The sequence below is a fragment of the Pantoea sp. AG1095 genome (assembly GCF_003208415.1).
In the GTDB taxonomy this organism is placed as follows: Bacteria; Pseudomonadota; Gammaproteobacteria; order Enterobacterales; family Enterobacteriaceae; genus Pantoea; species Pantoea leporis.
In genome coordinates, this window is the sequence record NZ_QKMJ01000008.1 from 113,668 (window position 1) to 171,338 (window position 57,671).

52 protein-coding genes (2 of these 52 only partly in view) are annotated in these 57,671 nt (G+C 54.7%); 21 read left to right on the top strand and 31 right to left on the bottom strand.

The window, feature by feature from the left end; genetic code table 11:
- The 5 genes from DEU53_RS16615 to DEU53_RS23085 all read right to left on the bottom strand — a co-directional run.
- A protein-coding gene (locus DEU53_RS16615; protein ID WP_110867775.1) for a glucosamine-6-phosphate deaminase crosses the window boundary here: on the bottom strand, nt 1–497 show its 5' portion. It extends 277 nt beyond the left edge of the window; the window shows 497 of its 774 coding nt (coding positions 1–497); its start codon is at nt 495–497; its stop codon lies beyond the left edge, outside the window.
- 1 nt (nt 498) lies between these two features.
- Complete coding sequence (locus tag DEU53_RS16620; protein WP_110867776.1) at nt 499–2,022, bottom strand: sodium:solute symporter family protein; 1,524 nt, start codon at nt 2,020–2,022, stop codon at nt 499–501.
- 286 nt (nt 2,023–2,308) lie between these two features.
- Nucleotides 2,309–2,611 carry a PsiF family protein gene (locus DEU53_RS16625; RefSeq protein ID WP_101762479.1) on the bottom strand — a complete coding sequence of 101 codons (303 nt, stop codon included), beginning with the start codon at nt 2,609–2,611 and terminating at the stop codon, nt 2,309–2,311.
- A gap of 102 nt (nt 2,612–2,713) precedes the next feature.
- Nucleotides 2,714–2,968, bottom strand: a complete 255-nt coding sequence (iraP, locus tag DEU53_RS16630; RefSeq protein WP_101762480.1) for an anti-adapter protein IraP — start codon at nt 2,966–2,968, stop codon at nt 2,714–2,716.
- 313 nt (nt 2,969–3,281) lie between these two features.
- The gene (locus DEU53_RS23085) at nt 3,282–3,422 is read right to left on the bottom strand and encodes a hypothetical protein (RefSeq protein WP_199559724.1); all 141 of its coding nucleotides are present in this window, start codon (nt 3,420–3,422) and stop codon (nt 3,282–3,284) included.
- A gap of 253 nt (nt 3,423–3,675) precedes the next feature.
- Here DEU53_RS23085 and DEU53_RS16635 point away from each other — a divergent pair, with 253 nt between their 5' ends.
- A complete protein-coding gene (locus tag DEU53_RS16635; protein ID WP_110867777.1) occupies nt 3,676–6,756 on the top strand; it encodes a beta-galactosidase in 3,081 nt (1,026 codons plus the stop codon).
- On the opposite strand, the gene DEU53_RS16640 is transcribed toward DEU53_RS16635, so the two are convergent.
- A complete protein-coding gene (locus tag DEU53_RS16640; RefSeq protein WP_101762482.1) occupies nt 6,695–7,999 on the bottom strand; it encodes a multidrug efflux MFS transporter in 1,305 nt (434 codons plus the stop codon). The genes DEU53_RS16635 and DEU53_RS16640 overlap by 62 nt on opposite strands.
- Before the next feature lie 392 nt (nt 8,000–8,391).
- On the opposite strand from DEU53_RS16640, the gene DEU53_RS16645 reads away from it, so the two are divergent.
- A complete protein-coding gene (locus DEU53_RS16645; RefSeq protein ID WP_101762483.1) occupies nt 8,392–8,643 on the top strand; it encodes a biofilm development regulator YmgB/AriR family protein in 252 nt (83 codons plus the stop codon).
- A 12-nt stretch (nt 8,644–8,655) separates the two neighbouring features.
- Here the strand turns inward: DEU53_RS16645 and DEU53_RS16650 are convergent, their stop codons facing one another.
- The 3 genes from DEU53_RS16650 to DEU53_RS16660 form a co-directional block, all read right to left on the bottom strand.
- Complete coding sequence (locus tag DEU53_RS16650) at nt 8,656–8,973, bottom strand: hypothetical protein (RefSeq protein ID WP_101762484.1); 318 nt, start codon at nt 8,971–8,973, stop codon at nt 8,656–8,658.
- 171 nt (nt 8,974–9,144) lie between these two features.
- On the bottom strand, nt 9,145–9,444 hold the full coding sequence (locus DEU53_RS16655; protein ID WP_101762485.1) for an I78 family peptidase inhibitor: 300 nt from the start codon (nt 9,442–9,444) through the stop codon (nt 9,145–9,147).
- Nucleotides 9,445–9,791: 347 nt separating this feature from the next.
- Nucleotides 9,792–12,380, bottom strand: a complete 2,589-nt coding sequence (locus tag DEU53_RS16660) for an EAL domain-containing protein (RefSeq protein WP_110867778.1) — start codon at nt 12,378–12,380, stop codon at nt 9,792–9,794.
- Nucleotides 12,381–12,599: 219 nt separating this feature from the next.
- Between DEU53_RS16660 and DEU53_RS16665 the strand changes: the two genes are divergently transcribed.
- Nucleotides 12,600–13,247, top strand: a complete 648-nt coding sequence (locus DEU53_RS16665) for a CPBP family intramembrane glutamic endopeptidase (protein WP_110867779.1) — start codon at nt 12,600–12,602, stop codon at nt 13,245–13,247.
- A 109-nt stretch (nt 13,248–13,356) separates the two neighbouring features.
- Nucleotides 13,357–14,163 (top strand): GIY-YIG nuclease family protein, encoded by an 807-nt coding sequence (locus tag DEU53_RS16670; RefSeq protein ID WP_110867780.1) that lies wholly within the window; start codon nt 13,357–13,359, stop codon nt 14,161–14,163.
- Between the two features lie 59 nt (nt 14,164–14,222).
- Here the strand turns inward: DEU53_RS16670 and DEU53_RS23090 are convergent, their stop codons facing one another.
- Nucleotides 14,223–14,390 (bottom strand): hypothetical protein, encoded by a 168-nt coding sequence (locus tag DEU53_RS23090; RefSeq protein WP_167391189.1) that lies wholly within the window; start codon nt 14,388–14,390, stop codon nt 14,223–14,225.
- A 212-nt stretch (nt 14,391–14,602) separates the two neighbouring features.
- Here DEU53_RS23090 and DEU53_RS23095 point away from each other — a divergent pair, with 212 nt between their 5' ends.
- Together DEU53_RS23095 and DEU53_RS16675 are read left to right on the top strand one after the other, a co-directional pair.
- Nucleotides 14,603–14,773, top strand: coding sequence for a hypothetical protein (locus DEU53_RS23095; RefSeq protein ID WP_007887091.1), 171 nt, complete (start codon nt 14,603–14,605; stop codon nt 14,771–14,773).
- Between the two features lie 111 nt (nt 14,774–14,884).
- Complete coding sequence (locus tag DEU53_RS16675) at nt 14,885–15,118, top strand: hypothetical protein (RefSeq protein WP_110867781.1); 234 nt, start codon at nt 14,885–14,887, stop codon at nt 15,116–15,118.
- A 114-nt stretch (nt 15,119–15,232) separates the two neighbouring features.
- Here DEU53_RS16675 and yniD read toward each other — a convergent pair whose 3' ends face one another.
- From yniD to DEU53_RS16695, 5 genes are all read right to left on the bottom strand, one after another.
- Nucleotides 15,233–15,340 (bottom strand): small membrane protein YniD, encoded by a 108-nt coding sequence (gene yniD / locus DEU53_RS23205; protein ID WP_021507251.1) that lies wholly within the window; start codon nt 15,338–15,340, stop codon nt 15,233–15,235.
- 79 nt (nt 15,341–15,419) lie between these two features.
- On the bottom strand, nt 15,420–15,848 hold the full coding sequence (locus DEU53_RS16680; protein WP_101762490.1) for an OsmC family protein: 429 nt from the start codon (nt 15,846–15,848) through the stop codon (nt 15,420–15,422).
- A 62-nt stretch (nt 15,849–15,910) separates the two neighbouring features.
- A complete protein-coding gene (gene lldD / locus DEU53_RS16685) occupies nt 15,911–17,101 on the bottom strand; it encodes an FMN-dependent L-lactate dehydrogenase LldD (RefSeq protein WP_110867782.1) in 1,191 nt (396 codons plus the stop codon).
- Nucleotides 17,098–17,865 carry a transcriptional regulator LldR gene (lldR, locus tag DEU53_RS16690; RefSeq protein ID WP_101762492.1) on the bottom strand — a complete coding sequence of 256 codons (768 nt, stop codon included), beginning with the start codon at nt 17,863–17,865 and terminating at the stop codon, nt 17,098–17,100. Before lldR ends, lldD begins: the two co-directional genes overlap by 4 nt.
- A gap of 176 nt (nt 17,866–18,041) precedes the next feature.
- Nucleotides 18,042–19,214, bottom strand: coding sequence for a cyanate transporter (locus DEU53_RS16695; protein WP_110867783.1), 1,173 nt, complete (start codon nt 19,212–19,214; stop codon nt 18,042–18,044).
- 87 nt (nt 19,215–19,301) lie between these two features.
- Here DEU53_RS16695 and DEU53_RS16700 point away from each other — a divergent pair, with 87 nt between their 5' ends.
- Nucleotides 19,302–20,162, top strand: a complete 861-nt coding sequence (locus DEU53_RS16700; RefSeq protein WP_110867784.1) for a LysR family transcriptional regulator — start codon at nt 19,302–19,304, stop codon at nt 20,160–20,162.
- Nucleotides 20,163–20,250: 88 nt separating this feature from the next.
- A complete protein-coding gene (locus DEU53_RS16705; protein WP_110867785.1) occupies nt 20,251–21,612 on the top strand; it encodes an amidohydrolase family protein in 1,362 nt (453 codons plus the stop codon).
- Nucleotides 21,613–21,736: 124 nt separating this feature from the next.
- Here DEU53_RS16705 and DEU53_RS16710 read toward each other — a convergent pair whose 3' ends face one another.
- The gene (locus DEU53_RS16710; protein WP_039333073.1) at nt 21,737–21,934 is read right to left on the bottom strand and encodes a hypothetical protein; all 198 of its coding nucleotides are present in this window, start codon (nt 21,932–21,934) and stop codon (nt 21,737–21,739) included.
- A 401-nt stretch (nt 21,935–22,335) separates the two neighbouring features.
- On the opposite strand from DEU53_RS16710, the gene dbpA reads away from it, so the two are divergent.
- The 3 genes from dbpA to DEU53_RS16725 all read left to right on the top strand — a co-directional run bounded on the left by dbpA (nt 22,336) and on the right by DEU53_RS16725 (nt 26,818).
- A complete protein-coding gene (dbpA, locus tag DEU53_RS16715) occupies nt 22,336–23,715 on the top strand; it encodes an ATP-dependent RNA helicase DbpA (protein ID WP_101762496.1) in 1,380 nt (459 codons plus the stop codon).
- Between the two features lie 141 nt (nt 23,716–23,856).
- Nucleotides 23,857–24,819, top strand: a complete 963-nt coding sequence (locus DEU53_RS16720; RefSeq protein WP_110867786.1) for a chemotaxis protein — start codon at nt 23,857–23,859, stop codon at nt 24,817–24,819.
- A 442-nt stretch (nt 24,820–25,261) separates the two neighbouring features.
- Nucleotides 25,262–26,818, top strand: a complete 1,557-nt coding sequence (locus DEU53_RS16725) for a methyl-accepting chemotaxis protein (protein WP_110867787.1) — start codon at nt 25,262–25,264, stop codon at nt 26,816–26,818.
- A gap of 45 nt (nt 26,819–26,863) precedes the next feature.
- Here the strand turns inward: DEU53_RS16725 and DEU53_RS16730 are convergent, their stop codons facing one another.
- The 4 genes from DEU53_RS16730 to DEU53_RS16745 all read right to left on the bottom strand — a co-directional run bounded on the left by DEU53_RS16730 (nt 26,864) and on the right by DEU53_RS16745 (nt 31,826).
- Nucleotides 26,864–28,153 (bottom strand): HAAAP family serine/threonine permease, encoded by a 1,290-nt coding sequence (locus DEU53_RS16730; protein ID WP_110867788.1) that lies wholly within the window; start codon nt 28,151–28,153, stop codon nt 26,864–26,866.
- A 379-nt stretch (nt 28,154–28,532) separates the two neighbouring features.
- Complete coding sequence (locus tag DEU53_RS16735) at nt 28,533–29,528, bottom strand: glycosyltransferase family A protein (RefSeq protein WP_101762499.1); 996 nt, start codon at nt 29,526–29,528, stop codon at nt 28,533–28,535.
- Nucleotides 29,525–30,832 (bottom strand): oligosaccharide flippase family protein, encoded by a 1,308-nt coding sequence (locus tag DEU53_RS16740; RefSeq protein WP_110867789.1) that lies wholly within the window; start codon nt 30,830–30,832, stop codon nt 29,525–29,527. Before DEU53_RS16740 ends, DEU53_RS16735 begins: the two co-directional genes overlap by 4 nt.
- Before the next feature lie 16 nt (nt 30,833–30,848).
- Nucleotides 30,849–31,826 carry a glycosyltransferase gene (locus DEU53_RS16745; RefSeq protein ID WP_110867790.1) on the bottom strand — a complete coding sequence of 326 codons (978 nt, stop codon included), beginning with the start codon at nt 31,824–31,826 and terminating at the stop codon, nt 30,849–30,851.
- Between the two features lie 1,025 nt (nt 31,827–32,851).
- On the opposite strand from DEU53_RS16745, the gene DEU53_RS16750 reads away from it, so the two are divergent.
- The 6 genes from DEU53_RS16750 (at nt 32,852) to DEU53_RS16775 (ending at nt 43,110) form a co-directional block, all read left to right on the top strand.
- On the top strand, nt 32,852–34,492 hold the full coding sequence (locus DEU53_RS16750) for a sensor histidine kinase (RefSeq protein WP_110867791.1): 1,641 nt from the start codon (nt 32,852–32,854) through the stop codon (nt 34,490–34,492).
- Nucleotides 34,485–35,177: a response regulator gene (locus DEU53_RS16755; protein ID WP_110867792.1), complete on the top strand. Its 693-nt coding sequence runs from the start codon at nt 34,485–34,487 to the stop codon at nt 35,175–35,177. Before DEU53_RS16750 ends, DEU53_RS16755 begins: the two co-directional genes overlap by 8 nt.
- A 170-nt stretch (nt 35,178–35,347) precedes the next feature.
- Nucleotides 35,348–36,436, top strand: a complete 1,089-nt coding sequence (locus tag DEU53_RS16760) for an ABC transporter substrate-binding protein (protein ID WP_110867793.1) — start codon at nt 35,348–35,350, stop codon at nt 36,434–36,436.
- Between the two features lie 73 nt (nt 36,437–36,509).
- Entirely contained in the window at nt 36,510–38,279 is a 1,770-nt protein-coding gene (locus DEU53_RS16765; RefSeq protein WP_110867794.1) for an iron ABC transporter permease, read from the top strand.
- Nucleotides 38,272–39,342 carry an ABC transporter ATP-binding protein gene (locus tag DEU53_RS16770; RefSeq protein ID WP_110867795.1) on the top strand — a complete coding sequence of 357 codons (1,071 nt, stop codon included), beginning with the start codon at nt 38,272–38,274 and terminating at the stop codon, nt 39,340–39,342. The genes DEU53_RS16765 and DEU53_RS16770 overlap by 8 nt, the downstream gene beginning before the upstream one ends.
- A 288-nt stretch (nt 39,343–39,630) precedes the next feature.
- Nucleotides 39,631–43,110: an autotransporter outer membrane beta-barrel domain-containing protein gene (locus tag DEU53_RS16775; RefSeq protein ID WP_158527637.1), complete on the top strand. Its 3,480-nt coding sequence runs from the start codon at nt 39,631–39,633 to the stop codon at nt 43,108–43,110.
- Nucleotides 43,111–43,236: 126 nt separating this feature from the next.
- On the opposite strand, the gene DEU53_RS16780 is transcribed toward DEU53_RS16775, so the two are convergent.
- Nucleotides 43,237–44,982: a glycosyl hydrolase family 28-related protein gene (locus DEU53_RS16780; protein WP_110867796.1), complete on the bottom strand. Its 1,746-nt coding sequence runs from the start codon at nt 44,980–44,982 to the stop codon at nt 43,237–43,239.
- Between the two features lie 39 nt (nt 44,983–45,021).
- Here DEU53_RS16780 and DEU53_RS23010 point away from each other — a divergent pair, with 39 nt between their 5' ends.
- Nucleotides 45,022–45,165: a hypothetical protein gene (locus DEU53_RS23010; protein WP_158527638.1), complete on the top strand. Its 144-nt coding sequence runs from the start codon at nt 45,022–45,024 to the stop codon at nt 45,163–45,165.
- 19 nt (nt 45,166–45,184) lie between these two features.
- Here DEU53_RS23010 and DEU53_RS16790 read toward each other — a convergent pair whose 3' ends face one another.
- From DEU53_RS16790 to proB, 7 genes are all read right to left on the bottom strand, one after another.
- Complete coding sequence (locus DEU53_RS16790; RefSeq protein WP_110867798.1) at nt 45,185–45,478, bottom strand: hypothetical protein; 294 nt, start codon at nt 45,476–45,478, stop codon at nt 45,185–45,187.
- The gene (locus DEU53_RS16795) at nt 45,475–45,825 is read right to left on the bottom strand and encodes a hypothetical protein (RefSeq protein ID WP_110867799.1); all 351 of its coding nucleotides are present in this window, start codon (nt 45,823–45,825) and stop codon (nt 45,475–45,477) included. The genes DEU53_RS16790 and DEU53_RS16795 overlap by 4 nt, the downstream gene beginning before the upstream one ends.
- Nucleotides 45,822–46,289: a glycoside hydrolase family protein gene (locus DEU53_RS16800; RefSeq protein WP_101762511.1), complete on the bottom strand. Its 468-nt coding sequence runs from the start codon at nt 46,287–46,289 to the stop codon at nt 45,822–45,824. Before DEU53_RS16800 ends, DEU53_RS16795 begins: the two co-directional genes overlap by 4 nt.
- A gap of 183 nt (nt 46,290–46,472) precedes the next feature.
- The gene (locus tag DEU53_RS16805) at nt 46,473–46,748 is read right to left on the bottom strand and encodes a hypothetical protein (RefSeq protein ID WP_110867800.1); all 276 of its coding nucleotides are present in this window, start codon (nt 46,746–46,748) and stop codon (nt 46,473–46,475) included.
- 415 nt (nt 46,749–47,163) lie between these two features.
- Nucleotides 47,164–47,895 (bottom strand): S24 family peptidase, encoded by a 732-nt coding sequence (locus tag DEU53_RS16810; protein WP_101762513.1) that lies wholly within the window; start codon nt 47,893–47,895, stop codon nt 47,164–47,166.
- Nucleotides 47,896–48,248: 353 nt separating this feature from the next.
- The gene (gene proA / locus DEU53_RS16815) at nt 48,249–49,502 is read right to left on the bottom strand and encodes a glutamate-5-semialdehyde dehydrogenase (protein ID WP_101762514.1); all 1,254 of its coding nucleotides are present in this window, start codon (nt 49,500–49,502) and stop codon (nt 48,249–48,251) included.
- A 10-nt stretch (nt 49,503–49,512) separates the two neighbouring features.
- On the bottom strand, nt 49,513–50,616 hold the full coding sequence (proB, locus tag DEU53_RS16820) for a glutamate 5-kinase (protein ID WP_101762515.1): 1,104 nt from the start codon (nt 50,614–50,616) through the stop codon (nt 49,513–49,515).
- Between the two features lie 245 nt (nt 50,617–50,861).
- Between proB and ompC the strand changes: the two genes are divergently transcribed.
- A complete protein-coding gene (gene ompC, locus DEU53_RS16825) occupies nt 50,862–51,953 on the top strand; it encodes a porin OmpC (RefSeq protein ID WP_101762516.1) in 1,092 nt (363 codons plus the stop codon).
- An 81-nt stretch (nt 51,954–52,034) separates the two neighbouring features.
- Here the strand turns inward: ompC and crl are convergent, their stop codons facing one another.
- The 3 genes from crl to gpt all read right to left on the bottom strand — a co-directional run bounded on the left by crl (nt 52,035) and on the right by gpt (nt 54,366).
- Nucleotides 52,035–52,436: a sigma factor-binding protein Crl gene (crl, locus tag DEU53_RS16830; RefSeq protein WP_110867801.1), complete on the bottom strand. Its 402-nt coding sequence runs from the start codon at nt 52,434–52,436 to the stop codon at nt 52,035–52,037.
- 102 nt (nt 52,437–52,538) lie between these two features.
- Entirely contained in the window at nt 52,539–53,786 is a 1,248-nt protein-coding gene (frsA, locus tag DEU53_RS16835) for an esterase FrsA (RefSeq protein WP_110867802.1), read from the bottom strand.
- 121 nt (nt 53,787–53,907) lie between these two features.
- Nucleotides 53,908–54,366 (bottom strand): xanthine phosphoribosyltransferase, encoded by a 459-nt coding sequence (gpt, locus tag DEU53_RS16840; RefSeq protein WP_007887137.1) that lies wholly within the window; start codon nt 54,364–54,366, stop codon nt 53,908–53,910.
- Between the two features lie 255 nt (nt 54,367–54,621).
- Between gpt and pepD the strand changes: the two genes are divergently transcribed.
- Both pepD and DEU53_RS16850 read left to right on the top strand, forming a co-directional pair.
- A complete protein-coding gene (pepD, locus tag DEU53_RS16845; protein ID WP_167391190.1) occupies nt 54,622–56,082 on the top strand; it encodes a beta-Ala-His dipeptidase in 1,461 nt (486 codons plus the stop codon).
- A gap of 359 nt (nt 56,083–56,441) precedes the next feature.
- A protein-coding gene (locus tag DEU53_RS16850; protein WP_110867803.1) for a sugar ABC transporter ATP-binding protein crosses the window boundary here: on the top strand, nt 56,442–57,671 show its 5' portion. Its footprint extends 276 nt past the window's final position; only the first 1,230 of its 1,506 coding nucleotides appear in the window; its start codon is at nt 56,442–56,444; its stop codon lies beyond the right edge, outside the window.

Sequence of the window (57,671 nt, forward strand, 5' to 3'; positions counted from 1 at the left end):
ACCACCTTAACGGAGAAAGGATCGTTGAAGTCGGCCACCGGCGGATCGTTGAAGGCTAAATGGCCGTTCTCGCCAATGCCAAGGCACACCGCATCAATTGACGCGGCGTTAATTTTTGCCGCGTAATCCGCACAGATCGCGGCAGGATCGCCGCAAGAGGGAAGTAGATGGACTTCGCCAGGCTGCACCCTATCAAACAGCTTCTGGCGTAAAAAGTGGCTGAAACGCTGCGGCGCATCCGTCTCCAGCCCGATGTACTCGTCCATATGGAAAGCGTGAATACGCGACCAGTCGATATCCCCAGCCGCAACCAGCGCGTCGAGAAACTCGTTTTGCGAGGGCGCGGCGGCAAACACCATGCGCACCACATGCTGTTCACTCAGCCGTTGACGCAGAAACGCGGCCACATCCTGCGCCGCAGCCGCACCTAATGCCGCGCGACTGGCGAAGCGTTTGATCCGTAAGCGATCTCGGGTTCCCTGTTGTAAGAGCGTCATATTATCCCTCCTGAGAGACGTTGCTTTTGTGCGCCCAGCGCTGGGCGGCGGGCGCATCCTGATCCTGATTGAGTGCGATCAGCAGCTGATCTACTTCCGGGCGCACCGGCGCGCGGCGTAACCAGCCCATCACCACAAACAGCACCAGCGAGGACATCACCGGCGCAGCCACCACGGTGGCGGTGCTGACATCGGTAAAGACAAATTTCACGCAGAAGAAAGTGCCGACGCCGATCGCCCAACTCACCAGAGCGGCGGCGCTGCCGCTGCGACGAAATGCCGGCAGCAAACCCAGCAGCATGGGAATGGAGATCGGGCCGACTAAGCCGCCAAACCAGATGATCAGCAGCGACAGCACGCCGCCGAAGTGGCTGGCGTTCATGGCAATCACCAGCGTGGTGATAATGAAGATAAAAGCGGTGAGCCGCGCCACCAGCAGCGAGCTTTTACCGCGCTGAAAGTGTTTCGGCAGCATGCCGGGCAGGATATCGCGCGTCACCACCGCCGTAATGGCGTTGGCATCCGACGAGGTCATCGACAGCGTGTGAGTAAACATCGCCACCAGCACCAAACCCACTAGACCATTCGGCAGCAGCTCCATCGCCATCATCGAATAAGAGCGCGACGGATCGCTGAGATTGGGAAACAACAGCGGCGCTGCCCACATCGGCCAGAACAGAATCAGCGGCCAGATGAGATAGAGCGCGGCGGAGAGGCGCGCCGCTTTGCGTGCATCGCGGCCGGCGGGCGCGGCTATAAAGCGCTGCGCCAGATTCCAGGTGCCGCCGTTGTAGCTCAGCGTGTAGATGACGAAATAGGCGAGAATAAAGCCGATGCTGTACGGCTCCTGAATGATCTGGGTGTGGGTTGGCGGCAAACGCTGCCAGATGGTGAACAGCTCAGCAAAGCCGCCGAGATGCACCGCCACCGCCACCACCATAACAATCGCGGCCACAAACTGCACCACGAACTGGCCGAAGTCGTTGCAGGCATCCGCCCACAATCCGCCCATCACGGTGTAAAACAAACTCAGCGCGCCAGATACACAGATGCCAATCAGCGGATCGAGTCCGGTGAAGACGTTGATGATCACCGCAATTGCCGCCCACTTCGCGCCGACGTCAAAGGTTTTCAGCAGCACCCCGCTCCACGCCAGCACCATTTGCGTTGGCAAGTTGTAGCGCGTGGCGAGATATTCCATCGGCGATTCGATGTTCATATAGATGCGCAAGCGCGCCCAGCGCGGCGCAAACAGGCGTGAACCTATCAACACCGCGATCGCGATGGGAAACGCCCACCAAAAATAGATGGTGATGCCCATGTTGTAAGCCACCGCCGCATAGGCGACAAAAACCGCCGCGCTGTATCCTGACATATGATGCGACACGCCCGACAGCCACCACGGCATTTTGCCGCCAGCCGCAAAGAAATCACGCGTGCTGCCCACCTTGCGCATCGCCCACAAGGTTATAGCCACAATCATCAGCGCATAAAGCGCCATCACAGCATAATCAAGCACATTCATAGCAGACTCCACAGGTAAAGGCTGCCCAACGAACGCTCTGGCTTCGCAGGGATTGAGCGGATGGAATAATTAGTCATCATTTAGGATTAAAGCATCCTGGCAGCGTTATCGGTGCGGTTTTGTGATGAGGATCCTGATATGAGTTTTTCCTCTGACGTGATAAGTAAAATTGAATATGTCTACGCCGCAGCTTACAGCAATAAAAAAGGGTTCACGCTAAACATGAACCCTTATTCCTTTTCACGCATGAGTGATTTAAAAACGGCGACGATTATCGCTAATTAAATCAGCTTTTCTTCAGGCACGAACTCATAAACGTTTTACGTGCATCGCCGGTGAGCTTTTTATCGCTCGCATCAGCATTACAGGTTTTCATCTTCATTTGTTGCGGCGTCATACTGCCTATTTTGCTGTCTTTTTTCAGACAGTCACTCATAAAGCTTTTACGCGCATCGCCTTTCAGATTTTGTGTACCGGCGCTCTGGTTACACTGGGTCATTTTTTCCTGCTGTGCGGTTTTCTCTGCCGCACTCGCTCCGCCTGCAATCAGCAAGCCTGCTGTCATTATTGCCAAAAGACACGATTTCATTACCGGATTCTCCGTAGCATTATTGCTCTCTAAGCATGGCACGGAATAAGCAAATACGAGAAATCGATAATGACAATTGCCTGCAAAAACAGGCGATAGCCGTTATACGCGCGGATGATGCAGCAACTTCTCTACGTAATTACGCAGCATGGTGGTATCGGGCGTTTCAGCCGCGGGGGCGACGGGCGGCATGGCTAATTTAATAGCGGCCTCAATGTCGTGGAATTGATCGGGATTCAGTTTGCGCAGCATCGCGGTTAACACGATTTCTAATGCCTCAACCTGAGCCACTAATTCTTTAGACTCTTCTTCTTTTTCAGCCAGCTTTAGAAGGAGTTCCGCAATCAGGTTTTTCATGCGACAAGCTCAATGAGAGAAGAAAAACAGACGTTAGCATCGCGCTGAATAAAACAACAAGGATTTTTAAGCCGTTTTAGAGAAAAAACAGCCAAACGGTAGAATAAAAAAACCGGCTAGATTTCAATAGTTAATAGCGAAACGTTTCACTGGACGTTCAAAGATTTATTGAAACGTTTCGCTCACCTATGCCCTGAATAATTCGAGGTGCAGGAAGGCGGCAAGTGCAATCATCCTCAGGAGCTTACTTCACTAAGTGACTGAAGGTGAATGCACGCAGCCAACGCACCTGCAGCCTGAAGTATGACGGGTATTAATGCGGCCCCATAAAGCCACGTCCCGGACCGCCACCATGACCGCCGCCCCAACCGCCGCCACCCGGAGGTGGGAAAATACAACCGCTCAACGCGGTGACCAATGCCACAACTGCGGCGATTTTAATCATACGGACCATAATTACCTCGGAATGGTGAAATCGGGCTGAGTGTATGAGGCCGCATCGGGCACGACAATACAGAATCCTCCGCAACCCGGCGCTATTCATCTCTGCTCACCACGCTTAACAATTTACTGGCACTAAAGCGGCAAAAACATTGCACGGGTGGCATAAATTGCTGCCAACGCGCTGCGCAAAATCGTGGTTGAACGCTTTACAGCCGGTGCGATTTCACGCAATGTGAGCGCATTACAATAAATGAGATCCCATCATGAGCTTATCTGCTGTCTCCCTGAGTGAAATTCTGGCGCGCCGTGACTGGGAAAATCCGGTGATCACCAGCCTTAATCGACTGGATGCGCATCCACCGTTTGCCAGCTGGCGCGACGAAATCAGCGCGCGCGACGATCGCCCTTCGCCTTCACGCCAGCTATTGAACGGCCAATGGAGCTTCAGCTACTTCACGCAGCCGGAAGCGGTACCGCAAAGCTGGCTGCTGCAGGATTTGCCTGGCGCCGATGCGCTGCCGGTGCCCGCAAACTGGCAGCTGCACGGCTTTGACGCGCCAATTTATACCAACGTGCAGTATCCGATTCCGGTAACGCCACCTTTGGTGCCGCAACAGAATCCTACTGGATGCTACTCGCTCACATTCAAAGTGAATGCTAGCTGGCTGCAACAGGGCCAGACGCGCATTATCTTCGATGGCGTAAATTCGGCCTTCTTCCTGTGGTGTAACGGCCAGTGGATCGGCTATTCGCAGGACAGCCGCCTGCCCGCCGAGTTTGATCTCACTCACGCTTTGCAGCCCGGCCAGAACCGCTTAGCCGTGATGGTGCTGCGCTGGTGCGATGGCAGCTATCTGGAAGATCAGGATATGTGGCGCATGAGCGGCATCTTCCGTGATGTCAGCTTGCTGCATAAGCCGGAGACGCAAATGGCCGATGTGCAGATTGAAACCGTGCTGAGCCCGGAATACCTGCGCGGCGATCTGCGTGTCAGCGTCAAGATCCACGCCGGCGCTCGTCAGCCCGCGCAGTGCCGATTGCGCGTCAGTTTGTGGCGCGGCGACAGCTGCATTGGTGAGCAGGAACAGGCCCTCGGCAGTGCGATTATCGACGAGCGCGGACATTATCCCGAACGCGCCCTGCTGATCTTGCCGGTCAACCAGCCGCAGCTGTGGAGCGCCGAAACGCCGCATCTCTATCGCGCGGTGGTGACGCTGCTGGATGAAAACGGTGCCGTGATCGAAGCCGAAGCTTACGACGTCGGTTTCCGTCGCGTCAGCATTGAGCAGGGCCAATTGTGCCTCAACGGCAAGCCGCTGCTGATTCGTGGTGTGAACCGCCATGAACATCACCCGGAAAACGGTCAGGTGGTGGATGAAGCCAGCATGCGCCGCGACATCGAGCTGATGAAGCGCCACAACTTTAACGCGGTACGCTGCGCGCACTATCCTAATCATCCGCTGTGGTATCGCCTGTGCGATCAATATGGTTTGTATGTGGTGGATGAGGCGAATATCGAAACGCACGGTATGCAGCCCATGAATCGCCTCTCCAGCGATCCGCGCTGGTTCGCCGCCTATAGCGAGCGCGTCACGCGCATGGTGCAGCGCGACCGCAATCATGCCTGCATTATTATCTGGTCGCTGGGCAACGAATCAGGTCACGGCAGCACGCACGATGCGCTCTATCACTGGGTGAAAAGCAGCGATCCGACGCGTCCGGTGCAGTACGAAGGTGGCGGCGCCAACACCGCCGCCACCGATATCGTCTGCCCGATGTACGCGCGCGTCGATCAGGATCAGCCTTTTCCGGCGGTGCCAAAGTGGTCGCTGAAAAAGTGGATTGGTTTGCCGGGCGAGACGCGGCCATTGATTCTGTGTGAATACGCCCACGCGATGGGCAACAGCTTTGGCGGTTTCGCGAAATACTGGCAAGCCTTCCGCCAGTTCCCGCGCTTGCAGGGCGGCTTCGTCTGGGATTGGGTCGATCAAAGCCTGACGCGCTACGACGACAACGGTGAAGCCTGGCAAGCCTACGGCGGGGATTTTGGCGATACGCCAAACGATCGCCAGTTCTGCATGAACGGGCTGGTTTTTGCCGACCGCTCACCGCATCCGGCGCTGTTTGAAGCCCAGCGCGCGCAGCAGTTCTTTCAGTTTCAGCGGGATGCTAACGAGCCGTATCGCTTTACCGTCAGCAGCGAATATCTGTTCCGCCGCAGCGATAACGAAGTGCTGCGCTGGTCAATCGAGCAGGATGGCGATGCCATCGCCAGCGGTGAATTGCCGCTCGATCTCGCCGCTCAAGGCAGCCAGACGTTGATGCTGCCCGCCAGTGAAGATTTGCAGGGCAACGCGTGGCTGAATCTGGCGGTGCATCAAATCAACGCCACGCCGTGGTCCGAAGCGGATGCGCGCGTCGCCTGGGATCAGTGGCCGTTGCCCGCTGCGCTGCCGGTGCGCGTTGTAGAGCTCGGTGCCACCGCGCCGGAACTGATTGCCAATCACGATCTGGTGGCGGTAGTTGTGCCGCAGCAGCGCTGGCACTTCTCGCGCCGCAGCGGCGAGCTGGTGCAATGGTTTGTCGATGATGAAGAAACGCTGCTCACGCCGCTGCAGGAGTGCTTTATTCGTGCGCCGATTGATAACGATATCGGCACCAGCGAAGCTGCCAATGTTGATCCCAATGCGTGGGTCGAGCGCTGGAAACGTGCGGGCTACGATGAGTTGCAAGCGGTGCTGGTGGATATGCAGGTCGATAGCCTGAAACACAGCGTGCAGATTGAAACCTGGCATCAGTGGCTGGCCAACGGTCAGCTGGCTTTCACCAGCCACAAACGCTATCAAATTAATGCTAACGGTGAGTTGTCCATTAGCGTCAATGTGGAACAGGCGCCCGGTCTGCCGGCGCCGGCACGCATCGGGCTGCGCTGCCAACTGGCGAAGTCGCCGCAGCAGGTGAGCTGGCTCGGTTTGGGCCCGCACGAGAACTATCCGGATCGCCAACTGGCGGCGCAGTTCTCACGCTGGCAGCTGCCGCTGGCAGCGCTCAGCACCGCGTATGTGTTCCCCGGTGAAAATGGTTTGCGCTGTGGCACGCGTCAGTTACAGAGCAATGGCTTGCAGGTGAGCGGCGACTTCGCCTTTTCGCTCAGTCGCTTCAGCCTTGAACAGCTGCGTGCCACCTCGCATCGCCACTTATTGCAGCAAGAGGATGGCTGCTGGCTGCACCTCGATGGCTTCCACATGGGTGTCGGCGGTGATGATTCATGGAGCCCCAGCGTTAGCCCGGAGTTTTTGCTTTCTCAGCAGCGCTGGCACTACGCGCTGACGTTGCGTCAGTAGGTTTTTCTGCGGTTTCACGCTGGCTCAAAGGTGGAGTCAGCGTGGTTTTCGGCCGACGATAGAAGCGGCGCAGGAAGATCACGTTAACCATCACCACCATCGCCGTGGCGAAGAATACCCAGCGATAGCCGGTTGCCGCCGATACCGCCGCGCCCAGCAGCGGACCCGCCACGTTACCCAAGTACATAAACGATTGGTTGTAGCCGAAAATGCGCCCGGTGACGTTATCGCGTGAATGCCGCACCAGCAGCGTTTGCACCGCCGGCATCATCGCACCATCGGCAAATCCCAACAGGAAACGCAGCACGCCAAGCTGCGTCGCGCTGGTGACGAACGACATCGCCACCAGCAGCAATAATGACACCATCATGGTGGCGAGCAGAATGCGTTGCGTGCCAATACGATCGCCGAGTTTACCCAGCCGTGGCGCGGAGATCAGCGCCGATACGCCCGGCAGCGCGGCGATCACCCCGCTGAGAAACGCGATGTTCTGCGCATTCGGTGCCAGTTCGCGCACGAACAGCGTCAGGATGGGGTTCACCGAGCCGTTGCACATCTGAATCACCATGGTGGTGAAGAATAGGCAGATCATTAAACGCGGATTATCGAGGGTGCGAAACACGTCGCGCCCGCTCAGCTTGTCCTGCTTGCTAACCGGCGTATAACCGGTCTCTTTTATCAGAAACAAGGTGACGAGAAAGCTCACCATCAGCAGCACGGCGGTGACGATAAACACCATGCGTAAACCGAGCCAGTCCGCCAGCAAACCGCCAATCATCGGCCCGAGAATGACGCCGCTGATTTGCCCGGTGGAAACACAGCTCAGCGCCCAGCCGCTGCGTTCGCGCGGTACCTGCGCCGCCACCAGCGCCATCGCATTGGGAATGTAGCCGGACGTAAGGCCCATCAGCGCGCGCAACAGCAACAGCTGCCACGCCTGAGTGACAAACGCCTGCAGCAGAATCACCGCGCCCATGCCGAAAGAGGCGCGCAGCAGCATTAGCTTGCGCCCTTTACGGTCAGCAAGGCTGCCCCACAACGGCGCGACGGCGGCAGAAACAATGAAGGTGACGCTGAAAGTGAGTCCAGACCAGACGCTGAGCGCGTTACCGCCACGAATCCCGAGTTCTTCCACATACAGCGGCAGGAAGGGAATGATCTGACTGATAGCAAGGCCGGTAAAAAAGCAGCCAAACCAAACAGATATCAGATTAACTTTCCAGGACTCGATGGAGCGTAACATGGGCGTGGGCATCAGCAGAATGAAACGAGAGTTCAGTCTAACAATCTCATAACATTACCGGACGGCAAAACATGGCATGGGCGAAAAAACGCAGTTTTACACTGTCGAGCGTGATTTTGCTCACAGCAAATCATGTCTGAAAGCCGTTTTTTAGTGTCTTTATGTGCTGAAACCCTGCCTGCCGCAAGATAAGCGCATCGCAATGGCAGGCAAACGTGAAAAAATATGTCTACACGTTACTGACAATATTCCACACCGCATCTATGTTTAAAAAACCACCAGTTATCACTGGCGACGCGCTGTCTGTTCTGGACAGTCCGCATGATTAAACCCAATTTCCCCATGCTGCCATTATCCGGCGGTGGGCATCGTTGTCTCTGCGGAGGTCAGCTATGAGAACCCAGCCAAACAGCGCCAGTCGGGCGATTACCGACTACTTCAATAGCCCAGCCTGGCATGCACCGCATGAGAGCGACATGTTAGCGGCGATCATGCGCGAACTGATGGATGACGGACAGCCTGCCACCAGCAAAGCGATTATTGCGCGCGTGATTGATAAGCTGGAATTTGAAGGGGATGAACAGCAGCTGCAGAGCTACCGCAACTTACTGGCAAAACTGCTGGAATCGGGGCCGCAGAAATAGCGGCCCACGCCACTATTTTACCGCACGCAGATGGTCGGCTTCGCTGACAAATGCCTTGCCGCTTTGACGCTGGTATAGGCAGAGTTCGCGTCCGACCTGATTTTTCATGTGCTTTTGCGGATAGCGACCTTCCAGCAGCAGCGCATCAAAGCCCACGCTGTCATCATACTGAATCGGCTTACCCACCACTTTCGCTGTCTTCAGGCCGCTGGCCTTGAGACAGCTTTGCTGCATATTTTTGTCGTTCTGCTGCCATGCGGCTTCGCTCGACGCCTGCGCCAGCGGGCTCAACAACAGCGTTAACAGCAGCAATTTTCCACGCGTTCTCATCATCACTCCTCCATCAGCCTTGCAGGCCGAAAGATAAAAAAATTCCCGCCGCAGCGGGAAGAAATAAGACGAACATTGCATATTCGAGAGTGACGAGGAAATCTCCGTAGTGCGCAGTTATCCTCGCCCGGCGCTGTGACAGCCCGATGACAATGCAATGTCGTTTTTTTGTTATCCGCAGTACACCCGGGAAATTTTACCGCTTTGATCCGCCGCGAAATTTATCCGACGCAGATTGAAATCCATCGTTACCGCTGAATTCCACGGAATAGCACGCACGGGCACCGCGAAGCGTTTGTTGTCGAGCGTCGATAATGGCTGACCAACGTAGTTTTGGTATTGCGATGCGCCGCACTGATCGGTTTCCGGATCGTGGCTGGCAGCCGCGCTGGCGTCAGGTTTGCTGGCTGACTGGCACGCGGTCAGGGCAAAAAAGGCCGTTACCAGTAGCGCTTTTCCATAATGGGTCACAAGTTTCTCCTCCTGGATAAATAGACAACCGGTTTTTGAGAGTAGCAAAGCGTGACCGTGAAACGGAAATTTTTACAGCAGATTGGTCGCACTAATCAGCTCAAAAGGGCGATCTTCCTCTCAAAAGTTAGGATTAATCGCACGCACTGTCTAAAAATCAATCCGCCAGCCACTACAATTAACTAAGAATTTTCTTAGCGAGGAGGCAATGATGGAACTGGTGATATTTGTTGGCTTCGCCGCTCTGATGACGTTTGTTGCGATCAGAGTGCGTTAAAAAGCCGCGCACATTTCGTAGCGGCGCGATTTATCACGCAATGCATTGCGCCGCTACAATGTGTGCAAAATCAATTGACGGTTTCCTCTTCCTGTAACCGCGCATTGAAGGCTGCCAGCGACATGGGTCGGCCAAGGACATATCCCTGCCCTTCTTCACACGACAGCGCTTTCAGCGCCTTTAGCTGTGCTTCGGTTTCAATCCCTTCAGCGGTAATGGTCAGCGCAAACGCGCGAGCCAGACCGACAATCCCCGCCACCACCGATTGCGCCTGCTGCGATTCCGGGAACTCCTTCATCCATGAACGATCGATCTTCAAACCGTTGAACGGGAAAGTTTTCAGATAGCCCAACGCCGCATAGCCAGTACCAAAATCATCCACCGTCAGCCGCACGCCGAGCGCGCGCAGGCCTTGCATGATCTCCAATGCGCGATCCGGATTCTCAAAAGTGACGTTTTCGGTGATCTCCAGCTCCAGCCGTGTGGCCGGTAATCCACTCACCTCCAGCGCATGCGCCACGCGCTGCACCAGATCGTTATTACGAAACTCCACCGGCGAAATATTCACGGAAACATAGCGCTGTTCGCCCCAGTCGCGGGCGTCCACGCATGCGCGCATCAGCACCCAATCGCTGATCGCAGCGATCAGGCCGTTCTCTTCCGCTAATGGAATAAAGCGATCGGGTGTGATCCATTGGTCGTCGGCTATCTGCCAGCGAATCAGCGCTTCAGCGCCAGCCAGCTGCCCGCTTTGCAGCTGATAGCGCGGCTGGTAATGCAGCGTGAAGGCGTGATTGTGCAGCGCGCCCTCAATCGCCTGCACCATGTCGCGTTTTGACTGCAGATGGTTCGCCATATCGGTGGAGTACCAAACCCACCGATCGCGTCCGGCACTGCGCGCCTGAGCCAGCGCAATATCGGCCAGGCGTAACAGCGCTTCCGGCTGAGCCGCATCCTGCGGTGCTGATACGATGCCCATGCTGGCGGTGAGACTGATTTGATGCGATCCGCTGATGATCGGTTGATGCACCATGCGCTGCAGCGCACGACAGCGATATTCCACACCCGCCCGCGTGCTTTCGCGCAGCAGCAAAATAAAGGCATCGCCGCCGAGCCGGGCCGCCAGTTCATTCGGCGCCAGCAAGCTTTTCAGCCGTGTCGAGATCTCATTCAGAACGTCATCACCGACCGCGTGGCCCCACGTATCGTTGATCGGTTTGAACTGATCGAGATCGAAACTGATGACAAACAGCGGATCATCCGCGCTGACGCACTCCAGATACGCGGTTAAATACTCCTGCAGCTGCATGCGGTTCGCGAGGCCGGTCAGCATGTCATGACGTGACAGAAACTGAATGCGCGCTTCGGCGTCCACTTCATGAGTGATATCCGACACTGTGCCGCGAAAACCCGAGCGCAGGCCGTTACGCCGAATGGCTTTCGCCATTAACTGCCCAATGCGGCGCTCGCCGTTGGCCGACATAAACTGGCAGCGCAGCGGCACATGTTTCACCTCTTCGCCTTGACGCATCAGCCAGGAGACCAGCGAATGGCTGGGATGGCTCAGCAGTTGATCGAGCGGACGTCCAATCCAGCTTTTCACTTCATGGCCGGTCACCGCAGCAAAGCGCGACGAGAGATAACAGAGGCGGCCCTGTGCGTCGACTTCCCAAATCCAGTCCGACGCGGCTTCCGCCAGATCGCGAAAACGCTCTTCGCTGTTGGCCAACTCACGCTGACTGATCGCCAGCATTTCAAAGCGACGATCGGAGATCACCGCGTTGTGCAGTGCATGCCGCAGCACGCGACGCGTCACCAGCGCCACCGCCAGCGCGGTGAACAGCAGCAGCGGCATCATCAGCCACATCACACCGAAGCCGGGATTTTTCGGCTGCCAGCGCAGCACCAGGGGTTCGCCCTGCAGCACCGGCTCCACCAGCCGTGGCTCAAACCGCGCATCGTTTAAATCGCTAGCGATGCGCGGTTCAATCACATTCAGGGCTTTGCCCAGCGTTTGCAGTTTTTGTGGCGTGAAAGTGTTAACGAACACCATGACCGAAGCGGGGCCGGGCATCGTCGGCAAATCCTGTCCTTTGCCCGGCGTAATCGGCGCGGCCACGACAATCGCCGGGTTACTCTCCACCAGCGCATTGCCTGCAACGGCGTCATGCCGTGAGCGCGCCGCGCTTAGCAGTACGTTGCTTTGTGCGCCTAACAAGCTCTCAATCGAAGCATCCGATAATTCACCGTTAATCACCGCATAGCGGGTTTTCCCATTGCCATCGACCACGAACACGCCGTCGTAGTGATACTCCTTGTAAAGCCCCGGACCAAAGTTCTCTTCGTCCCACGCCCAAACCTTATTGACCGTCAGATGCAGGTTCTTCCAGCCTTCGCCCCAGTTAGCATAATCGCGCGCATCGACGAGCATCTGTTGCTGCTGTTGCTGCCACGCCTGACGCATCAGATTGGCATCCTGCTGGATTGAGTCGATGTTTTGTCGATGGGCGATAACCAGCACCATCACCACAGAGAGAAGTAGCACGCCAAACAGCAGCGAGGATAAGGTGCGCAGACTGCGCCGCGTCAGCCTTACCGTGTGTGCTTCCATATTGGTCCTGGCAGCCAGTGCCGTGTGCCGGTGAAACTCAGAATTCATGCGCATTGCTCGTAAAATACAGGCAGCAAAAAAAGGCGGATGACAACGCAGACTGCGCACATCTCCACCCTGTAAGGGTTTGATCGGTTATCGGCCCCAAGCGCCGCAGATTTAGTCTTGTTGGTGGAATATTTGAGCAGCGCAAATGTGCAGCACGCCACCTCGACAGGGATGATCGGCGTTGCTACTATGCGCTCTCCTCTGCTCGCTGAGTCGCCTATGGACACCCAATCCGACAAAGTTACGTTAACGCTGTTCTACGTGGGTAGCTTTGTGGTCTATTACCTTGTGACCATGCTGGTTACGCTGTTTCCCAATTACGGGATGCTGCGTACCAACGGCTTGCTGATGCCGGTGCTTTGCCTGGTGGAGTTTGCGGTGATCTATCCGCTGTACCGTTTTTACTGTCAGCGTCGCAGCGACATTCCGCTGGGCTTTGTGCGGCCGATGCAGGCGCTGCTTTTTATTGGATTGCTGTTTGCTTTGATGGTGGCGCAGACGCAGTTTCTGCAACCCGAAGGCTGGCTGATTGCGCAATCGCAGCAGGGACGCAGCTCGATGTTGATTCTGCTGCTCACCGCCGTGCTGCTGGCGCCGGTGTTTGAAGAAGTGCTGTTCCGGGGATTTTTACTGCAAGGTTTTCTGTTGTGGGCGCCGAGAAGCCGTTTGGCCTGCATGCTGCTCACCTCCCTGCTGTTCGCCGCGATGCATACCCAATATGTGCACTGGGAAACGCTGGTTGCCTTAACGCTGTTTTCCATGCTGCTGTGCTACGCGCGCCTGCGCAGCAACAGCCTGGCGCTGCCGATTTTCCTGCACACGCTGAACAATTTAATCGCTATCCTGCCCGCCTGGTATTTCGCTTAATAAAAAAGATCACGTTTTATACGCATAAAAATTATGCTAAAAATTAAATCTACAATCATTACAGAGTTAAAATATTTCATTAAATCACCATTAAAGATGAGGTCAACGGATGATATCTCTGAGTTCAGTTTTACAGATTGAGAATGAATTTGATTATAAGGTTCACTTTGCAGTTTATAATTATGAAGAACAGCCACTGGATGCTTTTGTTCGTAGTAAAGATGAATGGCAAGCATGGAATGAATGGAGAGGACATAGAGATGACTTCAACAGAAAATACATCTTCAGTTTGATAAAGTTTTACCCTCAACAAGAACGGTGGTTATTTGGTGGCATCTATGAAGTATTAGAAAGAAACCAGGAAAAATATACTGTTAAACTGCTCGATTTGCACAAAGAATTTATAGGTCGACTTCTTATAAAATATCCGGGCCCAGGAGCTCGTGGACGATCTTTCTTGTTTGAAAATCACTACACAAAAATGCAAATATCTCAGATACTTGAAGAGCAATACTCAGGCGAGACATTCTGCGACTTTGACAAAATCGAACATTCATTTGATAAAATCGAGCACATCATCAAAAACCAACGTTTAGATTGGAAAACCGCATTGCTAAACGTCAAAGGTGTCTATCTTATTGTAGATAAATCCAATGGAAAGAAATATGTTGGTTCCGCATATGGTGATTCAGGCATTTGGTCACGCTGGGAATGTTATGTTCACACCGGACATGGTTTGAATGAAGGACTCACGGAGATAATTTCTTTGGCTGGCATCGATTATGCCAGAAAGAACTTCCAATTTTCTTTATTGGAATTCTATTCAATGAGAACGGATGATCAGCTAATTATTGATAGAGAACAATTTTGGAAGCGCGTGCTATGCTCGAATAATTATGGTTATAATTTAAATTAGCTAACAGCTCTATCTCAAATTTTACGGCGCTATCAACGCGCCGTAAATAATTTTTTGCGCTACTCTTTTTCCGCTTCGAAATGGTTTTTGAACTGTTCGTAGATTGAAATCATGTTGGAAGCATCACCGTGCAGCGGGCTCAGTTTTCCCGCGCGCACCAGTTCAATCACCAGTTGCAAGGCGGCTTGTTTTGGGCTGCTGGCTGGTTGGGCAATTTCGTTCGACATGTTAACTCACTCATCGTTTTTATCAGGGCCGCATAGTTTAGCCCAGATTGAGCTACGGTTGCGCACTGCGATGCGTATAATCTTGCGAGCCGGACAAGAAAGCCGCTCAGGGTGATAATTGACTCTCAACGCGTTTAGCTATACTGGATCAAAAAAGGGAACGACCAGCCACACATTCCGTACCAGCGAGAAGGTGTTAAAGGAGTCTGATTATGCTGATTGGTTTTGTTTTATTAGTGAGCGCATGTGGGCATGATGCCTGTGATGCCTTACCGGTTTCGGAGCGTATCTATCCGACCAAAGTGGCCTGTGAGCAGATGGCCGATCGCATCCATAAAGTGCGGCCAAATGTGGTCTTACTTTGTGGCGAAGTGCACCGTTAATTCGGTGCCAGCTTGATTAAAGTTGCGCAAATAGTAGCCAAACGGCATTGCAAGAATGGGTTGTAGCGTTCAAAATATAAGCTGCTTTTCACTATCATCGTTGTGAATCCAATGAAAACATCTCGCCCCCGTCGTCCAAACGGACGCTGGGTTTATTACATTTTGTATGATGGCATTCTCTGGCCCTGCCCCGTACGTTGGGAATGGGAAAGCGGCTTCGGCGGCTGGCTGCCATTCTATTTCTCGCCCACGTTTGAGTTCGTGGCGGGCGATCCACGCAAGGCGTATCGCATTGCGCGCAGCAGTGCGCGTAACGTACGCCAGACAGACGGTGAGTACGCCTGATTGATTAGCCAATCTGCCACGGGAACCACGACGCCGTAAGCAGGTAATGCAGTAACTCCAGCACCAAAATCACCATCACCAACACGCCAAGCTTGTGGCTGCTGATCCACTCTTTCATCCCCATATCATCGCCGCCCAGCGAATCAGCATCAGCGCCCCGCAGATGCACAACAGCACCACGATCATTTTCCAGTGTTTGGTTGCAGCCAGTTTTTTTGCCACGCATCCTCCAGACGACAGAAAGCAACGATGCGCCCTAAGGCGCATCGTTGATTCTAACGCTGGTCACCCATTTGGGCGATTATTTATTCAGCGTGTAGTCGAGCGTGATTTCAGCATTCAGTACCTGAGAAACCGGGCAGCCCGCTTTGGCTTTCTGGATAATCTCATCAAACTTCGCGTCATCAATGCCCGGTAAGACGATGGCGCTGGTCAGCGCGATTTTGGTGATGGCAAAACCGTCGCCCTTTTTATCCAGCGACACATCCGCGGTGGTATCAATGCTTGTTGGCGGATGCCCTTCATTGCCCAACATCAATGACAACGCCATTGAGAAGCAAGCGGCGTGCGCAGCACCAATCAGCTCTTCCGGGTTAGTGCCCTTCTGGCCTTCAAAACGGGTATTGAAACCGTATGGTTGATTGCTCAACACGCCGCTTTCGGTACTTACCGTACCTTTGCCTTTAATGTCGCCTTCCCAATGGGCCGATCCTTTCTTATGAATGGTCATGTCATTCCTCCTGTTGTGTTCGACAGCTATTGAGTATAGACAACATGACTCATTCTGCTGGATTAGCTCACCGCGCGTGGACGCGCCGGACTCAAGCCCGCCTCACTCAACAGCGCGTTAGCCTGCACCAGCGAAGCCTGCGTAATCTCTTTGATCGATTTCGCACCGGTCAGCGTCATCGCCACTTTCATCTCTTTCTCAATCAGGTTGAGCAGATTTTCAACGCCGCGCTGACCGTGCGTTGCCAGCGCATAGACAAACGCGCGTCCCAGCAGCACGCTGTCGGCACCGAGGGCGATCATCCGCACCACATCCAACCCGCTGCGAATCCCGCTGTCGGCGAGAAGGGTAATATCGCCTTTCACCGCATCGGCAATTGCCGGCAACGCGCGCGCCGACGACAGCACGCCGTCCAGCTGACGCCCGCCGTGATTCGACACCACAATGCCATCGGCACCAAATCGCACCGCATCGCGCGCATCTTCCGCGTCGAGAATGCCTTTAATCACCATCGGGCCATCCCAGAATTCACGAATCCACTCCAGATCTTTCCAGGAAATCGACGGATCGAAATTGTTCGCCAGCCAGCCGATGTAATCTTCCAGCCCGGTCGGTTTACCAAGATAAGTGGAGATGTTGCCAAGATCGTGCGGACGGCCATGTAAACCGACATCCCACGCCCATTGCGGATGGGTTGCCGCCTGCCAGTATCGACGCAGCGGCGCATTGGGGCCGCTCATGCCGGAGTGCGCATCACGATAACGTGCGCCAGGCGTCGGCATATCGACAGTGAACACCAGCGTGGTACAGCCGGCGGCTTTGGCGCGCTCCAGCGCGTTGCGCATAAAGCCGCGATCGCGCAGCACATAGAGCTGGAACCACATCGGACGATTTATGGCCGGCGCCACTTCTTCAATGGGGCAAACCGACACGGTTGAGAGCGTAAACGGAATGCCTTTCAGCGCCGCCGCGCGCGCCGCCTGCACTTCACCGCGTCGCGCATACATGCCACACAAGCCGACCGGCGCCAGCGCCACCGGCATCGACAGGGTTTCGTTGAACAGCTTCGTTTCGAGGCTCAACTCCGACATGTTTTTCAGCACGCGCTGGCGCAGCGACACGTCGGAGAGATCGGCGACATTGCGCTTCAGCGTGTGCTCGGCGTAAGCGCCGCCATCCAGATAGTGAAACAAGAACGGTGGCAAGATGCGTTGCGCCGCGGCGCGATAGTCACTGGCAGCAGAAATGATCATCCGTTATTTTCCTTGTGCTGAGGTTGGTGGCCCGGCAGACGCGTAATGCGCGCCTGGCGCGCCTCATCTTCATGCAGGGTTTTCATAGTGGTGTGAACAAAGCCGAGATGATCCATCGCCGCCTGGCGCGCCGTTTCCGCATCACCGGCCATCACCGCATCAAACATCGCCTGATGCTGTTCGTTAAGACGATTAAAAATCACCGGATGGGTATACATGCGCTGACGGCTGTGCAGCACCGAGGATTGCAGCAGATCGAAAAAGCCGCGCATGGTCTGCAGCAGCACCACATTGTGCGAGGCTTCGGCGATGGCGAGATGAAAACGCAGATCGGCCTGCGCCGCGAGATCGGCATCGTCGCTCTGCTTAATCTTCAGCAGCGCATCAAAGGCGTAAGCCAGCCGCTCTTTATCGGCTTCGGTGGCGCGCAACGCCGCGTGCCATGCCGTGCTGGCCTCTATTGCGTGACGCGCTTCAAGGATGTCGTAGCGATAATCGGGATCTTCAGCCAGCAGTTGGCGAATCGGCTCTACGATGCGCTGTTCCGACCACGGTTGCTGCGGCTGACGTAGCCAGGTGCCGCCACCGCGTTTACTGATCAACACGCCGCTGCTGATCAGTTGCTGGATCGCCTCGCGCAGTGACGATCGCGATGAACCGAACTCGGCCGCCAGCGCGCGTTCGGACGGCAGCCGCATACCCGGCTCCAGCTGATGCTCGGTAATCCAGGCGCAGAGCCGCGCCCGCAGCGTATTTTCGGTCATCGCATTATCCTGAGAAAGGCTCCCCCGCCATGCTGCATTGGTAGGACCAAAATGCAGCATGGCGGGCTTGATAGAGGAGAATGGTTAATGCTTTGTTATTTCGATGCAACGAAACAGGCGGGATTTTTCAGGTTATGTGACGACGCGGCCACATTTGAATCTTTTGGTAGGACCAATTACGCCGTAGTCCGGCCAAAGGCCCGACCATAACTGCGCGGATGAAAGCGCAGGTTCAGCAAAATCAGCCCGACCGTCACCGCCGCCTGCATCAGCCAGACGCTGGAAAAACTGTGGGTTAATGCCTGCAGCTGACCGCCGATAAACGGCATGCAGCCGGCGATGATAAAGCCCGCGCCCTGCATAAACGCCACCAGCCGTGCACCGGCCTGCGGATGCGGCAGGTGATCAAGCGCCAGCACCATCGCCAGCGGGAATGCCGCGCCCAGTCCAAATCCGGCAATCGCCGCCCACAGCCACGGCGCGAACAGCGGAGCAAACAGAAAGCCGCTCATGCCGATCAGCTGACAAACCAGGCTGATAATCAGCTGCGGACGCCGATCCGCCTTACGCGCTAGCAGCGGCATCAACAGCGCACCTGCAACCTGACACAGAATCATTGCGCCGAGCAGCGATCCGCCGGCCTGCGCCGACCAGCCAAGATGATGATAGGCATCCGGCAGCCAGGCAACGCAGGTGGCGTAACCACCGTTCACCAGGCCAAAACTGATTGCCAGCGTCCAGGCGCGCGGCGTGCGCCACAGCGACGGCAGCGCAACCTTTTCCGTGCTGGCGACGGTTGGTACGCGCACGTAAAGCCACAGTGCAATCGCCAGCAGCACCGGCAGCGCCCAGCCGCTCAGCGCCAGCGACCCGCCAAAATGATCGCTGATCCACGGCGATAACGCCGCTCCTAAACCGCCGCCGCCCATCAGCGCACCGGCCCACAATCCGGTGACCGGCGCGCTGCGCTGTGCAAAGCGCTGACGAATCAGGCCCGGCATCGCCATCTGTACCACGCCCACGCCAAGGCCGCCAAACAGCGCGCTGACCACCAGCCAACTGCCGTCGTGGATCACGCCACGCGCCGCCAGCGCCAGCAGCAGCAGCGTCAATCCGGCCAGCAGCAAGCGTTGCAGCGGCACGCGCTGCATCAGCGAAGCGCTCAGTAGCGCGACCGCGCCCATCATCACCATCGGTACCGCAGGCAGCAGCGAAGCCGCCAGTGAAGAGAGTCCCATCGTCTGCCGAAGCTGGCCGAGTAATGGACTAAGAGAAGTGAGTAACGGTCGCATATTCAGCCCAGCCACTACCAAAGCGGCGAGCGTTAATCCGTTGAAATGTCGATTCATACACAATCCTGCTGCAAAGAGGTTGTCAGCATCGCAGCAGTCGTTACTATTTGGAAATGAAATAACACCATAACGACCAGTGGAAAAATGAATCGTCAACCGATGTTCACCCCGCAGCAACTGCTGAGTTTTGTCGCGGTGTGCGAAACCGCCAGCTTCACTCGCGCCGCCGATCGCGTGCATCTGTCGCAATCCACCGTCAGCCAGCAGGTGCGTCGGCTGGAAGAGATGATCGGTAAACCGCTGCTACAGCGCACATCGCATCAGGTGGCGCTCACCGAAGAGGGCGAGAAGCTGCTGGGCTATGCGCGCCGCATCATCGCGCTAAACGGCGAAGCGCACGACGTGCTGAGCGATAAATGGCGCGACGGCGTGCTGCGCCTTGGCGTGCCGGAAGATTTCGCCGCGCCGACCGCCGGTTTGCTGGCGGAGTTCAGCCGCGATCATCCGCAACTGCGCCTTGATGTAATGAGCGGCATGTATGTCGATTTGCATCGCGCCTGGCAGCGTGAGGAGCTGGATATCATGCTGATCAAACAGCCGGGCGGTGAACGTCCGCTGGCTGCGCGCCCCGAGCCGCTGCTGTGGCTGGACAGCGCCGCACATCCTTGCTTTGAGCAAACGCCGGTGCCACTGGTGGTGTTCCCGCAGCTCGGTTTATATCGCGAGGAGATGGCGCAGACGCTGGATAGCCTTGGCCGCAGCTGGCGCATTAGCTACAGTAGCGCCAGTTTGGTGGCGCTCGCCAGCGCCAGCGCCGCCGGATTGGGCTTAACGCTGCTGCCCGCCAGCTGCCGCTTGCCTGAGCATCGCGTATTAGGGGAAGCCGATGGTTTACCCACCATCAACCATTTTGAACTGGCGCTATTTTGCCGTGCGCCGCAGGACGAACTGCAGCAGGCGCTGGCCGCCGCGCTGGTGACCTTTTGTCAGCTGCAGTGGCAGTGATTTTTCCACTGCTAACCAGTGGCAAATATCGCAGCGCGCTGCGTTGAGTTTTGCCAGATTAAGCGTTTCTCATTTGATGGAACCTCTGATGCAACTGACCTCTCCCAGCCGTCGTGAATTTCTCAGTCTGACCGCCGCCGGAAGCCTGCTGGCCGCCGGCATCAGCTACGCTGCGCCCGCTTCACCGCTGCTCGCCAGCAGCACACAGCCGCACACGCCGCCACCGCGCGTTGCGCACTACCAGCTGCTCAATGTCCGCCTCGAAGAGGGCTTTGAGCGCGACGGTAAAGAGGTGATCGCCACACGCACCGCGCTGTACGACATCACTATCAAAGACGGCACTTTCGCGGCGATTGATGCCGCAGGCAAAGCGCGCAACACCAATCTGCCTCAGTGGGATGCCAACGGCGCCCTGCTGCTGCCGCGCACCCGTGATATGCATATCCATCTCGACAAAACCTTTTACGGTGGTCCGTGGGAAGCGCCGCGTCCGCGTCAGGGCAAAACCATCATGGATATGATTGCGCGCGAACAGGTGCTGATCCCGCAACTGCTGCCGACGTCGCAGGCGCGTGCCGAAGCGATCATTGGTTTGCTGCACAGCAAAGGCACCACCGAAGCGCGCAGCCACTGCAATATCGATCCGGTGAGCGGCCTGAAAAGCCTTGAGCATCTCAAGCTGGCGCTGGCGAATCATGCGGAATTCCCGTGTGAAATCGTTGCCTTCCCGCAGCACGGTTTGCTGCACTCGAAGGTTGATGGCTTGATGCGCGAAGCGATGCAGATGGGCGTGCAGTTTGTCGGCGGGCTCGATCCCACCAACGTGGATGGTGCGATGCAGGCGTCGCTGGATGCGATGTTCCAGATCGCCCTCGATTTCCAGCGCGGCGTGGATATCCATCTGCACGAAACCTCGCCATCCGGCGTGGCGGCCATTCAATACATGATCGATACCATCGCGAAAAACCCGCAGCTGAAGGGTAAAGTGACGCTGAGCCACGGTTTTGCGCTCGGCACGCTGGAAGGCAAAGCGCTGGATCAGATGATTGCGGGCATGGCCGAGCAGCAGATGAGCGTGGCGTCGACCATTCCGATTGGCAAGCTGACCATGCCGCTGCCGCAGTTGCAGGCGGCGGGCATCACGGTGATGACCGGCACGGACAGCGTGATCGATCACTGGTCACCGTTTGGCACCGGCAGCATGCTGGAGAAAGCCAATTTGTACGCGCAGCTGTATCGCGGTTCCGATGAGTTCGGTTTGAGCCGCGCGCTGCATATCGCCACCGGCGGGATTTTGCCGCTGTCGAATCAGGGCGAACGTCAGTGGCCGAAGGTCGACGATGAAGCCAGCATGATGCTGGTCGAGGCCAGCTGCTCCGCCGAAGCCGTTGCCCGCATCTCCCCGGTCCGCGCCACCTTCCACCGCGGATTGCCGGTGTTCAGTGCGTAAGCCCAAAAATCGCACATTCCCGTAGCGGCGCGTGGCTGAAGGCACCCAACAAAAAAGCCTCCGCAAGGAGGCTTTACGTACGACATAAACAGGCAGCATGCGCACACCCGGTGAGTGCTGGATTTTACGAAAGCATCTGAATCGCCAGCGCATACAGCCGCTGGTTTTCATCGTCGCTGACAGGCTCTTCTTCCGCGTAACAGGCAATCATAGAGCTGACTTTATCCGAAGATAAGGTTTCTCCATGCAGATGCAGCGTTAACACGGCGCGGCCGACGATTTTCAGAATGTCTTCGTTTTGTCCCTGGACATAATGACTCAATGAAATGACCTCTGAAATATTATGGGTATTTACTGATTAGCCAAACGGCGGGGTAAATATAAAGCAAATCGGCTATTCGTTTTAATCAGAATTTTACCTAAGCGAAGCCATTCATTAGCACAATACTTATAAGTAAGCATTAACAAACCCTGATAATGCTTGTTTAATAACGCTAATTCTCCTTTTTCGTTGAATATGTCGAGGTTTAGCGCCTTCATTGCAGAATAAAATCAACCACAAAAGCATTAGAACTTCGCAACAGTATGCGTATAAAACGAGACAAGCCTGTTATAACACTAACGGTTTTCAGGCAGGCAGCAGAAGCGCTTTTGCCATTGCCGATCACGCCCCTTTCTGCCAGACTGACCGCCGCCATCCTACCCGCAATTAGAGACTTTCCCGTGACTGCTTTTTCTACCCTGACGCAACTGCCCGCCAGCCAACTCGATAACCTGCGCGAGATGGGTTTCGACGCCATGACGCCGATTCAGGCCGCTTCCCTGCCCGCGATTCTGGAAGGGCGCGACGTGCGTGCGCAGGCGAAAACCGGCAGTGGCAAAACCGCCGCCTTTGGCGTGGGTTTGCTGAACCGCATCGATAACAGCCAGTTCCACACCCAGGCGCTGATTCTGTGCCCGACGCGTGAGCTGGCCGATCAGGTCAGCAACGTGCTGCGTCAGCTGGCGCGTTTTACCCGCAACATCAAAATTCTGACGCTGTGCGGCGGCCAGCCGATGAGCGCGCAACGTGATTCCTTAGTGCATGCGCCACATATCGTGGTCGGCACGCCGGGCCGTTTGCTCGATCACCTGAAGCGCGACAACCTTGATCTCAGCCAGCTGCAAACGCTGGTGCTGGATGAAGCCGATCGCATGCTGGAGATGGGCTTCCGCGACGACATGGAAGCGATCATCGGCTTTACGCCAGAAACACGCCAGACGCTGCTGTTTTCTGCCACCTGGCCGGATACCATCGCCAGTCTCAGCCAGCGTTTTCAGCGCGATGCGCTGGCGGTCGCCACCGAAGATAAAACCGAGTTACCGACCATCGAGCAGCAGTTTATTGAAGCCAGCGCCAAAGAGCGCCACAGCCTGCTCGGCGCGCTGCTCAGCCAGCAACAACCGGCCTCATGCGTGGTGTTCTGTAACACCAAGCGCGAGTGTGACGACGTTGCTGCCGCGCTGAACGAGCGTGATATCAGTGCGTTAGCGCTGCATGGCGATCTGGAGCAGCGCGATCGTGAGCGCGTGCTGATTCGCTTCGCGAACGGCAGCATCCGCGTATTGATCGCCACCGACGTCGCTGCACGCGGTCTGGATATTAAATCGCTGGCGCTGGTGGTGAATTTCCAGCTGGCGTGGGATCCGGAAGTGCACATTCATCGCATCGGCCGTACCGGTCGCGCCGGTGAGAAAGGGTTGGCGGTAAGCTTTGTCGCCCCCGACGAAATGGTGCGCGCCAATGCGCTGGAAGAGTATCTGCAGCAGAAGCTCAATTGGGTTTCCTCCAGCTCGCTGAAAGGCACCAGCGCCAAATCGCTGCCGGCGACCAAAATGACGCTGTGTATTGATGGCGGCCGTAAAGCCAAAATCCGTCCGGGCGATATTCTCGGCGCGCTGACCGGTGAAGCCGGTTTTAGCGGCGACCAGATCGGCAAGATTGATATGACCGCCACCCACGCCTATGTTGCCATCGACGCCGCTCAGGCGAAGAAAGCGCTGATCAAGCTGAAAGAGGGCAAGATCAAAGGCAAAAGCGTGCGCGCCATTCTGCTGAAGTAAAGGGTACCCGCGTGAGGGCGATCGCTCTCACGCTAAAATTTCCGTTATCTCCCCCTTCATTTTTTTTCTCTTCTGCCGATAAGTTAATCATGGCGATATTGCCCTGCCCTTTACTCAGCCCAGATCTGCTCCGAGGCCATGATGGATAATTTTCAGAAAGAGATCGATGAACGCGCCAACCTTGCGCTTTCCAATAAATTCGAACTGCTGTTGTTCCGACTGGGTTCCGATCAGCTGAAAGGCAAATCTGAGCTGTACGGCATCAACGTGTTTAAACTGCGTGAAATCGTGCCGATGCCCATCATCACTCGCGCCGCTGGCATGCAATCGCCGCTGCTTGGCATGGCGAGTATTCGCGGCCAGTTTATTCCGGTTATCGATCTGCCCGCCGTCACCGGCTGCAAACCAGAAACCGGCCTTAACCTGCTGCTGGTGACCGAATATGCGCGCAGCACTCAGGCGTTTGCGGTGGAATCGGTGGAGAACATTGTGCGTCTCGACTGGAGCCAGGTGCACACGGCGGAAGCGGGCATCGGTAGCCGCAACATCACCAGCATCGCCTGTCTGGATACCGACGGCCAAAGCAATAATCTGGCGATGGTGCTGGACGTTGAGCAGATTCTGTATGACATCATTCCTTCAGTGCGCGGCGTTGAGCCAAGCGCAGAGACCGCCAAAGACTTCAATCTGAAGCCTGGCCAGGTGGCGATTGTGGCGGAAGATTCCAAAGTGGCGCGTCAGCTGCTGGAGCAAGGCCTGAAAAGCATGGGCATCCCGGCGATTATGCACAACACCGGTCTGGAAGCCTGGATCAAAATTAACGAGATGCAGAAAGAAGCGGCTGCAAACGGTGAGTCGATCCACGATAAGATCGCGCTGGTGCTGACCGATCTCGAAATGCCGGAAATGGATGGCTTTACCTTAACGCGCAACATCAAACGCGATAACAACCTGCGCCAGATTCCGGTGGTGATCCACTCTTCACTCTCCGGCAGCGCCAACGAAGATCACGTGCGCAAAGTCGGTGCCGATGGTTACGTGGCGAAGTTCGAAATCAACGAGCTGTCGAATGTGATCCACGGCGTGCTGAAAAAGCCGCGTTAATTATCGTAACGCCACCGTTCATAGCGTAATGCTTGTCAGTTAAGACCTGAAAACCCTTAATTACCGAGAGCACACAGTGTAGCGGCGCAATTCATTGCGCGATAAATCGCGCCGCTACGGAATGTGCGGTGATTTGATAAGGTGCTTAACTGATCGGCATTACGCCATTCCTGGCGACCCTTCAACCAGGATCCTCCCGCCTAACTTTCCCATCCAGTCAAAAATCAAGGTTAACGTCATTAACCAAACCGTGACGCATCTCTAAAAAATTAAAGTTAAAACATTAACAACCGATAACTGATAGCGCTTGCGCTGGTACTGCCATACCAGATTTGTCAGGCTGCGTAACCATTTTTACCTTAGAAAACATCAACCTGATGCGGGCGCCTTGCCTGCTTTTCCGTCTTGAAAACATCAATTTTTGGCATTACGGGGAGAACCAATGTTGAGCTTAAAGAATATGAAGGTCGGCGTCCGTTTGGGCATCGCCTTTGGTTTAGTGGTGGCACTGTTAGTCATTGTCGGCATCACGTCGATTACCAAAATTAACAACATCAAAACCGGTATTACGTCGATTGTGGAAGACCGTTACGTAAAAGTGCGTCTCGGTTTTGACGTCCGTGACGGTGTTAACGATCAAATTAAATATCTGCGTGGCATCGTGATTGATACCACGCGTCCGGAAAATAACGTTAAACGTTATCAGCAACTCGCCGAAGCCACTGAGCATACCAACAACGCGATGAATAAAATCAAAGCGATACAGGTTACCGAAGTGGGTAAAAAGAAAATCGCCGGGCTGCTGGCGGCCAGTGACAAATTCGAGGCCGAGAAACATCAGCTGATTGAGCTGGTACGCGCTGGCGATGCAGACGCCGCCAGCACCTATGTACTGAAATCCATTACCGATACGCAAAACGCTTTCCTGGCGAGCGCGGTGGCGTTTGCCGATTCGCAATCGCAGCAGTTACAGCAAGAAGGCGCGAAGATTATTGATAACGGCTCATCCGCTATTGAGATGACGCTAATCTTCTCCGCTCTCGCCATTGCGGCCTCCATCGTATTAGGCTTTATGCTGACGCGTTCAATTGTGCGTCCGCTGAATGAAGCGGTGGAAATCGCCGGAAAAGTCGCGGCAGGCGATCTCAGCTCGCACATTGAAATCAGCGGTAAAGATGAAACCGCCGTGCTGATGCAGGCGCTGCAGGCGATGAACGACAATCTGCTCACTATCGTTTCCGATGTGCGCGCCGGTTCCGATACCATTGCTGTCGCCTCGAATCAAATCTCCAGCGGTAACATCGATCTCTCATCACGCACCGAACAGCAGGCCAGCTCGCTGGAAGAGACCGCATCGGCGATGGAACAGATGACCGCCACCGTCAAGCACAACGCCGAAAACGCGCGGGAAGCTAATCAGCTGGTGGCCAACACCTCCAACGTGGCGAAGCAAGGCGGCGTGGTGATGGAACAGGTGATCGAGAAGATGGAAGCCATAACGCTCTCTTCGAAGAAGATCGTCGATATTATCAGCGTGATCGATTCCATCGCCTTCCAGACCAACATACTTTCCCTTAACGCCGCGGTCGAAGCCGCACGCGCCGGTGAGCAAGGCCGTGGTTTCGCCGTGGTGGCCACCGAAGTACGTAATCTGGCGGCACGTTCGGCATCTGCCGCTAAAGAGATCAAGGTGTTGATTGAGGATTCGGTCGCGCAGGTGGATGAAGGTAGCCGTCTGGTGACGCACGCCGGTTCAACGATTGGTGAAGTGGTCAACAGCGTGAAGAGCGTGGCGGATATTATGAGCGAAATCACCATTGCCAGCAGCGAGCAAAGTAGCGGGATTAGCGAGATCAACTCAGCGATTACGCAGATGGAGGCGGTGACGCAGCAGAATGCCGCGTTGGTGCAGGAAGCCTCAGCGGCGTCGCAGGCGTTGCAGGAACAGGCAGATCGCCTGGCGCAGTCGATGAGTGTGTTTAAAACGGCTGCGGTGTAATGATGACAAGGTCGCCATGCCTGGCGACCTTTCTGATATATATGCTTAGCTGACCAGCGAATAAGCAATCGACGAAATCGCCAGCACGCCAACGATCACCACAAACACGTTACTGATTTTCCCGCTGTACTGACGCATCGCCGGCACTTTCTGAATGGCATACATCGGCATCAGGAACAGAATCATCGCAATAATCGGCCCACCCAGCGTTTCAATCATGCCCAGAATACTGGGGTTCAGCGTTGCCACCAGCCAGGTGGTCAGCAGCATAAACGTGGTGGTCAGGCGATTCAGACGCTGCGGCGTGACGGTTTTACCGCGGCTGCGCAGCGACTTCACAACCATGCCGTTAAACCCTTCACGCGCCCCCAGATAATGCCCGAGAAACGACTTCGTGATCGCCACCATCGCCACAATCGGCCCCATCCACGCAATCATCGGTACATTAAAGTGGTTGGCTAAATAGGACAGAATAGTGATGTTCTGATCTTTCGCCGCCTGCAGATCGGCGGGCGACAGGCTCAGCACGCAGCTGAACACAAAGAACATCACCGTCACGACCATAAGCAGATGGGCGTTCGCCAGGATGCGCGAACATTTCTTCTCCGCGCCTGCGCCGTACTCATCGCGCTTGGCAACAGCAAAAGAGGAGATAATCGGCGAATGATTAAAGGAGAACACCATCACCGGAATCGCCAGCCACAGCGTCATCAGAATGCCGTGGCCGCTTACATTCGCATCTAACGACAACGTTTCCAGCGCTGCACCATGCCAGTGCGGTACCAGATAAGCCGCCAGCAGCATCAGCACCGCCACAAACGGGAATACCAGTATGCTCATCGCTTTCACAATCATCTGCTCGCCAAAGCGCACCACCGTCATCATGCCGATGATCAGAATCAGCGACAGCAGCGCACGCGGCGGCGAAACCAGCCCCAGCTGATGCACGATAAAGCTATCAACGGTATTGGTGATCGCGACGCTGTACATCAGCAGGATCGGATAGATAGCAAAGAAGTAGAGCAAGGTGATGATCTTGCCAGCGCCCACGCCAAAGTGCTCTTCCACCACTTCGGTAATGTCTTCGCCGGGATTTTTACCGGAGAGCACAAAGCGCGTTAACGCGCGGTGCGCGTAATAGGTCATCGGGAAGGCAAGAATCGCCATGATAATCAGCGGAATCAGCCCGCCTGCACCGGCGTTAATCGGCAGGAAAAGCACGCCCGCACCAATCGCCGTACCGTACAGACCCAGCATCCACACGGTATCACTCTTACGCCAGCCCTTAGCCGCCGTTTCTACGGTGCCAAGCGTACCGGTTTGTGAGTTGTCCATCTGTCTCTCCAGAATTTCAAGCTTTATCAACATGCAGCCACAAAGATGGCTACCAATCATGGCGTGGGCTGCTCCGCCCGGCCGGAACGCAAAGGATGACGCTTCATGAGATGAAATTCACGCATCCTGATGTTTTGCGCCGCAGTAAATGCACGAAACATGCGCGCAATCGATTGCATGGGGCGCTATTTGACATGAGACGCGGAATGAGTGCAAGAAGGAGTAACGGGGAGTCAGCAGAAAGGCGTGAGGAAAGTGGAAAGGTGTGGCAACGCTGGGCTGTTACCACGGGTAGTGCAGATGACACAAGAGCAACTCCCCCGGCCACTAGCCTCTGATACAGCAAATGCGTCCAGAGGCTAACGCCGGGAGAATTTAATTAGAATGCGCGCATTCTGTAGAGTGCATAAAGAAAATAGTACGCTGTGAGTGTATTCAAATTCATAATCATGTACTTCAATTTTTCATTTTTATTCAGCAGGATGAAAATACCTTTTGAGTATTTACCCCGCTTTATTTGATCAATTTCCTGGGCAATATCCGCAGGTGAAAACGATGAGTGATACATTGCGGTCACGATTTGCATATCCAGCGCCAGCACACGTTTGGAGATGCCTTTAAGGAAATAGTCGAGATCGCTGGCCTGATATTTACTGATGATCGAATCATACAGTGCGGTGAGAAACTGTTTACGTACTTTCAGTTCACTGTATTGCACTTTACGCTTCGATAATGAACCCGCCACGTCTTCATAATGATAAGCCGCACCCGGCGTGACCAGAAAATTGCTAATGCAGCTGAAGAATTTAAGGTTAAATAGCAAATCTTCGCTCATGGAGATACCTTCCAAAAAGCGCAGGTTCAACTCCTCAATAATCTGACGGCGATAACATTTGTTATGCAGATAACCGATGTTATCACTCATCTCCAACTCACCGAGCACATAAGGAATGTCCTCCTGACTGAAGAAGCCCGCCTGCGACACTTTGCCCACGCGGTTGTCGTTGAGGTTGCCCACCATCAAATCGACAGATTCCGCTGGCCAGGCATCGAGATTCTGTTTGAAGATCATCAGGAAGTTATCATCCACCCAATCATCCGCATCGAGGAATAACACATATTCACCGCTGGCTTGCTGCATTCCGCTATTTCGAGCGGCGCTGACACCGGCATTAATTTGGTGAATTACCGTGACCTGCGAATAAGCACTAAACTCCTGCAGAATATTCGCGGTTGAATCGCTGCTGCCATCATTAACCACAATCACTTCGTAACTGCTGAACGTCTGTTTAAGCACGCTCAGTAAGGTACGTTTAATGGTTTTTTGTGAGTTATAGACGGGAATGATAAGACTAAACAGGGGTTTTTCATTCATGATAAACTCTCTTTACTGTCTGAGGTTTTGATATTGTTAAATAACAGCCATAGTTTCCTGGGATTGATAAAAATTTGATGAATACGCATTACGGGTTGAGCAGGGAAAAAGTAATTAAGCAGGGAGAAGGATAAAAACTCGGTTAATACCACGCTCATGGCCGCGCCATTTAAACCGAAATAAGGAACCAATAATAAAGAGGAGGCCACGCAAATTAATAACACCACGAAGGTTTTCTTCACTAAATAGCGATATCCGTTGTACTTAATAATGAAACGATCCATCACGCTGCTTAGCACCGCGCACATCGCACCCACGCTGAGTAACAGCGTTGGCGCTACCGCATCGAGATACTCCGCACCGTAAAAGTCACGGATAAACCATCCGGACAATAACCAAATCGCCAGAATCACCAACGACGAGACACCTATCACCAGCAGATGTAATTTCTGCGCTTTGATAATCGATTGCCGATCGTCACGTTCGGCAAAGAACGCCGGGAAAAAGGAAGCCAGCAAGGCATTGGGTAAAAATACCCACGCGGTGGCGAGCGTCAGCGCGACAGAGAAAATCCCCGCCTCTTTCACGCCAAGGAAATACGACACGCTGATTTGGTTAACGCGGGTATAAATCGCCACCGCAATCACGGAAAACACCAGAGAAATACCGGACGCCACCATATAGCGGGAATATTTCTTCATCTGGCGCAGTGCCGGAATCGGTACCTGACGATGGTATTTCAGGAATATCGTCAGTTTGATGGCAAAAGGAATAAAGGTCGCCAGTACGATCGGAATCGACAACAGTTGCGGATCCAAACCGTAATACGAAATAAAGAAGCGCACGGTTAAACTGATCGCCAGCCCCGCCAGATTGGCGATGACATTCAGGCGCGCATTAAGCATCGCCTCGTTGTAGATATTGACCAGATCGAGCGAAGAAAACAGACAGGCAATCGCCGCTGCGCAGACAAATACCCGCGCTTCAGCACTCCACTCTTCGCCCATAATCAGCATGCCGCTGGCTGCCAGAATGCCGTAAATCACTAACACCAGCAGAAAGGTCGCCATCATTAAGCGCATGCCGGAGTGATGATTTTGCGATAAGCGTTTCAGCAGAATCACATCGCTGCCCATCAGCGCGATGCTTTGGATGAACTGAAAGACCAGCATCGAAATCGAGATAATGCCGAAGGTGGTGGGCCCCACATATTTCGCCACATAAGAGGTGACAAATATCAGGCCGAACACCGCAATCAGCTTTTCAGCGATCATCCACAGAGAATTTTTTAATTTATCTTTCACAACTCAACCTCAGCGTTTATTTCTGTGCCAGGCGGCGCAGACGCGATACCAGTCGTGGACTGACAAAAAACAGCGCAAAGTACAGGCTCCACGGATTGAGCATCAATCCTGATGTGAAATAGGACTTGAAGCTGCGACGGTAGAGCGAAATATATTCATCAATAAAGGCGCGGCTGAATCCGTCGCTGTGCAGCGCTTTATAGATATAAGACGAGGTCACTTTTAAATAGAGATGGTAATAACAGCGGCTATGCTGCGCGGATAAAAACGCCTGCATGCCATTAAACGAACGCGCAAAGGAGAAATGCTTTTCGCGTAACGCCGATCGCGTGGCGGAGTTGGTGGATTCCACATAGTGATAAACCACCCGCTGGGTGAAGATCACCTGACGATCCTGTTGCAGGTGCAGGTAATTAACCACAAACAGCAGATCTTCGAAGTTATAAATCTCTTCGTTAAAGGTGAGCTGATGCTGACGAATCACATCACCACGAAACACCTTGTCGCAGATGCCGTGACGCGGATTGAAATAGAGCAGATCGTTAATCGCCGCCGAAGCGGTCAGCTGGCGCACGTCACTGCTGTTGGCCGGGAAATCGAGCGGATCGCCTTGCGGCGTGAAGTGCTGCGATTCCCCACCCACCATGGCGATGTTGTTTTGCATCAGCCGCACATAGGTGGCAAATGCGCTGGCCGGCAGAAAATCATCGGCGTCTAAAAAGCACAGCAGTTTGCCGCGCGAGGCGTGAATGCCCTGATTGCGCGCCGACGAAACGCCGCCGTTGGTTTTATCGATGATATGAAAATGCGGGTAATGGGCGTAATTCTGTAATATCGCGAGCGAGTTATCGCTGGAGCCGTCATTAATAAAGATCACTTCAAAACGGCTTTCTTCCTGCTGTAGCAGGCTATCAATGCATCGCTCCAGATACGCCGCGGCGTTATACACCGGCACGATGACGCTGATTAAAACGTCGTTAACGGGATTTTGCATATAACCTCTGGACTCTGTCGGAGTAAAAGTTGCGGGCGGAAAAAATATTTGCTGAACATTGCAGTGATTAACAGTGCACGTTGCTTGCGCCCGGCTTAACATTTATTGCCTGTCTATTTCAGAGTTTCCTCAGGTCAAATAAAACTGGCCTTTAATTCTCTGTAAAAAGATCGCTAAATAAGATAATCGCCAAATAAACCGTGCAGATTTATTCTGCTTTCGTCAGGTAAAACAGGCAGGCTACCGCCCCAGGCTTGCAGCTACCTGTTTACTGACTACGCATAAACCCATTTTTCAGGCATAAAAAGGCTGCGCTGCGCTCGTAAGAGTTCAGTTAATTTTCAGCCAGTTACGTTTTATCTTGCGGTGATTTGGCTTAATAGCGTCACCACGTCATTCACGGCGAACTTAAATTAAATTTTTATCTGTCTGGTAATGAGCGTTAAAAAAACGCTGGCGTCTTTATCGCGCTCATCACCAAAAACAAGAAATGCCGACCGGGGCTGAGTAGGTGCATCAACAGACGGGCCTTCTCAACGAACGTCACGACATTAACGATATTTGCTGTGTGCCCTGCACTTTTATTACTTCGGCGCGTCTTTTGCGTTCCGATGAGTGCAAGTGGCGTTAATTCAGTGCGGCGTTTGCGGTCGCACTGCAACGGGCTTAATGCCCAAATTTTGCGATCTAATTCAAAACTTTTCCCGGCATTCTCACCACTCCGGGTTATAAGGTCAATGGTTGCCAGGCCAAACCGGAATTTACTCAGAGAAAGGCTGGATTAAACAACGGCGCATAGATTAGCCGTGGTGAATTGATTTTTTGCCGATTGATTAGCGCCACAGCAGGCGAATACCAGGAATAAGATGGGAATATCGCTGACATGGTGCCAATAGTAACCAGCGCCTAAGCCGCGCCGGGATTGAAGCCAGCTCACAACTCTGAAGATAGCGTGTCACGGCACGCATTTTCGCGTGCTAGTCTCCAGCCATGCCTCTCTCCAGTTTCTCTTTACTGCAGGTTGTATGAAACGCAGATTATCTTTCCAGGTAAAACTCTTTCTGTCGCTGGTGCTGTTTTCCTGCCTGCTACTCGCCTTGCTGGGCACTATTCTGTTTCATTTTATCGATCGCCAGCTGCATCACGATTTGGGACAGCGCGCGCGGGTGCAGGCCAGTGAAATTGCGCTGATGCCCGGCCTGGCAGAGAAAGTAGCGCGCCGCGATATCGCTGGCATCGCCGCGCTGATTCAACCGCTGCGCAACCAAAGCGATGCCAGCTATATCGTGATTGGCGACACACAAGAACACCATCTCTACCACTCGGAGTCACCGGAGCGCCTCAATCTACCGATGATTGGCGGCGACAATGCCGAGGTGCTGCAGGGCAAAACCATTATTTCGGTGCGCAAAGGCGGTATCGGCGTGTCGCTGCGCAGCAAGGCGCCAATCTTAAATGCCGAGCATCAGGTGATTGGCATTGTCTCGGTGGGTTATCTCACTTCCTATATTGCCAATATCAACGTTAGCCTGCTGTGGCAGGCCAGTTTGTATGGCGTGGCGCTGCTGTTGCTGCTGTTTATTTTTTCCTGGATGTTTAGTCGCAACCTGAAAAAACAGATGTTCTGGCTGGAGCCGAAGGATATCGCCCTGCTGGTGCTGCAACAAAAGGCGCTGCTGGAAGCGATGTATGAAGGCGTGTTTGCGGTCAACGCGGAGCGGCAGCTGATTCTCATCAACCGCGCCGCGCGCGAGTTGCTGGATATTCAGCAGAGTGAGAGTGAACTGCTGGGGAAACCGCTGGATGCGGTGTTGCAGATTCCTGCGGCTTTTTTGCGCCAGCATGAGGTGAAAACTCACGATCACGTTACCGTGCTCAATCAGCGTCAGGTGATCGTTAACCGGGTGGCGATCGAGCTGGAACCCGGCGAGCCTGGCGGCTGGGTATGCAGCTTCCGCGATAAAAACGACATCAATACGTTGAGCAGCCAGCTGAGCCAGGTGAAACGCTATGCGGATAATTTACGCATCATGCGTCATGAACAGCTGAACTGGACCGCCACGCTGGTCGGCCTGTTACAGATGCAGCGTTACGACGACGCGATGCGCTACATCCACGCGCAATCAGCTGGCGCGCAGCAGGTGCTGGATTTTGTCTCGGCGCGCTTCACCTCGCCCGCGCTCTGTGGGCTGCTGCTGGGGAAATATGTCAGCGCGCGGGAAAAAGGCGTGGAGCTGAAATTTGATCCGGCCTGCCAGCTGAGCCGCATTCCTGCCGCGCTGAGTGAAACGGCGTTGATGTCGGTAATTGGCAATCTGCTGGATAACGCCGTCGACGCCACGCTCAAAGCCATAACGCCCGCCGCCCCGATAGAATTGTATATTTCTGGCCGTAATCAGGAGCTGTTAATCGAAGTGGCCGATCAGGGTTGCGGCATCGATGACAGCATTAAACCGCATCTGTTTGAGCAAGGCGTCACCAGCAAGCCGTCCAGCAACGACGATATGTTCGGTGCAGAGCACGGCATCGGCCTCTATCTGGCGGCAGGTTATGTACAGCAGGCGGGCGGCAGCATTGAGATCAGCGACAACTCACCGCAGGGCACCATCTTCTCGGTGTTTATTCCGTTCCAGCCCGCCGCATTAACAGGACTTTCCCATGAATAATGCTAAGCCGCTTGATGTGGTGATTGTGGAAGATGAGCCGCATCTGGCCGATCTGCATCGTGAATATATTGAGCAGAACTTTCATCTGCGCGTGGTCGGCATCGCCGCCACGCTGGCGCAGGCGCGCGCGCTGATTGCCGCGCATCAGCCACGCCTGCTGCTGCTCGACAACTATTTGCCGGATGGTCAGGGCGTAACCTTGATTGATGATCCGCTGCTGAAGCGTTTTGAGTGCTCGGTGATTTTCATCACCGCCGCCAGCGACATGCAAACCTGTAGCCACGCGATGCGCAGCGGCGCCTTTGACTACCTGCTGAAACCGGTGTTTTTCCATCGCCTGCGCGCGTCGCTGGAGCGCTTCATGCTGCTGGTGCAGACCCTGCGCCAGATGAAGAATGTCGATCAACAGGCGCTGGATAAGCTGTTCAACCTGCCAGCCAGTGACGCGCCTGCCGCGCCATCCACCAAAGGCATTGAGTCGATTACGCTGGAACGGGTGAAAGGCTTTTTTAACGCAGCACCGCACAGCAGCTGGTCGGTTGAACAGGTGGTAGAAAACATCGGCATCAGCAAAACCACCGGCCGCCGCTACCTCGAATATTGCGTGGAGATCGGATTTATTGGCGTCGAGATGCAGTACGGCAATATCGGCCACCCGCGACGGCTGTACCGCAAAATCCTGTGATCTTGCGCAAATCCCGCGCGCGGCCACTTGCGGTTTTTATGGTGTTAATTGCCTAAACGACGCCAACAATCACACTTCGTGAAGATAACAATCCGTCACCTCTTGTGTGGAAAAGGCGATCGGCTATGTTGACCTTTAGTTCCTCAAATGTAACTAAAAGGTTAATTATAATGTCGAACACTTTTCCTCTGTCTCTGATTGCCGCCACTGTGTTTGTTTCCATGTCAGCCGTAGCGGCTCCGCCGCAAGGTTACCCTTCGGACTACCAAAGCGTGATAGATGCCGCCACCAAAGAGGGCAAAGTGGTGGTCTACTCCACCACCGACATCAAAGCCGCCGGGCCGCTGGTCAAAGGCTTTGAGGCCACTTATCCCGGCATCAAAGTTGAATATAACGATATGAACAGCACCGAGCTGTACAACCGTTTTATCAGTGAACAAGCCTCGGGTGGCACCAGCGGCGATGTGGTGTGGAGCTCCTCAATGGATACCGGCCTGAAGCTGGCGACCGACTACGCGCAGGAGTACAAATCTCCTGAACTGGCGCAGCTGCCGAAGTGGGCGGTGTGGAATAACAAGGCGTACGGCACCACCTACGAACCGGTGGTCTTCATCTACAACAAGCGCATGATCCCGGCCGGTGACGTACCCGATTCGCACGCTGCGTTAGCCAAGCTGATCGCCAGCCAGACCGACAAATTCAAGAGCAAAGTCACCACCTACGATATTGAGAAATCGGGCCTCGGCTTCATGCTCTCAGTACAGGATGCCAAAGCCGACCCCAACTACTTCAAAACCCTGGCCGACGTGGCGAAAGGCGGTTTAGCCGTGCAGTCTTCCACCGGCACCATGATGGAAAGGGTTTCATCCGGCGAAAACCTGATTGGCTTTAACATTCTGGGTTCTTACGCCGAAGCGCGCGCCAAAACCGATCCGTCGCTGGGCATCGCTTATCCGAAGGACTACACGCTGGTGCTGTCACGCGTCTCGTTCATCAGCCAGCAAGCGCAACACAGCCATGCGGCTAAGCTGTGGCTCGATTACGTGCTGTCTGAAAAAGGGCAAAGCATTCTGGCCAATCAATCCGATATCCCTTCCCTGCGCAACGATATTGAAGGCAAAAATGACATTGATGGCTTGACCAAAATGTTAGGTAACGCGCTGAAACCGATCCCGGTTGATGAAAGCCTGCTGGAATATCTGCAACCGAAAAAACGTCTGGATTACATCAAACAGTGGCGCACAGCCGCCGGTAAATAACGGCAGTACCGAAGCGCGGCCGCTGCGTCGCGCTTCTCTTTCTGTTATCTGATTCGCCATTCAGGGTCTCAATATGCGTGCATTGCAGAGAAAGTGGCAAAGCCTGCCGCGCGGCGTTGTGGTGCTGATAACCGCGCTGGTTATCTACGTTCCGCTGTCGTTTATCGTGATACAAAGTTTCTTGTCCGCCCCGTTCTTTTCGCCGTCGAAAGCGTGGAGCCTCGAGTCGTTTGAATTTATTTTCACCGATCCCGACTTCTATAAAGCGCTGCGCAGCGGATTTATTCTCGCCTTCGGGCTGGTGATCATCGCCATTCCGCTGGGCGGTATTCTGGCGTTTCTGATGGTGCGCACCGATCTGCCCGGCCGACGCATCATTGAGCCGCTGATCCTCGTGCCAATTTTTGTCTCGCCGATGGTACTCGGCTTTGGTTACGTGGTGGCGGCGGGCCCGGTGGGATTCTTCTCGCTGTGGGCACAATCGCTGTTCGGTTTTGTGCCGTGGAATATCTACGACATGTCGAGCATCGTGGTGATCGCCGGGCTAACGCACGTCCCGCACGCCTATCTGTATATCTCTTCTGCGCTGCGCAGCGTGGGATCGGATGTGGAAGAAGCGGCGCGTATTGCGGGCGCGACACCGCTGCAGGTGATGACGGCGGTGAGCTTGCCGATGGTGCGTCCTTCGATGCTGTATGCCACCGTGCTGCTGTTCTTCCTCGGGCTGGAGGTGTTCGGCCTGATGCTGGTGCTGGGCGATCCCGAAGGCAACATGGTGTTGGCTACCTATCTCTACCAACTGACTAATAAACTCGGCACGCCTTCTTATCATCTGATGGCCGCCGTGGCGGTGGTGCTGATCTGTATCACCATCCCGCTGGTGATGCTGCAACGCCGCCTGATGCGCACCGCCAATCGCTTTGTCACCGTAAAAGGCAAAGCCTCGCAGGCGCGTGCGCTGCCGCTGGGCAAATGGCGCTGGGTGGCGGGCGCGGTTGTTGCCTTCTGGCTGACGGTGACCATTGGCGTGCCGCTGCTGGGCGTGGTGCTGCGTGCGTTTATCTCAAACTGGGGCGTTGGCGTCTCGCTCTGGGATGAGCTGTCGATCAAAACTTTCCAGACTATCTGGGCGCAGCCTAATCTGCTGCGCGCCATCGTCAACTCGATGGCGATTGGGGTGATTGGCGGCGCGCTGGCGGTGGTGTGTTATCTGTTTATCGGTATCGCCATGCACCGCAAACCCGATAACACCACGCGCTTTCTCGACTACAGCGTGCTGGTACCGCGTGCGGTGCCGGGCTTGCTGGCTGGCCTGGCGTTTCTCTGGGTGTTCCTGTTCCTGCCGATGTGGCTGGATAACTCGCTCAAATCGGGCTGGCTGTCTGATTTCGTCTGGTCGCAGTGGCTGCGCGATAACCTGATCGTCTGGCTGCGGTCACTGCGCAGCACCATCTTCAGCGTCTGGCTGGCGTATACCGTGGTGTGGATGGCGTATGGCCTGCGTCTGATCTCGTCCACGCTGCTGCAGGTCGGGCCGGAACTGGAAGAGGCGGCGCGCAGCACCGGCGCCACGCGCGGACAGATCACGCGTCACGTCACCATTCCGTTATCCCGTTACGGCCTGATTGGCTCATGGCTGCTGATGTTCCTGATTTTCGAGCGCGAATATTCCACCGGCGTGTACCTGCTTTCGCCCGGCACGGAAACCATCGGCTCCATGCTGGTTTCCCTGTGGGCGGCGGGCGCGATAGATATCGTCGCCGCACTCTCGTTTATTAACATCCTGCTGGTCGTGGTCGGTTTGGGTATTGCCCTGCGATTTGGAGTCAAATTACATGATTGAATTATCGGTCGAGAACCTGCACTTAACTTACGGCGACAATCCGGTGCTGAAAGGCGTGTCGATGAACTTGCAGCGCGGCGAAGTGGTTTCTCTGCTTGGTCCGTCCGGCAGCGGCAAAACCACGCTGCTGCGCGCAGTCGCTGGGCTGGAGAAGCCAACGCAAGGCACGATTGTGATTGGCAATAACACGGTTTACGCCGGCACGCCGCGCAGTGAGATCCCAGCGGAAGAACGTAATCTGGGGTTGGTGTTCCAGTCCTACGCCTTGTGGCCGCACAAAACAGTGTTCGAGAACGTGGCGTATCCGTTAAAGCTGCGCAAAGTAGCGGCGGCGGAGATCACCCAACGCGTGCAGGATGTGTTGGTGCAGTTGGGGTTAGGCCACCTTGGTAAACGCCATCCGCACCAGCTTTCTGGCGGTCAGCAGCAGCGCGTGGCAATTGGTCGTGCGCTGGTCTACAACCCGCCGGTGATCCTGCTGGATGAGCCGTTGTCGAATCTGGATGCCAAGCTGCGCGAAGAGGCGCGCGTGTTCCTGCGTGAGCTGATCATCAAACTGGGCTTGTCGGCGCTGATGGTGACACACGACCAGAATGAGGCGATGGCGATTTCCGACCGTATTTTGCTGCTCAATAACGGCAAAATCGAACAGCAAGGCACACCGCAGGAGATGTACGGCTCACCGAAAACCCTGTTCACCGCCGAGTTTATGGGCAGCAACAATCGGCTGCACGGCAAAATCACCGAGCTGCGCGACGGCAAAGCGCGCATCGAGGGCAAAGGCTGGGCGTTGTGGGGATTGGCGGGCGCAGGCGTGCAAAACGGCCAGGAAGCCACGGCGGTAATCCGCGTCGAGCGGGTGAAACTGGTAGAGGGGCCGTGCGAAAATCAGCTGGAACTGCCGCTGCTCACCAGCATGTATCTTGGCGATCGCTGGGAATATTTGTTCCGCACCCAGGGCGATGATTTTGTCATTCGCGCTTATGGCAGCGAGGTGCGCGATCCGCAGCACTGCCATCTGGCATTGCCGGAAAACCATGTGTGGATTTTCCCGAAATCCTGATGTTTAAGGAGGCGGCCAGCCGCCTCCTTTCTTCACTGATAATCCTCATTAAAAATAAATTTTTTAAAACAGAATAAACAGCGACACATCACCTCCTGCTATTAAATACGCCGCTCAATAATTAAATTCTTTCTGTACTTATTTTATTCAAGACATGTCTTAGCCGGTTTTTTGCCGCATCTTTCATATTCTCTCTGCCATCAAGTTATATCCCCATCCCTTAACCATCCCGCGTGCGAATCATCGTGTTATTGCGGCGTGATGTATTTTTACATGCAGAGAGTCAAAATGAATAAAAATTATCGGGTTATCTGGAACCACAGCCAGGGTAATTATGTTGTCACCTCCGAGCTGGCACGCGGTAAAGTGAAATCATCCCGCTCCAGCACAGCACGTCGCCTCACCGCAGGCTGCGTGGCGACGGCCTTCATGGCGATTTCCAGCGTCGGGATTATCCAGCCAGCGCTGGCCGCCCCCGCTTACGGTGAATATGCTTCTGGCGCAGGCAATATTATTGATATTCAGGATAAGGACGTAGCCACCAATGATGACAATGCGCACGCCTTATTTATTGAAAAAGGCGCCACCGCGCACAGCAATAATATGAACTTCACGACCCGCGGTAAAAAAGCGTACGGGGTTTATGTTACTGGTAGCGGATCAAGTATTGATGTCACGGGTGGTACAATTACCACTACAGGTCCACAGGGATATGGTTTAGCGGCTGGCAATGGCGGCAAGTTAATGGCTAGCGATATTACCCTGAATACTTCCGGCGTGGGCGTTTACGCCGATAGATCCAACATTCTGGCCAAGAACCTGAGCGTACAGGCCAACGCCTATGGCGTTTACGGTTTGGGTGCAGGTACCGAGCTTGTCATTGCCGACAGCAATGTAAACGTGAACGGTAATGGAGCCTACGCGCTGCTGGCTGAAAATGGCGGCAACGTTACCAGCACCAACAGTCATTACACCACGTCAGGTAGCAGCGTTTACGGCGCATGGGCAAACAAGGGATCTGAACTCACCATTATCGGTGGCAGCATTACCAATACCGGAAAAGAAAGCATCGGTATTTTCGCCAAAAGCGGTGGCGTAGTAAATGTTGATGGCGTGACCGTCGTGTCTACCAGTCAGGGCATCAATAGCTACAGCTCAGCCGTGGCAAATGTGGCCAACAGTCATGTCACCGTTACGGATAAAGGGGCGTACGGATTACTGGCTGAAAACGGCGGAAAGACGACCAGCATCGATAGCCACTATATTACGACGGGCGACAGTGCCTATGGTGCGTGGGTCAATACCGGTTCGGAACTGAATATTTTTGGTGGCAGCATCACCACCACCGGTGAAGCCGGTTATGGGATGTTTGCTAAAAGTGGCGGAATTTTAAATGCTGATAATGTTAAAATAGATTCTCGTGGAACAGGAATCTATTCAAGCAACTCTTTAATCAATGCCAATAACATCGTCATCGCCGCATCCGAAGAAAAAAGAGACGCTGTCAAATCTACTTATAACGGTATTATTAATCTTACGAACTTCATCATTGGGAATACTATTGCACGCACAGCCATATTCGCATCTGAAGGCGGCTTAATAAATGCCAGAAGTGGTCAAATAAAAGTCAGTGGCACAGGTGCTGCAGCAGTCAAGGCCTATGCGAGTGATAGTAAAATCACAAGTGAAGATTTATATATTGAACTTGAAAATCAAGCCACAGGCGTCGCCAGCTTTTACGAATCATTAAACGAAGTCAAAAACTCTCGTATCACCAGTAATCAAGGTGGTAAAGCATTTTGGGTGCATGGTGCGGGTACATTAAACGTATCAGACACTCATATTAACATGAGCAATGAAAATGCAAATGACAATACTGTTACTGGCATTAATATTGATGGCTACACCAAAAGTCATTCTCATGTTAGCTTTAAAGACTCAAGCTTTAACTTGATGGGTGACAAAGCTACCGGTATTTCGGTTGCTATCGATAAAGTTGATTTAGATTTAATTAATACCACATTCACTGTTAACCATGGCACAGTCATTAGAGCGATGGATTATGCGGATTTGACCGTCAACCTCGATCATTCAGCGTTAATGGGTAATACGTTGATTGAAACAGGAAATCCCGAAAATGCGGATGAACGGATATTGCGTGAAGTGAAACTCAACGCGGTCAATGATTCTGTCTTAAAGGGTGACATTAATATTGATCGCAACAAAGTGTCCTCTTCTTCTGTGTCACTGTCCTCAGGTTCCGCATTGATGGGTATGATCAGGGGCGTACACGACGTTAACATTGATAACGCCAGCTGGAATATGACGGGAAATTCTTCCGTTGATAATCTCAATGTTACTAATGGCACCATTGCCTTTACTCCTGATGCCAAGAGTTTTAATACTCTGACAGTAAACGGTGACTACCACGCTGACAACGCCAAACTGATGATGAACCTTGCGCTGGCGGGTGACGATGCGGCTAGCGATAAATTGCATATCGCCGGCAACGCCAGCGGCACCACCAAAGTTCAGGTGCACAATGCGGGCGGTAAAGGTGCTGCCACGCTGGAGGGCATTGAGTTGATTCGCGTTGAGGGCACGCAAAACGGTGAGTTCCTGCAGGATGGCCGCATTGTCGCCGGCGCGTGGGATTATGCGTTGGTGCAGGATAAAAACGGTAAGTGGCGCCTGGTTAGCGATCCGATTCCCGTTGATCCAACGCCTGTCGATCCCATTATTGATCCAACGCCTGTCGATCCCATCAAAGACGAGAGCGGCGATACGGGTACCGTCATTGCACCGGAGGTGCCGCAACCGAAACGTACCCCGCGTGCTCGTCCGGAAGTCGGCAGCTATATTGCTAACCTTGCGGCGGCCAGCAACCTGTTTACCCTGAGCGCAGCCGATCGTCCGGGCGTGACAGAATACCGTGATGCGCTGACCGGCAAAGTGGAAAAAACCACGCTGTGGCTGCGCAACGAAGGCGCGCACGGGCGCTTCAGTGACAGCACCGCGCAGCTGAAAAGCATCACCAACAGCTACATGACGCAGCTGGGTGGCGACATCGCACAATGGAGTTTGAATGGCAGCGACCGTTTCAGCCTCGGCGTGATGGCGGGTTACGGCAACGCCAAAAGCAATACGCTGTCGAAAACCACCGGCTACAGCGCCAAAGGCCAGGTTAACGGCTACAGCGGCGGTATCTATGCCGGCTGGCAGCAGGACAGCCAGACGCGCAGCGGCGCCTTTGTCGACAGCTGGCTGGCCTACAACACCTTCAATAACAGCGTAAAAGGTGAAGGTCTCGGTCAGGAAAGCTACAAGTCGAAGGGGATGACAGCGTCATTGGAAGGCGGCTACAGCTTCGCCTTCGGCGAGCAGCAGCAGTATCGCCTGCAGCCGAAAGCGCAGGCGGTGTGGATGGGCGTAAAAACCGGCGATTATACCGAGCAGAACGGCACCCGCGTCAGCGCCACCGGCAAAAATAACGTGCAAACCCGCACCGGCGTTCGGGCAACCATGCACACCGCCACCGCGCAGCCTTACGCTGAAGTGAACTGGCTGCATAACACGCAGCGCTTCGGCAGCAAACTGGATGGCGTGAAGATTGAGCAGGCGGGTGCGCGCAACATCGGCGAAGTGAAACTGGGTCTTGAAGTGAATCCGAGCCAGCACGTCGGCATCTGGGGCGGCATCGCGCAACAGGTTGGCGGTAAAGGCTTCAGCGATTCCAGCGCCACGCTGGGCGTCAAAGTCAGTTTTTGATAGCGCAATCGGCCTCTTTTAATCAGAGCATCGCTGGAAACAGCGGTGCTTTTTTTATGGCCAGAGCTCTTTCCCCACAAACAAAAAAAGGCGAGGCCAAAGGCCTCGCCAAACAGGTGCTGGACCTCAATCGTAATAAGGAAGTTTACGATCGACACCGTTAATGTTGACCAGCACAAAGCCCGTAGGCGCGGTTTTGTTGGTCGGCGTACCGGCCGCCGTCGCGACCGTCAGCACCCCTTTCTCGTTCGCGCCAATACCGGCCAAACCGTTATGCAGCCCGAAACGCGCCGCCGGTTTGAAACCGCCCAGTTTGGTGGTATCGGTCACGACCGAGAAGTCCTGCTGGAACAGCGAGCAGGAACCGGTATCGAAACGCGTAGGGCCGGTGCATTTCAGGTTCATCATGGTGTCACCGCTGTTGGCGCGCAGTTTTACCCACACCGCCGCATAGGTAGTGCCGACGCGGCTGTAGCGGATATCCAGCACCGCAGGTTGTCCCATGTGATAGGCATCGGCCCACACCGTTTCCAGACGCTGCAGATTGACCCAGGTTTTGCCGGTCGCCGCCACGTTGACCGGTGAGCCGGCAGTGCCCGTTGGCTGAGTGGCATCCGCTTTACCAATAAACTCCATTACCCACTGCTGGTTAGCGTTCGGGAAGAACAGCTGCCCGACGCGATACCAGTTATCGGTATCGGTGTTATTAGTAATTTTGTAGCCGCTGAAGTAGCCGGCGCGCAGCGATCCGGTCATAAAGGTGCCGTAGTTCTCGTCGCGACGGTAGCCATACTCAAAGGTGGATAACCAACGTCCGGCCACCGCATCCAGGCTGAGTTTTGCGCCGGATTGCAGATTGAGCTGACGGATCACCACGCGCGCATTGTTGAGATTCAACGGCGTACCGCAATCCTCAATGTTCAGCGTATCCACCGTCCAGCCGCCGTCAGACAGATCGCCCGGATTACGCGTGTGCTCAATCCACACGTTGCGAATAATCCCCTGCGTCACGCGCGGCATGTAGAGCGTGGCGTCGCCATAACCGGTCTGGAAGTTACAGTTACACAGCTCAATCGCCGTGGAGTGATCCCACGCGCCTTTTGGCGAGTTTGACCAGCCGACATCAAACACGCGTCCGTAGGTATACAGGGTGTAAATCTGGTCGAATTTACTGTCGAGGGTATCCAGCACTTTAATCACCGTACCGCCGTTATTCTGCGCGCGGAAACAGTAGATATTGACGGTGGTGCCTTCGATACAGGTGTTTTCGAAGAACGGCTGCACGTTGCTGCACATGTCGGCAGTGATGGTGCTTTTGTTGGTGGTGATATCGGCGGATGCCTGGCCGTTCCACGCAATACCGCGGATTGAGGTACGACGCGCCTTCACCTTGAACACCGTGTTGGCGCTTTTGTCGGAAATGATGGTGGTGCGCGGCAGCGAACCCAGCTCAACGTCATCCCCCTGCAAACCGAAGAAGGCGCGCTCGGTACCGCTGATGTCGATGGGGCTAATCAGGAATCGACCGCCTGGAAAACGCACCGGTAATGCGGTGATGTTGCCTGAGTAGCTTTGCGTCCACGCCAGCATACGGTTAAACGCCTCGGTATCGTTGGCGTAACCGTCGCCTTTGGCACCGAAGTGATAAACGTTGATTTCGGTGGGATCGTTAATCACGCGTTTCCAGTAAAAACCGTTACCGATCACCAGCGTACCGCCATCTTCTACCGCCGTGGTGGTGCCGATAAAACCGGTAAAATCACCGCCACCGTGGAAGGTGGAGTCCGCGTTGTAACGACGTAAGAATGCCAAATCGCCGTTTTTGGTCGGTACAGTGGTGCGCAGTTCTGCATAAGAGTTAACTTCGATCATCATAGCCTCCTCGGCTTTTCGGGTAGGTAATGCAAATGCATGAGAGCAACGTTACTGAGCCGGTTGGCCGCAGTGCTGATCCCAAAGATCGTTGTGGTTGTTGATGGCGCGCACGGTGCGAACGTCCATGCGCTCGGCGTCATTGCCGTGGGTGTAAATCGGGGAAAACAGGGTGCAGGCTGAGTCGATGACGACGGGAGATTCAGGGCTGGTGATACTTCGATTGCTGCAACTTGTCACGAGCAGCAGCGTCATCAAGATTAAGGTTGCTGGCTTCCACACGTTTGGCCTCCTCGCGCAGCAGTTGCTGCTGTTGGTTAACCGCTACCGCTTGCGCCGCGGCTTTATCGGCGCGCTCGACGGCGGCCTGGGATGCTTGCTGCACCTTGCCGATTTTCTTGCCACCGAAGTAGCTGGCAACCAGCGCGGCGATGACGCCCGCCAGCGCGGCAACCCAGTGCCAGCTGCCGCCGAACAATGTCATGAGCAATGTCATACTTTTTCCTCCATCGCATTTTTCTGCTGGTTGAGGCTTTTCTGGCGGATGAATTGGGCAATCACGCCCATCGCCACCATAAAGGCGCCAATCAGCCCCAAATAGTTGTGCGGCAGAATCGCTTTCACGTCGGGCGGCATGCTGTTCCAGGCATCAAGCGCAGCGGTGGGAAATGATTGCACCCACGCGCTGAGCATCGAACCGAGCGACGCCAGCCATACCGACCAGGTTTTGAATAACAGCCGCGCATGTTTCACGAACTCCAGCGTGGTGAAGCGCTGCATCACCAACACCACCACAATCACTGCCAGCACTGCGGTGACAAAAATCAGCAGTTTCAAATTCATAGCAGCCCCCGATAGATGTCGTAGGTGCCGCTGCGCATCACTTCGGCATGGCGCCGTGCGCGACCCGACGTTTGTCTTGCCCACAGGCTGTCGAGCATGGCGTTGGCCGCGCTGTTGAAATCGCCCTGCGTGATGGCGGTGAGCATGCCGCGAAACATCGCCAGCCCATCCACCCCCAGCTGATATCCCATGCTGATCAGCACATCGCTGCGCGCCTCATTGCATTTGGCCAGCGCCTGCTGCACCAGCGCACGCTGATGCATCTGCTGCACCTTGCCCTCGACAATGCACTGCTTCCACACATCGCCGACGGGACGCGGCACCTGGAAGATGTAGTTGCTAAGCGATGCCCCTTTGGGGCCGATGCGAATGCCGCCAGCGACCGTGGGGAAACCCAGCGAGTCGAGGTAAGGCGCTTCGCGGTAACCCTCTTCGAAATTCAGGATGGCAATAATCTGGCTCATAGAAATTCCTCTTTGACGGGGCGCAACAGCCTGAAAATGGCTGCGCAAAACGGCAAAAAACATAAATCCTGCTGATCGTTTACGACATTGAGTGCGTTTTCATATAAGCGAAACGCTCAAGAATGGTTAAACAGTGAGCAACAATGGAACGTTCCGTTTAAAACTGGGGAAAGTGATGCAGGGTTAACGCACGGCATACAAATAGACGTGGGGCAGACAGCAGTTATCAAAGCTGGGTTGTGCCTGCTGAACACGAACGGGCGCTAGCACGGCGCTGTCAACGCGCGACAGCGTCTGGCGCTGGCAGATGCGTTCAGCAGTGCGCAAGGTGACGTTTTCGTATTCGATGCCGAGTGCGCTGTCGATGCTGCGCTTAAGGCTGAGGGACTGGCGTCGCCGATGGCGGCGCGTGCGTGCATTGCCTGAAAATACTGACTTTCCGTACTGGATAATCGCCATAACTCCTCCTGTTAATGAGTCTTTGGCGATGGGGTGGCAGGCACGGCAATTCGGCTGAGGCCGACGCGTTCGTTATTCCTCTGGAAAATACCCGACGTCAACTTACCCGGCTGCTTTCGCGGCCAGGGTGAAGTGGAGGAGAGTGAAAATCAGAGGGCAACTGACAACGCTGCAAAGTGCGTATCCACCCCATCCCAAAGTTCACTAACTTTGGATGGTATGTATCGCGCTTGTGCAGCGCCTCAATTGTTTAAGAGCGGGCTCATCCGTGAGCAGGTATGTTGTCCATCCATGCTCAAATTATTAACAGGTTCTAATGCATTGGCAAACACCAATGGTTAATTTTTTATTTACCGTCAGTTAAATTAATGATTTCAGCCAAAATATTTTTTTGCCGCAATCTGACGTTTTGTGATCAGCCCAGGATTTGATAATCCCGCGCCTGGCTCATGATCACCCGCGCCACCACTTGCAGCGTCCTGGCTTCTTCCAGCGTGAGGTACCAGGTTTCATAGCGCTTGTTATCGGAGATTACCGCGACCTTTTTGTGCTGAAGTTGCAGGCGTTTGAGATAGAGCTGATCGTCAAGCGTGAACAGGTAAATACCATCGCCATCGAAGCGATGCACGCTGATATCGACAAACAGCTGATCGCGCGGCGCAAAGGTGCCGGCCATCGAATCGCTGTTCAGCGCGATGAGGCGAATATTTTCTGCCGGGCGGCCGTTAAACAGCACCCGCGCCTCTTCCAGCCCATATTCAATGGCTTGAATGGTTTCCACCAGTTCATCGCGCGAAGAGCCGCTGCGCACACCGTGCTGGCCAATATCCAGACTCTCCACGCGAAACAGATGTTTTGGGTTCACCAGACTGCGCTGCGTCAGCAAGGCGGCCGGTTTTTCCATGCCAAATTGCAGCCACTCCACGCGCACGTCGAGTAACTGGCTGAGCGCCAGTAAATTATTATCATCGGGGATCGATTGCCCGTTAAACCATTTCCACACCCCCGGCGTTGAGATCTTGCATCCCCTCTCTTGCAGAGCCAGCGCAACCTGTTTATTCCGTCCATGTCCGACAATTCCCGCGCTTTCGCATGCGGCAATCAGCCTGGCAGTGAATGCTTGTCTCGTACTTTCTTTTTTAACCATCAGTTAATAATCTGCCTTCAGTAAAAGACTGAATGTTATTTTCATTTTTGCTACCAGTTCATTTTATATTACCGGCAGTTTACTACCCAACCGCTTTTATCAATGAAGCTGGACAATCATTATCCCCTTCGGTTAGGGCGAAACCAGTGTTCAGTGCCATATCGCTTGTTCTGACAGGGGTTTTCAGGATTGTTCTGTAGCAATAAGACCAGCATCTAAAGGAAAAAATGGGTGAAAAGCCGCGAGCCCGCCATAGATGACAGAAATAAATCAAAAAGCTCTTGGAATAACTGGATCGAAAACGAAAAAAATGGGCACCGTTTTCGGTGCCCATTGTCATGCAGGAGCGAACATTAGCGACGTAGCGTATCGTCGCCCCACCCTATCCATTTGTAGGTGGTCAGCGCTTCAAGTCCCATTGGACCACGCGCATGCAGCTTCTGCGTACTGACCGCCACTTCAGCACCGAGGCCAAACTGGCCGCCGTCAGTGAAGCGTGTGCTGGCATTAACGTATACCGCCGATGAGTCAACCTGGTTGACGAAGCGATTGGCATTGCCAATGCTGCGCGTCAGAATGCCATCAGAGTGCTGCGTGCCGTGCTCACGGATATGCGCTATGGCTTCATCAATATCCGACACCAGCTTGACGTTCAGATCGTTGGACAACCATTCGTCATCATAATTTTCCGCTTGCACCGCCACCACCTCGGCAGCACCGTTTTGCAGCAGCGCCAGCACATTTTCGTCGGCGTGCAGCGCAATCTTCTCTTGCGCCATACGTTGCAGGAATGCCGGAATGAATGTGTCCGCCTGATCGCGATGGATCAGCAGCGTTTCCAGCGAGTTGCAGGCGCTTGGCCGCTGCTTCTTGGCATTGACGATCACCTCCAGCGCGGCCTCGGTCTCCATGGTTTCATCGAGATAGAGATGGCACACGCCGATGCCGCCGGTAATCACCGGAATGGTGGAGTTTTCACGGCACAGCTTGTGCAAACCTGCACCGCCGCGTGGGATCAGCATATCGACGTAGCGATCGAGCTTCAGCAGCTGATTCACCAGTTCACGATCCGGGTTTTCAATCGCCTGCACCGCGCCCGCCGGCAAACCGTGCTGGGTCAGCGCATTTTGGATCACGCGCACGGTGGCAGCGTTGGTGCGATAAGTCTCTTTGCCGCCGCGCAGAATCGCCGCGTTGCCGGTTTTCAGGCACAGCGATGCCACATCAACAGTGACATTAGGACGCGCTTCATAAATCACGCCAACCACACCCAGCGGCACGCGACGACGTTCAATGCGCAGGCCGCTATCAAGCTGGCCGCCATCCATCAATTGCCCCACCGGATCGGCCAGGCGACACACCTGACGCACATCATCGGCAATGCCTTTCAGACGCTGCGGGTTGAGCGTCAGGCGATCGAGCAGCGCTTCGCTCATGCCATTTTGGCGTGCATCCGCCAAATCCTGCTCGTTCGCCGCCAGGATGTCCGCGCTTTCCGCTTCCAGACGATCGGCGATGGTGAGCAGCACCTGATTTTTTTGTTCGGTGGAGAGTTCTGCCAGTTTGTACGACGCAGCGCGCGCCGCTTTACCCATCTCTTCTAACATTATCTGCTCCTTAACTGACGATCATATCGTCGCGGTGCACCGCTACCGGGCCATATTCGTAACCGAGGATCTCGCCGATTTCCTGGCTGTGATGACCGGCAATCATGCGCATGGCATCGCTGTTATAGCGCGTGACGCCGTGGGCGATATCGCGCCCTTGCAGGTTGCGAATGCGGATCACTTCACCGCGCGAGAAGTTGCCCTGCACGTCACGGATGCCTTTTGGCAGCAGCGAACTGCCGCGCTCCAGCATCGCGGCCAGCGCACCATCATCGATGGTGATTTCGCCCGCCGGCGGTGCGCCAAAGATCCAGCGCTTGCGGTTTTCCAGTGGCGACTGCTGCGCGTGGAAACGCGTACCGACCGGTTTGCCATACAGCACATCGCTAATCACATCCGGACGACTGCCGGCGGCGATGATCACATCGATCCCCGCGCGACAAGCGACGTCCGCCGCCTGCAGCTTGGTCGCCATGCCGCCGGTTCCCAGGCCCGACACGCTGCCGCCCGCGAGGGTGCGTAACGCATCATCGATCTGGTGCACGTCGCTGATCAACTCCGCTTCCGGATTGGTACGCGGATCGGCGGTGAACAAACCTTGCTGATCGGTCAGCAGCAGCAGTTTATCCGCGCCGCCCAGCATCGCCGCCAGCGCCGACAGATTGTCGTTGTCGCCCACTTTAATTTCAGCGGTGGCCACCGCATCGTTCTCGTTGATCACCGGCACGATATGGTTGTCGAGCAGCGCGCGCAGCATGTCTCGCGCATAAAGGAAACGTTCACGGTCTTCCATATCAGCGCGCGTCAGCAGCATTTGCCCGATGTGAATGCCGTAGATTGAAAACAGTTGTTCCCACAGCTGGATCAAACGGCTCTGCCCCACCGCAGCCAACAGCTGCTTTGAGGCGATGGTAGGCGGCAGTTCGGGGTAACCAAGGTGTTCGCGTCCAGCGGCAATGGCGCCAGAGGTAACGATAACAATGCGATGGCCCGCGGCGTGCAACTGCGCACACTGACGAACCAACTCCACCATGTGCGCCCGATTCAACCGGCGTGAACCGCCGGTGAGGACGCTAGTACCCAACTTGACCACAAGGGTCTGACTGCCACTCATGTTTTTCCTGCCATGTAAGAAAAAAATCTGCGAAGGGACGTTTTATCAGGAGTGAGCAAGGAAGCCAACAACAGCAAGGGGAAAAGCACAAAAATCCCCTGACAATGCGGTAGACCAAAAGTTCGCGATTAACAAGAAAGCCGAAAAACTGTCATAAAACGTTCATCACCAACCGGTAAAAAGTCGGTGTTTTACAAAACCTTTCACGGGTACAACAAATTTTACTCATTGGGATTGATAGCAAAATGAAGAAGAGCACACTGGCATTAGTTGTATCAGCGCTGGCACTGGCTTCCACCGCAAACGCCGCAGAAGTGTATAACAAAGACGGTAATAAACTGGACTTCTACGGCCGTGTTAAAGCTGAACACTACTTCAGCGATAACGCGTCAAGCGACGGTGACAAATCTTACGTGCGTATCGGTTTCAAAGGCCAGACGCAGATTAATGACCTGATGACCGGTTACGGTCAGTGGGAATATCAGTACAACGCGAATAATTCTGAAGGTTCTGATGCCAACGCAGGCAACAAAACCCGTCTGGGCTTTGCTGGTCTGAAATTCGGCCAATACGGTTCATTCGACTACGGTCGTAACTACGGCGTGTTGTATGACGTCGAGGCCTGGACTGACGTATTCCCAGAGTTCGGCGGTGACGGTACCGCGCGTACCGATAACTTCATGACTGCGCGTGCAACTGGCGTAGCCACTTACCGTAACAGCAACTTCTTTGGTCTGGTTGATGGCCTGCGCTTCGCGCTGCAATATCAGGGCAAAAACGACGCCACCAGCGCCAACGCCCGTGGCAGCATCACCGATACGTCACGTCAGAACGGCGACGGTTACGGTGCGTCACTGGGTTACACCATTGCTGACACCGGCATCAGCCTGATGTCGGCCATCACCTCTTCTGACCGTACTAACCAGCAGCAGCTGCAGGCACTGGGTAGCGGTGATAAAGCGGAATCATGGGGCGCCGGTATCAAGTATGATGCGAACAGCATCTACCTGGCTTCTATCTACACCGAAACCCGCAACATGACGCCAATCGGCACCCGCGGTTTTGCTAACAAAGCGCAGAACTTCGAAGTGGTAGCGCAGTATCAGTTCGACTTCGGCCTGCGTCCGTCCCTCGGCTATATCCAGACCAAAGGCAAAGACATCGAAGGGATCGGTGACGAGGATCTGGTTAAATACATCGACGTGGGCATGACTTACTACTTCAACAAAAACATGTCGACCTTTGTGGATTACAAAATCAACCAGCTGGATGACAACAACAAGCTGAACCTGAACAACGATGACGTTGTGGCCGTTGGCTTAACTTACCAATTCTGATTGAGCTCTACCCTCGTTGTGTCTATAAAAAAAGAGCCGGCTCATCACCGGCTCTTTCCTTTTTAAACCCTTAAAAGTCTATCAGGCGCTCAGTTTCACTGGCTCTTCTTTAAAGCCTTCCGCCGGGCGCAGATCGAGTTTCTGTTCCAGCAGCATCGCTTTCAGACGCTCATGGAAATTACGCAGCGTGCTTTCCACTTTGGCATTGTTCTCTTTGCCTTTGATGGTCGCAGCGCCCCAATCACCCGCTTTATCAAACAGGCCAAAATGATATTCGTATGTGAAGTGATCTTCATAGGCTTCCAGCGTCATCCACCAGCCCCAAAACTCACGCAGCTCAGGTGCAGGCTTGACGTTGACACACGCTGCCAGGCAATCGAAGAAGAAGCGTGTATCTTCACATTTGCCTTCACGGATATACGGCCCCAATTCGGTGAAGCGCTTAAGCAGGCGACTACGGGGGTGACCACTCGGTAATGTCATCTCTTTTCCCTTAACCCTTTAAATTGCACTTCCAGCTTTCCATTAACATAAAAATGGAAAATCCCGGATATAAGTAGTAGCAGAGTTCAGAGATTTCGCCAGTTAGCCTTTCAACTGTTTTTCCAGCCAGTCACAAATTTGATTGAGCGCTTTGTCAAAACTGGCAAAAACCGGCTTGGCGGGAATCGCCAGCGTCTTGCCCTGCGACGAGGAGTTGGCGATCAACTGCGCGTCTGTTTCCGGACCGAAAATATCATCCGGCCAATAAGCCGCCAGCATCGGCGTTGGCGTGCGGCGGCCGAGTAAGCCTTGCACCTTCAACGAGTAGCGGTTGAGTTCAGTACGCAGATTGCTGTCGGAGGTTGAGGACATACCGAGACGGCTCGCCAGCATATCCATGTACATATCCGGCAGCTGTTGCTGCTGTTGCGCATCCACAAACACGCTGTGCACCATGGCTCCCAGCGTCGCTACCGCGCGTACTCGCGGCACTTCCAGATAGGCCAGACGTGTCGCCACGTTGGCACCGAAGCGGTAGCCCAGCAGCGCCACGCGTGTATGATCGATCCACGGCACATTGCTCAGTTCACGCAGCACCTGCTGATGCACCTGGCTGGTGTCCTGATTCAGCATCCATTTGCTGCTAAATCCTACCGATGGCATATCCAGCGTCAGCATGGCGATGCCACGCGGCGCGAGATAGTCGTGGAACAGGCGATAGTGATCGCTCTGCAGCGAATCAAGGCCGCCGCACAGCAGCACGGTGGGATACGGCGCTTCGGCTTGCGCGGGCATATGCAGGAACCCCGTCACCGGACTGCCGCCGCTCATCGGAAAAGTCAGGGATTTTAGTTCGCCCGGCAGACGCTGCGTGGCCTCTTCGTAGGCGCGATTGGCCAGCACCTGCGCCTGATCGGCCAGCTCGTCGCCTTTGATGTAAGGGTAAGCCGCGAGGCTGAACAGATTGGCGGCGTGCAGCCAATGCTGACCGGCATCGTCATGGTTTTCGCTCTCTAACGCGCGCTGCTGCCAGATCGCCGCCTGCTTCGACCACTCATAATTCCAGTTGCCGCCGCGATAGCCAATCACAGTATCGAGCAAGGCTTCATTGGTGCGTTCGAACTCGCTCACCGCGATACGCGCCAGCACTTCGCTGATCTCCTGCGGCGACAGACCGCGCCACGTCCACAGCAGCTTGTTCAGCATGCGATACCAGCCGCGCTGCGTATCCCCTTCGAGGGCGTTATGCACCTGCACGGCGGCATGATGCTGGCGATGCACTAATGAGGAGGTTTCCGGGTGTTTAAAACGCGGTTTGAACAGTTCTTCGCTCAGGTTTTTATCAGACATCTCAGCTATTCTCCTGCCAACAACGTGGCGATGGCTAAGAGTGTACTGCACCCGCCATACGCGCGCGAGGCGCAGAAAGCACAACGCCCGGCATAACCGGGCGTTGTTTGCGATGCATCAATTAGCTTTTGACGATTGGCGGGATGTAGACCACGCCCATGTCCCAGGGCTGCTCGATCCAGGTGTTCTGCGGGATATCGACAATGTAGTCGTCCACCAGCGCACGGCCAGCTGGCTTAGCGAAGATGGTGCAGAAACGCGCTTTAGGATACATGTCGCGGATCGCCTGCGCGGTGCCGCCGGTATCCACCAGGTCATCAATCACGATGAAGCCTTCACCGTCGCCTTCGGCACGCTTCAGCACTTTCATTTCGCGCTGATGATCGTGATCGTAGCTGGAGATGCACACGGTATCGACGTAGCGAATACCGAGTTCACGCGCCAGCAGCGATGCCGGAACCAGACCACCACGGCTCACCGCGATGATACCTTTCCACTGTTCCACAGGAAGCAGGCGCTGGGCCAGTTTACGGGCATGGATTTGCAACATGTCCCAGGTTACGACGTATTTTTCGCTCATATAAAGGAATCCCGGCCAAGAAACTTGGCTTAAAAAATATGCAAGGGGGAAAAGGTTGCGCGAGATTATAAGGATCTGACGCCTTAAAAACCAGCATCTGTCTTACTGGTTGCAGGTTTTTAGCGCGGCTGATTACGCACCCGGCGAGAAACAGTGATATTCTCAGGCCCATCACGTCAGATCTTCTGACGACGATTTTTACTGGAAACCCGCGTGCGTGCGGTATGTCCGCCACGCTGACACAGGAGATGCATGGTGTCTGAATTGTCGCAACTTTCACCCCAACCGCTTTGGGATATTTTTGCCAAAATCTGTTCCATTCCGCACCCTTCTTACCATGAAGAAGCACTGGCCGAACACGTTGTCGGCTGGGCAAAAGAGCAAGGTTTGTGGGTTGAGCGCGATCAGGTTGGCAACATCCTGATTCGTAAACCCGCTACCGCCGGTATGGAAAAACGCACGCCGGTGGCGCTGCAGGCGCACCTCGATATGGTGCCGCAGAAGAACAATGACACGGTGCACGACTTCACTAAAGATCCGATTCAGCCGTATGTTGATGGCGAATGGGTGAAAGCGCGCGGCACCACGCTGGGCGCGGATAACGGCATTGGTATGGCGTCTGCGCTGGCGGTGCTGGCTGACAACAGCCTGATTCACGGTCCGCTGGAAGTGTTGCTGACCATGACCGAAGAGTCCGGTATGGACGGCGCCTTTGGTTTACAGCCGAACTGGCTGCAGGCCGACATTCTGATCAACACCGACTCGGAAGAGGAAGGTGAGATCTACATGGGTTGCGCCGGTGGTATCGACTTCATCACCACCCTGCCGCTGACGCGTGAAGCGATTCCTGCGGGCTATGAAACCCTGAAGCTCACGCTGAAAGGCCTGAAAGGCGGTCACTCTGGTGCCGACATTCATCATGGTCTCGGTAACGCCAACAAACTGCTGGCGCGCTTCCTGGCACTGCACGCGCGTGAACTCGATGTTCGTCTGATCGAATTCACCGGCGGTACGCTGCGTAACGCTATCCCGCGTGAGGCTTTTGCTACGCTGGCGATCGACAGTCATAAGGTTGATGCACTGAAATCTGCTGCGGCACATTTCCAGGCGACGCTGTTGAACGAGTTGGGCATTAAAGAGAAGAACATCGCTGTGGTCACCGAGTCGCTGGCGCATCAAGGCCAGGCGCTGAACGCTGACAGCCGCGATCGCTTCCTTAATCTGCTGAACGCTACACCAAACGGCGTGATCCGTAACTCTGACGTGGCGAAAGGCGTGGTGGAAACCTCGCTGAACGTCGGCGTGGTGACCATGGATCAGGACAATGCCGAAATCATCTGCCTGATTCGTTCACTGATCGATACCGGTAAAGATTGGGTGGTTGAAGTGCTGACCTCGCTGGCCGATCTAGCCGGGGCGAAAAGCGCACCTAAAGGCGGCTATCCGGGCTGGCAGCCTGATGCCGATTCACCGGTGATGGCGCTGACGCGTAAAACTTATGAAGCGCTGTTTGGCAAAACGCCGAACATTCAGGTGATTCACGCCGGTCTGGAGTGTGGTCTGTTCAAGAAGCCGTATCCAAACATGGATATGGTGTCGATTGGCCCAACCATCACCGGCCCGCATTCGCCGGATGAGCAGGTTCACATCGAAAGCGTGGGTCTGTACTGGAAACTGCTGACCGCGCTGCTCAGCGTGGTGCCAGAAAAAGCGTAAGATTGCGCTTTCGCGATGAACCCGACTTCGGTCGGGTTTTTTTATGCCTGCGAAGGATTGCGCAATAAATTGCGCCGCTACAAAAGTGACGTGTGTAAGGTGTGGAAATAAAACGCTGTAAATACCGTAGCGGCGCAATTTATTGCGCAAATCTACAAACAGCACATCCCGCTGAATAAATACGATTACACCTCTCGGTTAACCCAAATCTTTCCATCAAACCAGATTTAGCCGCCATAACGTCCAGATGTCTGGATGGCTAATAAGATTTCGTGCTAGCTTATGCCCTTTCGTTCGTTGCCGAGAGTGATGGTTCAGGAAAAAATGCCCCCAACTCAACTAATTAAGGGCCCGGTTCAATGAGTGCGATCAACCGCCTGGAGATGCGTAATATCTCCATTGCCTTTGGCGGTTTCGCCGCGCTCGCGCAGGTGGATTTTCTGACTGAAGGCGGCTCGGTGCATGCGTTGACGGGCGCTAACGGCGCCGGAAAATCTACGCTGATGGCGGTGCTGGCTGGCGCACACGATCATTACAGCGGTGAGATTCTGCTGGATGATGTGCCGGTCACTATTCGCTCACCGCGCGATGCCAAAAAGCTCGGCATTCATCTGGTGCAGCAGGAAGTGGATGTGGCGCTGGTGCCACAGCTCAGCGTGGCCGAAAACATTCTGCTCGATCGTTTAGCCGAACCGGGTCACGTCTACAGCTGGCGCGAGATTCGCCGCCAGGCGCGTACGTTACTGGCGCAGCTGGAAGTGAACATCGACGTCAACCGTTTGGTGGAGCGCTGCTCGCTGGCAGAGAAGCAGCAAATCCTGCTGGCGCGCGCCCTGTCCCATCACTGCCGCTTTCTGATCCTGGATGAACCCACCGCCCCGCTCGATCAGCATGAGAGCGAGCGCCTGTTTACCGTGGTGCGTCGCTTGCAGTCCAGCGGCATTGGCGTGGTGTTTATCTCGCACCGCATTCACGAACTGAAAGCGATTTGCGACCGCTTAACGGTGCTGCGCGATGGTCGTCTGATCGAAAGCAGCCCGATGGCGGCGCTAAACGGTGAGCAGATCGTGGAAAAAATGCTCGGACATCGGCTCGATGATGTTTTTCCGCCGCGTCGCGCCCGTGCGACTCAGCCGCTGCTGCTGTCGGTGGAAGGCTTACACGACGATCGGCTACTGCAGGATATTTCGCTGCGTCTGCATAAAGGGGAAATTCTGGGCATTGCCGGTCTGGCGGGAGCCGGTAAAACCGAGCTGTGCAAAGCGCTTTTTGGTGCCAGCAAAAGCCGTGTGACAAAGGGCGAACTGCACGGCAAACCGTGGCGACCGCGTTCACCGCATGATTCAGTAGAAAACCGCATGGCGCTGGTGCCGGAAGAGCGCCGCAAAGAGGGCATTTTCATCGATGAACCGGTGAGCATGAATCTGAGCATCAGCGCCGATAACAGCTTCTCGCGCTGGAGCCTGTTTGGTCATCGCCAGGCGTGGCGTTGGGCGGAAGCGGTGATTCAGCGCCTGAATGTGCGCACCACCGGACCGGGGCAAATCCTGCGTCGTTTGTCGGGCGGCAACCAGCAGAAAGTGGCGATT

What these genes read in the sequence shown, in the direction of transcription:
- DEU53_RS16755 (WP_110867792.1), top strand. Translation starts at nt 34,485, where the DNA reads ATGAATAATGCTAAGCCGCTTGATGTGGTGATTGTGGAAGATGAGCCG.
- proA (WP_101762514.1), bottom strand. Translation starts at nt 49,502, where the DNA reads ATGTTAGAAGAGATGGGTAAAGCGGCGCGCGCTGCGTCGTACAAACTG.
- DEU53_RS16780 (WP_110867796.1), bottom strand. Translation starts at nt 44,982, where the DNA reads ATGATCGAAGTTAACTCTTATGCAGAACTGCGCACCACTGTACCGACC.
- lldD (WP_110867782.1), bottom strand. Translation starts at nt 17,101, where the DNA reads ATGATCATTTCTGCTGCCAGTGACTATCGCGCCGCGGCGCAACGCATC.
- DEU53_RS16725 (WP_110867787.1), top strand. Translation starts at nt 25,262, where the DNA reads ATGTTGAGCTTAAAGAATATGAAGGTCGGCGTCCGTTTGGGCATCGCC.
- DEU53_RS16805 (WP_110867800.1), bottom strand. Translation starts at nt 46,748, where the DNA reads ATGGCGATTATCCAGTACGGAAAGTCAGTATTTTCAGGCAATGCACGC.
- DEU53_RS16770 (WP_110867795.1), top strand. Translation starts at nt 38,272, where the DNA reads ATGATTGAATTATCGGTCGAGAACCTGCACTTAACTTACGGCGACAAT.
- DEU53_RS16665 (WP_110867779.1), top strand. Translation starts at nt 12,600, where the DNA reads ATGGACACCCAATCCGACAAAGTTACGTTAACGCTGTTCTACGTGGGT.
- frsA (WP_110867802.1), bottom strand. Translation starts at nt 53,786, where the DNA reads ATGTCTGATAAAAACCTGAGCGAAGAACTGTTCAAACCGCGTTTTAAA.
- DEU53_RS16635 (WP_110867777.1), top strand. Translation starts at nt 3,676, where the DNA reads ATGAGCTTATCTGCTGTCTCCCTGAGTGAAATTCTGGCGCGCCGTGAC.
- DEU53_RS16620 (WP_110867776.1), bottom strand. Translation starts at nt 2,022, where the DNA reads ATGAATGTGCTTGATTATGCTGTGATGGCGCTTTATGCGCTGATGATT.
- DEU53_RS16695 (WP_110867783.1), bottom strand. Translation starts at nt 19,214, where the DNA reads ATGAATCGACATTTCAACGGATTAACGCTCGCCGCTTTGGTAGTGGCT.
- DEU53_RS16800 (WP_101762511.1), bottom strand. Translation starts at nt 46,289, where the DNA reads ATGAGCCAGATTATTGCCATCCTGAATTTCGAAGAGGGTTACCGCGAA.
- ompC (WP_101762516.1), top strand. Translation starts at nt 50,862, where the DNA reads ATGAAGAAGAGCACACTGGCATTAGTTGTATCAGCGCTGGCACTGGCT.
- DEU53_RS16650 (WP_101762484.1), bottom strand. Translation starts at nt 8,973, where the DNA reads ATGAGAACGCGTGGAAAATTGCTGCTGTTAACGCTGTTGTTGAGCCCG.
- DEU53_RS16795 (WP_110867799.1), bottom strand. Translation starts at nt 45,825, where the DNA reads ATGAATTTGAAACTGCTGATTTTTGTCACCGCAGTGCTGGCAGTGATT.
- iraP (WP_101762480.1), bottom strand. Translation starts at nt 2,968, where the DNA reads ATGAAAAACCTGATTGCGGAACTCCTTCTAAAGCTGGCTGAAAAAGAA.
- DEU53_RS16760 (WP_110867793.1), top strand. Translation starts at nt 35,348, where the DNA reads ATGTCGAACACTTTTCCTCTGTCTCTGATTGCCGCCACTGTGTTTGTT.
- DEU53_RS23085 (WP_199559724.1), bottom strand. Translation starts at nt 3,422, where the DNA reads ATGGTCCGTATGATTAAAATCGCCGCAGTTGTGGCATTGGTCACCGCG.
- DEU53_RS16670 (WP_110867780.1), top strand. Translation starts at nt 13,357, where the DNA reads ATGATATCTCTGAGTTCAGTTTTACAGATTGAGAATGAATTTGATTAT.
- DEU53_RS23095 (WP_007887091.1), top strand. Translation starts at nt 14,603, where the DNA reads ATGCTGATTGGTTTTGTTTTATTAGTGAGCGCATGTGGGCATGATGCC.
- DEU53_RS16625 (WP_101762479.1), bottom strand. Translation starts at nt 2,611, where the DNA reads ATGAAATCGTGTCTTTTGGCAATAATGACAGCAGGCTTGCTGATTGCA.
- DEU53_RS16720 (WP_110867786.1), top strand. Translation starts at nt 23,857, where the DNA reads ATGGATAATTTTCAGAAAGAGATCGATGAACGCGCCAACCTTGCGCTT.
- DEU53_RS16735 (WP_101762499.1), bottom strand. Translation starts at nt 29,528, where the DNA reads ATGAATGAAAAACCCCTGTTTAGTCTTATCATTCCCGTCTATAACTCA.
- DEU53_RS16700 (WP_110867784.1), top strand. Translation starts at nt 19,302, where the DNA reads ATGAATCGTCAACCGATGTTCACCCCGCAGCAACTGCTGAGTTTTGTC.
- DEU53_RS16645 (WP_101762483.1), top strand. Translation starts at nt 8,392, where the DNA reads ATGAGAACCCAGCCAAACAGCGCCAGTCGGGCGATTACCGACTACTTC.
- DEU53_RS16750 (WP_110867791.1), top strand. Translation starts at nt 32,852, where the DNA reads ATGAAACGCAGATTATCTTTCCAGGTAAAACTCTTTCTGTCGCTGGTG.
- DEU53_RS16680 (WP_101762490.1), bottom strand. Translation starts at nt 15,848, where the DNA reads ATGACCATTCATAAGAAAGGATCGGCCCATTGGGAAGGCGACATTAAA.
- DEU53_RS16765 (WP_110867794.1), top strand. Translation starts at nt 36,510, where the DNA reads ATGCGTGCATTGCAGAGAAAGTGGCAAAGCCTGCCGCGCGGCGTTGTG.
- DEU53_RS16810 (WP_101762513.1), bottom strand. Translation starts at nt 47,895, where the DNA reads ATGGTTAAAAAAGAAAGTACGAGACAAGCATTCACTGCCAGGCTGATT.
- proB (WP_101762515.1), bottom strand. Translation starts at nt 50,616, where the DNA reads ATGAGTGGCAGTCAGACCCTTGTGGTCAAGTTGGGTACTAGCGTCCTC.
- DEU53_RS16660 (WP_110867778.1), bottom strand. Translation starts at nt 12,380, where the DNA reads ATGAATTCTGAGTTTCACCGGCACACGGCACTGGCTGCCAGGACCAAT.
- DEU53_RS23090 (WP_167391189.1), bottom strand. Translation starts at nt 14,390, where the DNA reads ATGTCGAACGAAATTGCCCAACCAGCCAGCAGCCCAAAACAAGCCGCC.
- DEU53_RS16675 (WP_110867781.1), top strand. Translation starts at nt 14,885, where the DNA reads ATGAAAACATCTCGCCCCCGTCGTCCAAACGGACGCTGGGTTTATTAC.
- lldR (WP_101762492.1), bottom strand. Translation starts at nt 17,865, where the DNA reads ATGACCGAAAATACGCTGCGGGCGCGGCTCTGCGCCTGGATTACCGAG.
- DEU53_RS16705 (WP_110867785.1), top strand. Translation starts at nt 20,251, where the DNA reads ATGCAACTGACCTCTCCCAGCCGTCGTGAATTTCTCAGTCTGACCGCC.
- DEU53_RS16730 (WP_110867788.1), bottom strand. Translation starts at nt 28,153, where the DNA reads ATGGACAACTCACAAACCGGTACGCTTGGCACCGTAGAAACGGCGGCT.
- DEU53_RS23010 (WP_158527638.1), top strand. Translation starts at nt 45,022, where the DNA reads ATGAGAGCAACGTTACTGAGCCGGTTGGCCGCAGTGCTGATCCCAAAG.
- DEU53_RS16640 (WP_101762482.1), bottom strand. Translation starts at nt 7,999, where the DNA reads ATGTTACGCTCCATCGAGTCCTGGAAAGTTAATCTGATATCTGTTTGG.
- crl (WP_110867801.1), bottom strand. Translation starts at nt 52,436, where the DNA reads ATGACATTACCGAGTGGTCACCCCCGTAGTCGCCTGCTTAAGCGCTTC.
- DEU53_RS16775 (WP_158527637.1), top strand. Translation starts at nt 39,631, where the DNA reads ATGAATAAAAATTATCGGGTTATCTGGAACCACAGCCAGGGTAATTAT.
- gpt (WP_007887137.1), bottom strand. Translation starts at nt 54,366, where the DNA reads ATGAGCGAAAAATACGTCGTAACCTGGGACATGTTGCAAATCCATGCC.
- DEU53_RS16790 (WP_110867798.1), bottom strand. Translation starts at nt 45,478, where the DNA reads ATGACATTGCTCATGACATTGTTCGGCGGCAGCTGGCACTGGGTTGCC.
- DEU53_RS16745 (WP_110867790.1), bottom strand. Translation starts at nt 31,826, where the DNA reads ATGCAAAATCCCGTTAACGACGTTTTAATCAGCGTCATCGTGCCGGTG.